Genomic DNA, 57,671 nt, shown 5'->3' on the forward strand with positions numbered 1-57,671 from the left:
AATGCCGAGGCAGGAACTATGGCAAACCCCGGGATGCCGATCCTGGCCATTGAACAGGGTGGAGTGATGCAGGTAAGTGCTGCTGTCCCCGAATCGGAGATCAACCGGGTGGTAAAAGGTAATCCGGCAGAAATTGAAATTAAGTCCACTGGTAAAAAAATCAGCGGGAAAGTCGTTGAGATCAATCCTTCCTCACAATTCACCGGCGGGCAATATATGGTTAAGGTAAGTATCCCGAATGCGGACCAGGCAGGTGTATATTCAGGTATGTATGTGAATGTGCTGTTGCCATTGAAAGGGGCAGCTGCCGATACAGCGGAAACCGGCGCCATACTGGTGCCATCATCCAGCCTGGTGGTAAAAGACCAGCTTTATGGATTATATACCATCAGTAACAATAATACAGCGCTGCTTCGAATGGTTCGCATAGGCAAGACCGTTGGTGACAGGGTTGAGATTGTTTCGGGGCTGGGCCGTAATGAAAAATACGTTATCAGCGCGGAAGGGAAATTGTATAATGGCGTACCGGTGAAAGTGAAATAATAACGAACAGGAACTCATCAGAACAATCAAAATGACAATATGAAAGAAGGACTTTCAGGGAAAATAGCCAACGCATTCATCACGTCCAAGCTGACCATCCTGCTGATGATTGCTTTCATGCTGATCGGGGCATACAGCACCATGCTGATGCCCAGGGAAGAGGAACCGCAGATTCAGGTTCCGCTGGCGGATATTTTTATAGCGTTTCCCGGTGCATCGCCAAAGGAAGTGGAGACAAAGATCTCTGCCCCGCTGGAGAAAATAATATCCAACGTAAAAGGAGTGGAGTATGTATATTCTACTTCGATGAATGGCCAGGCCATGCTCATCGTGCAGTTTTATGTGGGAGAGGATATTGAAAGGTCCCTGGTAAAACTCTACACTGAGATCATGAAGAATATGGACCATATGCCCCAGGGCGTTAGTCTGCCACTGATCAAAACCCGGGCCATTGATGACGTGCCGGTATTGGGTTTAACCCTCTGGAGTGATCAGTACAGCGACTTTGACCTGAAGCAGCTGGGTGAAGTGGTGACTGGTGAAATCAAGAAGATACCAGATGTGGCAACCGTAAATATTATTGGCGGAAGAAGCCGTGAAGTGAAAGTTATCCTGGATAAGGACAAGATGGCCGGCAACCGGGTTGATTTCCTCAGCGTGAGCAAACAGATGCAGGGAAGCAACCTTCAGCTGCAGGCGGGGAATATGCTGAAAGAAGACACGGCCTTTGCCATACAGACCGGAAATTTTCTTTCCACAGCAGAAGAAGTGGGTAACCTGGTGGTGGGCATAAACCAGCAGCAGCCTGTGTATCTTCGCCAGATTGCAACCGTTGAAGATGGGCCGCAAACCTCCAGCCAGTATGTGTATTTTGGTTATGGTAAGGCAGATACCCTGCAGAACAAATTCAACAGTGAGTATGCTGCCATAACCTTGTCTGTGGCCAAGAAAAAAGGCGCTGACGCGATGAAACTCAGCGAGCAGATCCTTGAAAAAACACGTCACCTGCAGAAGGATGTGATACCAGCAGGAGTGGAGGTTTCCACCACGCGGAACTTCGGTGAAACCGCTTCTGAAAAGGTAAGTGAATTGTTGTTGCACCTGTTTGTATCCATAGTAGTGGTAACACTCTTCGTAATGCTTGCGATGGGCTGGAGAGGCGGACTGGTGGTGTTCCTGTCGGTTCCCGTAACCTTTGCCCTCACATTATTCGCTTATTACGCGCTCGATTATACGCTGAACAGGATTACCCTGTTTGCCCTGGTGTTCATTACCGGTATTGTGGTGGACGACTCCATAATCATTGCCGAGAACATGCACCGTCACTTTAAGATGAAGCGATTGCCATTCCACCAGGCAGCAATCTATGCCATTAATGAGGTAGGTAACCCGACCATCCTTGCCACTTTTACCGTTATCGCAGCGGTATTGCCCATGGCTTTCGTGTCCGGAATGATGGGGCCATACATGAGTCCAATGCCCATCGGGGCATCAATTGCCATGCTGTTGTCATTGATTGTAGCACTGACGCTGACACCCTACCTGGGTTATATTTTCCTGAAGGAAAAAGAGAAGCATGGTGATGAACACAAACATAAATCACTGGAAACGACCGGAATTTATCGCATCTATCGCAAGGCTATTGAGCCCATGCTGGAAACAAAATGGAAACGCTGGACATTTATCGGCGGAATTGTGGTGATATTGCTGGCATCACTTATGATGTTCTATACAAAAGGTGTTGCAGTAAAGATGTTACCCTTTGACAATAAGAATGAATTCCAGGTGATCGTTGATATGCCCGAAGGAACCACCCTTGAGAAAACTGCAGCCGTCACCAAAGACATTGCGGCCTATGTTTCGCAACAGCCGCTGGTGAAAAATTACCAGAATTATATCGGTACAGCGGGCCCGATCAGTTTCAACGGGCTGGTGCGTCATTATGATCTCCGGCGTGGGGACAATATTGCCGACATCCAGGTGAACCTGGTGGATAAAAAAGACCGCAAGAAACAGAGTCATGACATCGTAAAGGAAATGCGCCCGGGAATACAGGTCATTGCTAAAAAATATAATGCCAATGTAAAGCTGGTGGAAGTGCCGCCCGGTCCTCCGGTGCTGTCCACTATGGTGGCAGAGATCTATGGGCCCGATTACGAAGAACAAATGAAAGTGGCCGGCCAGGTAAGGCAGTTGTTTGATTCAACAGCAGACCTGGTAGATATTGACTGGATGGTGGAAGCCGACCAGCCGCAGTACCAGTTTGAAGTGGACAAGGAGAAGGCCATGCGCAACGGCATTGCTCCGGCGCAGGTTTCAGCCACCATAGCAGCCGCCATGTCGGGGCAGCCGGCGGGTAACCTGCACCTTCCTTCGACCTATAACCCCGTTAATATTGTACTTCAGTTAAAGGACAGGGATAAAGGCAGCCTGGAAGAAATCAAAAACCTGAAAGTAATCGGCGCGCAGGGCAATGCTGTAATGGTGGGCGACCTGGTAAACATCACCAGGGGTGTGAAGGAGAAAAGCATTTACCGCAAGAACCAGAAACGGGTGGTATATGTGCTGGCAGATATGGCAGGAAAACTGGAGAGTCCCTTCTACGCAATGAACAATATTTCTGAAAGGGTGCAGCAAATCAAACTTCCTGCCGGTTATACCATTAAGGAAGAATACAGCAGGCAGCCGGAGCTGGAAGACAATTTCAGTTTAAAATGGGATGGTGAATGGCAGATCACCTATGAGGTATTCCGTGACCTGGGAGCTGCGTTCCTGATAGTGATCATACTCATTTACATGCTGATTGTCGGCTGGTTCCAGAACTTTACCGTACCTGTTGTGATGCTGGCGGCCATACCGCTTTCATTGGTGGGCATTGTGCTGGGGCACTGGATCATGGGAGCCTATTTCAGTGCCACGTCCATGATCGGATTCATTGCACTTGCGGGTGTAATGGTAAGGAACTCGGTCTTGCTGATCGACTTTATCAATATCAGGCTGAATGATGGCATACCTCTGAAGCAATCCATCATTGAGGCAGGTGCCGTACGAACCACACCGATCCTGCTGACAGCCGGTGCTGTGGTGCTTGGTGCCGTGGTGATCCTCTTTGATCCGATCTTCCAGGGGTTGGCGATCTCCTTAATGGGGGGAACCATTACCTCAACCTTCCTTACACTGCTGGTAGTGCCCTTACTCTACTGGCGTTTGATGCGTAACAAGTATAAATAATTTGCCATGAAACTTTTAATTGTCACCTGCCTGAAAGAAAACCAGAAGGATGTATCCAAACTCTTCCATGAAGCAGGCATCAAGGTTTTCAGCGTAACTGAAACCGTAGGTTTCAAGGACGACCAGGAACCTGACCTGGTGGAAAGCTGGTTCAGCAGCGGGGAAGAGAAGTATGACTCACTCTTTCTGTTCAGCTTTACCGGTGAGGAACAGGCGAAAAAGGTCATGGAGTCAGTGAATGAGTACAACCGGCAGACCCAAACGCAATTCCCGTTGAGGGCTTTTGTTATGCCGGTGGAAGCATCAAGCAATTGATGGTTTGGGCAGTGCATAATTCATCGCTAAATTGCAGCAAATAGATGCAATGAACCTGGAAGCAAGGCTGCTGGAAATTTTACCGGAGGAAAGGATCAGAACGAGGCTGATTGACCTGTTATCATACGCAGCAGACGCCGGCTTTTATTACCTTGTTCCCCGGGCTGTAGTGCAGCCTGTTAGTGAAAGCGAGGTGATTCGGTTGTTCCTGCTGTCCGCTGAACTGCAGGTTCCGCTGGTATTCCGCACGGGGGGTACCAGTCTGTCGGGCCAATCCATCACAGACGGAATTTTAGTTGACCTGAGCCAGCATTGGAACAGGATAAAAGTATCTGATGACGGGAGGCTTGTTACTGTGGCACCCGGCATTACCGGCGCAATGGTTAACGCACATCTCCGCAGGCACCAGGTTAAAATAGGACCTGACCCCTCCAGTATTGGCGCGGCCATGATGGGCGGGATACTGTCAAATAATGCCAGTGGAATGTGTTGTGGTGTTACCCGCAACTCTTATCACACCACGCGGTCGATCCGTTTCATTCTGCCCGACGGGAAAACCTTCTCTACAGCTAACCCTGATGATTATACGCGTTTTGAAACAGAATGCAGCGAAATCTTCAACACGCTCAGGGATATTCATGCGCAGGTGGCAGCAGATACTGCCCTGGCTGAAAGGATCCGGTACAAATACACTACCAAAAATACGGTCGGGTATTCCCTCAATTCATTTATCGATTACCAGCATCCGCTTGATATCCTGGCGCACCTGCTGATCGGTGCGGAAGGTACATTGGCTTTTATTGCCGAAGCCACCCTTGAAACCATTCCGGATCATCCCTTCAAGTCAACAGCGTTGTTGTTCTTCAATGATATCTATGGCGCCTGCCAGGTGATCAGGCCATTGATCGGAGCCGGCGCTGAAATGGTGGAGCTGATGGACCGGGCATCCCTGTATGCAGTACAGGACCTGAAGGGAATAGATCCGGTAGTGAAGCAACTTCCTGAGACCGCGGCAGCCCTGCTGGTCGAGTTCCAGGAGGCTACAGAAGCTGAACTGACCGACAGGGTGAATAGTTTTATGGCGGGTGCTGCTGCCTGGAATTTTTACAATGCACCGGAATTCAAAACCGATGCTACGGAGCGTGAACTGCTTTGGAAAATGCGGAAGGGACTATTTCCCGCAGTGGGCGCGGTAAGGGCCAGTGGCACTACAGTGGTGCTGGAAGATATCGCCTTTCCCCTGCCCGTTTTGGGGAATGCCATTTTTGACCTGCAATCCCTCTTTAAAAAATACGAATACAATAATGCCATAATTTTCGGACATGCCAAAGATGGTAACCTGCACTTTGTGGTGACCCAGTCATTCAATGAAGCGCATGAGGTTGACCGTTATGACCGCTTCCTGAGGGATGTGGTGGACCTGGTGGTGAATAAATACGATGGCACGCTGAAAGCGGAACATGGCACCGGTAGGAATATGGCGCCCTTTGTGGAGACGGAATGGAAGGGGGATGCTTATTTGATCATGAAAAAGATCAAATCCGTGGTGGATCCAAAGAACCTGCTGAACCCGGGTGTGATCATCAACGACGATAAACAGGTGCATGTTAAAAACCTGAAACAGTTACCCCAGGTTGAATCTGAGGTGGACAGGTGCATCGAATGCGGATTCTGCGAACCCGTTTGTCCGAGCAGGAACCTTACCCTCACGCCCCGTCGTCGCATCATGGTGAGGCGTGAACTCAAAAAACTTCAGGCTGCCGGAAGAATGGCAGAGCACGATGAACTGTTACAGCAATACCAGTACGACGGACTGGAAACCTGTGCTGTGGACGGACTCTGCGGTGGTGCCTGCCCGGTAGATATCAATACAGGTGACCTTGTTAAAAGGTTAAGGCGGGAGAATCATTCTGAGAATGCCAATAAGATAGCGCTGAAGGTTGCCAAACATTTTGCCCTGGTGGAAAGAATGGCCAGGATGGGATTGAAGAGCGGAACCATCCTCAATAAGCTGGCAGGGCGAAAATCCATGGAGAAGCTTACCGGGGGTATGCGAAAAATAATCCCGGCAATGCCGCTCTGGAATGAGCAGATGCCGGCCTCTCCATCTTTGTCTGCTTTGCGGAAAACACCGCTCAAGCCTGCGGGGCCTGCTGCCGGGCAGATCGTTTATTTCCCGGCCTGTATTTCCAGGATGATGGGATCGGGTATCAACGGCAAGCCGGATATTATGACGACTTTTTTGCAGGTGGCGGAGAAGGCAGGTATAGGTGTAAACATCCTGAACAATATTATCGGCGCCTGTTGCGGACAGATATATTCTTCCAAGGGATACCAGCCGGCCTACCGGTTTACTGCAAACGCTATTGTGGAAAATCTCTGGGCATCCAGTGAGCAGGGACGGTATGTGATTGTGATAGATGTGAGTTCCTGTGCATACACGCTCCATCACCTGCGCCCTGTGCTAACCCCAGCCAACCAGCAGAAGTATGACCAGCTTACAGTTCTGGACTCTGTGGATTTCCTGCACGATTATGTTTTACCGGTAGTGAATGCCGCCCGTAAAAAGGGGAAGGTGGTGCTTCACCCGGTCTGTTCCATTCAGAAAATGGGCATCCAGCACAAACTGACTGCCATCGCGTCGCATTTTGCCAATGAAGTTATTGTGCCTAAGAATGCCGGATGCTGTGGTATGGCAGGAGACAGGGGCTTCCTCTTTCCTGAACTGACGGCATCTGCCACGGCTCCTGAAGCTGCTGAAGTGGTTGCTGCAGAATATGATGGGTATTATTCATCAACCAAAACCTGTGAAATGGCATTGTCGCAGGCAGTTAAGAAGGATTATGAGTCAATCCTTTACCTGGTTAATGAGTGCCTTTAATATGCATCTATTTCATTCCCGGTTGGGAGAACAGGGCGTAAACGGCAAAGGACCCCAGCCAGTGTTCGCCGGCATAATCACCTGAAACGATATTTGGTAAAGCACTGGTAAGATGTTTTCTCGCCAGTGCCGCCACAGCTTTTGCTTTATCGGCGGGAAGTTGCTGTGCAATATGATAGAGGCACCAGGTTCTGCTGAAATTAAGTCCGTTCAGGTGTACCAGCTTTCCGTCTGTAACATCCTTCACTTCTGCGATGGTGAAAATGCTTTCCGGATGGGTGAACAGGCCGGGCATGAATTGCTTTAACCAGGCCTGGTATTCGGCCTTCGGTAAAACCCTGCTCATGAGGGAAGCTTCTTCCAGGCAGGGGCTTAGGAAATCGTATCCTCCTGGTTCCCAGCCGGCAGGGCAATTTTTATCTTTTTTGTAAAAGCGGATGGCGGCTGTACGAATGGCGTTCTGCAGGGCTGTATCACCTGCTGTAAGCGCATAGTCATAACTGAGAGAGAGACCAAATGCGAGGTTGGAATGTTCGCCCACCCGGATCGGGTACACCAGTTTGGGCAGGAAACCTGTCCAGGCTGCCGCCAGGTAATGCGACAGGGGAGCGAGGTTGGCTGCCAGTTTCCTGCCCAGCGGGTCGTTCCAGGTCATAAGTTCGTTCTGTAATTGTAACAGCCATCCCCAACCGTAGATACGTTCAAATGATTTGTTGTCGCCGGTGAAAAGTGTTAACTCCTGCTGTATGTTTTCAGCGCTTAGGTGCTGGTTCAGGCTGGCCCTGATCAGTCCCGCCTCCGGCAGTCCCGGAAATTGTTTCAGTAATTTTACCAGCATCCAGTGGCCATGTACGCTGGAATGCCAGTCGAAACATCCATAAAAGGCGGGATGATAATTTTTCGGTTTTGTAACCAGGTTGCTGTCTTCGATGGTAATACCTGATTTGTAAGGGAATTCCTTGTCAATACATTTCATGGGAAGCCTCGACAAATAGGAGGCTCCTTCTGTGGTAAGGATAAACTGGTGATTGCTCTCTTTGTAATATTCCTGTGCGTTCAGCGCGTTTGTTGTAAACAACAGGCACAGGAAGGTGAAAAAATGCCCCCGCTTTAAAGATGTCATGTTAACCCGGTTTAGGTGATGGTACCGGATAAGGTTCAGCGGGAGGCCAGCAATTCCTCAGCAGTTTGTGTAGTAACGCCGGCCTTCCCCTCGAAATGGTAATGTACTGCAATATACTTCTTTACATGACCCCTGCTCTCGGCCGGTAGAAAATCCTGTAATTTCCAGAAATCGCGGCTGCCGGATTTTTTGATGGCGGCGTAAACAGGGCCGGGACCGCAGTTATAGGCTGCCAGGGCCAGCAGCCAGTCATTGAACTCATGGTGAAGATCGCGCAGGTAGAGGGCGGCAGCTTTGGTACTCAGTGCTGTGCTGGTGCGTTCATCTGATTCCTCTGTCACCTCCAACCCCAGTATCCTGGCTGTTTCCGGCATAAGCTGCCAGGTGCCGCGGGCCCCCACTTTTGAAAGGGCGGTTGGTTTCATTTCTGATTCCACTATTGCCAGGTATTTCAGCTGTTGCGGCAGTTTATATTTTTTGAAAACCCGGTTCATCATCCTGAAGGTTGACTGGTGTTTTTTTCGGATCATCATCAGGCTTTCCTCATTCACCCTGATGTACCGGTCCATATAGGCAATTGCTTTTCTGTTTACAATGCCATATTTTTCCTGTGCAAGGAATTCGGAACTGGCTATGACTTCAGTGGGGGTGGAAAACCTGATCCTTGGATTGGCCTGGTATCCCGCGGAGGCAGATATGAACAGGAAAATGTTGCATATCAACAAGAGCTTGAGCAAATTTGAATTCAACATTGTCGTTATTTTTTGGATAATACAATGCCGACCCAGGTGCTTGGATATTAAAAAGACAGGCTTGACATAGGGAGATTGGTACGAAAGAGTTAAGTGGTTACCGGGGGGTACGGGTTGATAGGTTTCTCAAAACTCCGGAACACTTACTGTTGTATAGTTTGGCGAACAATACAAAGGTATAAACCTGGGGAGTGTTTTGCAAGGTTGTTTTACTGTGGGATATACGGTGGATAAGTATTGGTTCATTTTATTATTTAAAGCTGCTTTTAGCGAAGTCATTGATTTAGTGTATCTACACAGCAGGAGTATGTTGTTTTTACGATCATTTATATTAGTATTATTACAGTCTGAACCGATAAATCCAGGGTCTTGAAACTGAAAATATTTTTTTCCTTTGCGGCTATTTACCTGATTTGGGGTTCCACTTACCTGGCCGCCCATTTTGGTTTGGGCAGCATTCCTCCCTACCTGATGAGTGCTTTGAGGTTTTCTGTTGCCGGCCTGGTTTTGCTGGCCTGGTGTTTTGGCAGAAAATATCCCTGGCCGGATAAAAAGACCATTTCCGTGAATTTTCTGGGAGGGGTGCTGATGCTGGTGGGTGGCAGCGGATCCGTATTATGGGCGCAACAGTATGTGCCATCAGGTTTGGCTGCCATACTGGTGTCGGCCCTTCCGGTATGGTTCGTGTTGCTGGATAAAAAAGAATGGGCGGTTTATTTCAAAAGCAGGTTGGTTATTACGGGAGTATTATTGGGCTTCGCTGGTATCATTATATTGTTTGGTTCCAATCTGGATGATAGCGGCCAGGGATCAGCAGGTTTTAAAAAACTGCTTGCCATCGGTGTGATCATTGCTGGAACCATATCCTGGACGATAGGTTCCCTCTATGTGAAATACCAGTCGGCACCGCATAATGTTACCGCAGGTGCCGGCATACAGTTGCTGGCCGGAGGTATTGCCAGTCTGTTATTAAGCCCGTTGCTTGATAACCTGTCAGGGTTTTCTTTCTCACAGGTATCCCTATCCGCATGGATGGCATTGACCTACCTGACGGTTTTTGGTTCAGTGATCACTTATATGGCCTATATGTATCTGTTATCAGAAAGACCTGCTGCGCAGGTTGGTACCCATGCCTATGTGAACCCGGTAATTGCGGTTATACTGGGTGTTTTATTTGCGAATGAAAAACTTGTTCCGGCACAGATATCAGCCCTGGTAATAATCCTGGTCAGTGTATTACTGGTGAATCTTGCCAGTTACAGAAAATAGGACCAGCAGGGTGCAGGTGCCGCTTCCTGCCGTACATTTGATCAAGAAATTATGGAACAGTATTCACCACAAATCAGGACCGTCAATGTGTTGCGTTATGTCACGCCATTGCGCGAAGGCGGCTCCCTGCCAGCGATTGCAGAAGCGGATGACGGCTTCCTGTATGTATTGAAATTCCGCGGTGCAGGCCAGGGGGTGAAAGCGCTGATTGCCGAATTGATAGGAGGTGAAATAGCGCGTGTACTTGGTTTCAAGATTCCTGAAATCGTTTTTGCCAATATGGATGAGGCTTTTGGGCGGACTGAACCTGATGAGGAGATCCAGGATCTGCTGAAAGCGAGCGTGGGATTGAACCTGGGCCTGCATTACCTTTCGGGTTCAATTACGTTTGATCCGGCCGTGAGTTCCGTTGATGCCGCGTTGGCTTCACGAATTGTGTGGATGGATTGCTTGCTGATGAATGTGGACCGCACCTGCCGGAACACCAATATGCTGATGTGGTTCAGGGAACTCTGGCTGATTGATCACGGAGCTGCCTTATATTTTCATCATTCCATTCAAAACTGGAAAGAACAGGCAGTCAAACCCTTTGTACGGGTAAAAGATCATGTGCTGCTTCCTTTTGCCGCTGAACTGGAAAGGGCGGATGTTACATGCAGATCGATCCTCACCCCTGAAGTCATCCGTACGATCGTTTCATTGGTGCCGGAAGAATGGCTGACGGGCGAGGAAGGATTGTCCGCAGCAGATATGCGGCGGATTTACGAACAGTTTTTAATAACCAGGATCAACTCTTCCGAAATTTTTCTAAAAGAAGCACAGCATGCAAGGTCAGTATCTATATGAATATGCCATCATCCGCGTTGTGCCAAGGGTGGAGCGGGAAGAGTTTCTCAATGTAGGAGTGATCCTGTATTCCAAACAACTCAAATACCTCGATTGTCTTTACCGGCTGGACCGCGGGCGTTTGCTGACCGTATTTGGCAATATGGATATCGGGGAAGTTGAACAATACCTCAGCGCCTTTGAACGGATTTGCAAGGGGCTGGATGGATCGGGCCCCATCGGTAAACTGGACCTGCCTTCCCGGTTTCGCTGGCTGACAGCCACCCGCAGCACCATCATACAAACCTCCAAAGTTCACCCCGCATTTTGCACCGAACCGCGCCAGGCACTGGAAAGGATTTTTGAACAGATGGTGGGGTAGGGTTAGTTCATCGCACCTGGCCATTGCCCCTAAGAATCCATTTTTCCGTTACCAGTTTTTCCAGTGCAAAAGGCCCGCGGGCATGAAGCTTTTGGGTGGATATGCCGATCTCGGCACCCAGGCCGAATTCTTCGCCATCTGTAAACCGCGTGGAGGCATTTGAGTAAACTGCAGCTGCATCAACAGTCCGGATAAAACGTTCACACGCTTTTTTATCCTCAGATACGATGGCTTCAGAATGTTTGGTGGAATAAGTGTCAATATGGGCTAATGCTTCCTCCATGCCCGAAACCAGTTTCACTGCGCATTTCAGGCTCAGGAATTCACGGCCGAAATCTTCCGGACCGGCTTTCTGAAGTAATGGATACCCTTTCAGGAGTTTATATGAACCTGCGTCTGCAAAGATCTCCACCTGGTGCTTTTCAAATTCGGGTACTAACATGGCGAGGAATGTCTGAGCGATTTTTTTATCAACCAACAGGGCATCCATGGAATTACAAACCGATGGTCGCGAAACTTTTGCATTCACCACTATATCCACAGCCTTCTGCAGGTTGGCCTTGCTTTCCACGTACACATGACAAACACCGGCGCCCGTTTCTATCACCGGCACCAGGCTGTTTTTACGCACATAACGGATAAGGCTATCCGAACCACGGGGGATCAGCACGTCTATGTACCTGGTGGCGCCGAACAGTACATTTACCACTTCACGGGCTGAAGGGAGCAGGGTAACAGCCTCTGGACTGACACCATGTTTTTTCAGCACCGTTTTAATGAGTGCTACTGCAGCCTGGTTGGTATGTGCTGCTTCGCTGCTGCCTTTCAGCACACAGGCATTCCGGCTGCGAAGGCATAGTGCGGCAATATCGAATGTTACATTTGGCCTGGATTCATAAATGGCGCCGACCACCCCAAGCGGCACTGAAATCTTTTCCAGCTTTAAACCATTGGGAAGTGTCCTGCTTTCCAGCTGTTTGCCGGTTGGGTCGGGGAGCGACGCCACTTTTTTGATACTGGCTGCTATACTTTTAATGCGTTGTTCATTCAGCATCAACCGGTCATTCCTGGGATTGTCGGGCGACTGTTTCGCCATGTCTTTTGCATTGGCCCGCAGGATTATTTTTGTGCCGGCTAACAATTCTCCGGAAAGGTCCCGAAGTATTTGCTGCACCTGTTTATTGGTAAGGTCCTGCAGGCTGCCGGCAGCCTTGTGGGTTTTTATGAGAAGCGGTAAAACTGATTTCATGTTTGCTTGCTTAAAATAATACGATATCATCCGCATGGGCGGCGATCACGTTCTTTTCGGTACGCTGCTGGTTGATGGAAGTTGCATCCAGCCTTGTTTTGGCAACTCCCAAAATAGTGCCTTCCCCATCCATCAGCTGGATCACTTCGCCTGCAATGAATTTTCCATCTGCTTCTTCAATGCCAATGGTGAGCAGGCTTTTGCGATTCTGCAGTGCTTTGGCTGCGCCTTTGTCCACATAGATTGTGCCCAGGGTGATGGATCCGCTGGCCAGCCATTTCTGCCGGGCCCTCAGGTTCGACTTTCTGGCAACAAAATAGGAGCCCTGACTGCCTTCGAGTGCTGCTTTCAGCGGCTCGGACCCCTTGAGTCCGCAGATCATCACATTGATGCCCAGTGAGGTTGCCAGGCGGGTGAAAGTGAGCTTCGAGAGCATCCCACCCAGGCCCGGACCGCTTTTTTCTGTGGTTACATATTTCAATACTGACGCATCCACTTTTTCAATGCGGGGTATGATCTGCTTTTTATCGTCGAGCAAGCCGCCCGCAGAAGTGCACAATACCAGGGAACTGGCATCAAAACCAATGGCGATCAGGGTTGCCAGTTCATCATTATCTGAAAACTTGATCTCCACATTACTGACCAGGTCATTTTCATTCACCACCGGAAGGATATTGTTTTCCCAGAAGGTGGTGAAAGTCTGCCTTAGCTGCAGGAACTGTGCGCGATTGGAAAAATGCACTCTTTCACAAAGGGCCTGCGCCACGGTGATACCGTGTTGCTGGAAATATTTGTGGTACATCTGGATCAAAATGGGATTACCCACAGCAGCTGCAGCCTTACGTTCCAGGAGACTGCCCTTGTAATCCTTCAGGAATTTTTTTCCGCTGCCGACAGCACCGCTGGACACCAGCACGATGTCATATTGCTGGTTCAGGCGCGCGATCTCTGCGGCAACTTTCTTTATAATCGTGGTGTCAACATTGCCTTCCGAATTGGTGATCACTGCTGTCCCAAGCTTAATTACAATTACTTCCCTGGACATCTGGTAGTTTTCTGCAAGATAACGCATATCATTCAAGGGATGAACGCCGGATCATAAGTCCATAAAATCCCATGCACTCCGGTAGGAATTTTGTGCCTGCGTATAGTCAATGAATCCCGCGTAAAAATCATGCTGCGACAGGGTGGCGCTGTCGCCGATGACCACCAGTTTTTTGCGTGCACGGGTCATTGCCACATTCATGCGCCGCACTTCCGATAAGAATCCGATGCTGTTGTCGGGATTGCTCCGTGTCATGCTGATGTACACGATATCGCGCTCCTGCCCCTGGAAACTGTCAATGGTATTGATCGAGATTTTTCCACCCAGTTCCTGCAAACCTGGATGATGTACCAGTTGTTCCTTTAGTTGCAGGATCTGTTGTTTATAGGGCGAGATAATGGCAATGGTTGGAAAGTTTACTTTATCATAATATGGCTTCAGACCTTCAACGTATTGGTTTAAATGTTTCAGCAGGAAAGCTGCCTCCTCAGGATTGCTGGTGGAAGTGCCTTCCTGTTTTTCATCAAATCCGCAACCTGCGGTATCCACAAAATCTAGCGGTTCATCGCCCGGAAATAAAATATGTTCTGCCACTGTGTGATGGGCTTTCAGTTTTTGCTGGTAGAATACTGCAGAAGAATAACCCATAATGCGTTCGTGCATGCGATATTGTTCCTCCAGCAATACAACCGTTTCCGGGTGCAGGTGTACGGCTTTTTCCAGCAGGGTTGTGGCCAGTCCTTTGCGTGCCGCCACATCAGATTTAACCGTTGGGGACAATTGAAAGTGATCTCCGGCCAGCACCAGTTTCCTGCCTTTGAGAATAGGGATCCAGCAGGCGGGCTCCATTGCCTGCCCGGCTTCATCAATCACCACTGTTTCATACCTGAGGTGCCTTACCGTATAATGATTGGAACCTACCAGGGTGGCGGCGATCACCTGAGCTTTTCCAAACAGGTCTGACAGGATGTATTCTTCGGTTTTTTCCACTTCCTTCAGGATGTTGCGGGCCTCCCGAAATAAAGCCTTGCGCTGTTCCCATTCAGCCCTGCCAAAATTCCGTTTGTATTTCTGCGCCATATTGCGGAATTCATTGGCCTGCTTTTTCAGTCGTTTGATCTCCTTCATACTGCTGTGTTCCGACATCTTACTGTCTAGTGTAAGCGAAGATAATTTTTCAGATACCCTGGCGGGATTGCCTACACGGAGTACATTTAAGCCCAGTTCAGAAAGTTTTTCACTCAGCAGGTCAACGGCGGTATTGCTGGGAGCCGCCACCAGTACCTGTTTCCCATCGCGCCGGATCAATGCCCTGATGGCCTGTACAAGCGTGGTGGTTTTGCCGGTGCCGGGAGGACCATGTACGATGGCCAGGTCTTCCGCAGACAGTATTTTATTGACAGCTTCCTGCTGAAGGGCATTGAGTTCCGATATGATTGCCGGCTGAAATCGTTCATCAAACTGAGGTTTTTCACCACCGGTTAAAATGCGTATCAGTCGCCCTTCCGTTTTCTTTTCGGCGAGTGCAGACGCCTGTTTCAGCGCCTGCTGCATTTCATCATAACTGTTGTCGTCAAATAGCAGGTCAATACCAAGTTTGCCATCCCTGGCCCATTCGGGCAACTCATCAGTTCTTAAACTGAGCCTGAGCCGGTTCTCTCCCTGCCAGCTAACGGTACCAGCTATGCGATCATTTTTGGGATCATGGTTGGAAAACAAAGCGGCTGCGGCGCCGAAGCGGAACTGGTGTGGTATGTCCTGGTTCGTGGGACGCTCCAACTCCACCGTAAGGTAATCTCCCCGGCTCATTTCAGTATCCCTGATGACAACAGGATACCAGGTTAGCCCATTTGCTTTTCGCTCCTGAACAGAAGTGGCGGCGGTTTGTTCCTGGTAAGCTGCCTGGTCGGCCTCGCGCTCCGTTTTCAACAGGTCCAGTAATTGCCTGAAATAATCCATCCTGCAAATTTAACCCGAATTAAAGGTCATTCCGCAACACTTCCAATGGAGGACGGTTCAGGATATCACGACTGTTGAAAAGTCCGATCAGTACAGTGATGCAGCAGATACCCAGGAATATGACCAGCACCGGTAAGGGTGCAGGCGCAAAACTGGTTTTAAAACTGAATACCGCCAGGGCCCAGCCTCCGGCAAGAGCCAGCAGTATGCCGGTCAGCGCTGCCAGGGAACCCAGGAAAAAATATTCCAGCGCGGTAATCACCAGTATCTGTTTGCCGGTGCCGCCCAGTGTCCTTAACAATACAGATTCCCTGATCCGCTGGTATTTACTGATGATGATCGATGCAATCAATACAACAAGTCCGGTTACGATACTGAACCCGCCGATAAATCGTACCACAAAACCGATCTTATCCAGTATATCATCCACCACGGTCAGGATCAGGCCAAGATCTATGACCGATACGGTTGGGAATGAACTGACCAGTGATCGCTGGAATTTTGCCGATACTTCGTTTGATGGTACCCGTGTGACCAGCACATGGAATTTCGGGGCTGATTCCAGTACGCCGGAAGGGAAAACCACCCTGAAATTCGTCTGTACCCTGTTCCAGTCCACCTCCCTGAAACTGCCGACAAAGGCAGGTATCAGGGCACCCTGAACATTGAATACAATTTTATCGCCGGGTTTCACATGCAGGCGTCTGGCATAACCTTCTTCGAGTGAAACAAGGATGCTGTCGCGCTTTCCGCCTGCCGGTTGTAAAATGCCTTCAGTAAGCTTTTCCGAATCGGTAAGGGTGTCGCGGTAGGTGGCCCTGATCTCCCCTTCAAAAGCGTGTGGTGAAATATCCAGGGTGCTGTCGTTTCGGGCCATGGTGGCATTAATGCCTTTGATTTCCTCGATGCGCATGGTGATGATTGGAACCTGCTGGATCACCGGCAGTTGAAAGGTTCTGGTGAGGTCTGCTACCTGGTTTTTCTGTGCGTCCTGGATGTCGAAAATGACCATATTGGGCTGGTTTTCGCTGGCAGACAATTCTACTTTCCGGGTAAGGATGTCCTGCACAAAATATAGCAGGCAGATAAAGGATGTTCCCAGTCCGATGGCTACGACAAGGATGACAGTCTGGTTGTTGGGGCGGAAGAGGTTGGCAAATCCCTGGCGCCAGAGATAACTCCAGGAAGATGGGAAAAAGCGCCTGGCCAGCCACATCATCAGCATTGCCACTCCGGCCAGTAAGAGGAAGGAACCGATGACACTAACGGTGAAGATCAGGGCCTGGAAAAAATTCCCGAGCTGCAACCAGCTGAAGCCGAGGATGAAGAGGATAATCAGTGCGCCAACCAGCCACTGCAGCGGATCACGGAACATCCTGCTATTGTTGTCGGTGATGCGCAGCGTATTGAGTGGTGATATATTCCGAATGCCGATCAGAGGAAGCAACGCGAATAAAACCGAGACCATCAATCCAACTGCAATACCCTGGGCAATAGCCCGCCATGACACCTGCATGTTGATATCGATCGGAAGGAAATCCTGCAGCAGGGAGGGAAGCAGAAACTGTATTCCTGTGCCCGCCAGGGCACCGACCAGGGAACCGATCAGCCCGATACCTGCAATTTGAAGGAGGTATATCAGGAAAGCCTGGCGGTTGGTTGCCCCCAGGCATTTGAGCATGGAGATGGATGCCAGTTTTTCACGGATATAAATATGGATGGAACTGGCTACGCCTATACATCCCAGTAAGAGTGCGATAAAACTTACCAGTTGCAGGAATTCATTCAGGTCGCCGAAAGCGCGGCCGGTGGTCTGTTTCCTGGTTTCAACGGTCTCGATGTCAATGCCTTCCGTTTCCAGCCGGGGTTCAATATTGGCCATCAGTTTATCCATATTAACCGGCCTGCTGAATTGAACATACTGCGTGTAGGTGATGCGGCTGCCTTTCTGGAGTAAGCCAGTGGCATCCAGGTATTGCATCGGGATCCAGACAGCGGGTGCCATAGCGGTGGAAAATCCCGTCTTTCCGGGAGCTTTGATGATTTCACCGGCGATAATGAAACTCAATTCACCCACCCTGATAGAATCGCCAACTGAAGCCCGGAATTGTAACATCAGTGTTTTATCCACCAGTGCCTGCCTTCCCTGCTGGAAGGTTTTGGCTGCCCTGGCGGGGATGGTTTCAATGCTTCCATAAAAAGGAAAGCCTCCGTCCAGCGCCCTGACCTGCGCTAACCGGGTTCCGCCTGTTTTGGTAAAGTAAATCATGGAGGCGAAACTTCTTTCCCTGGCACGGTCCTCTCCCAATGAATCCATCAAAGCCTGCGCCCCGGCGCTGAATGGCTGGTTGTTATCAAAAACAAGGTCTGCACCGACTAGCGTTTTGGCCTGTGCATCCACATCCTTTTCAATGGTATATCCCAGGGAGTAAATGGCTACCAGTGCGGCGATGCCCAGGATGATAGATGACACAAAAAGAAACAGGCGGCTGCGGTTTTTGCGACTATCCCGCCAGGCCATTTTCAGCAGCCACCCGAAATTCAGTTTATTCTCCTTGTTCATACAATGGCTTCTGTGTGGTGATGGGTTCTTTCGTCTGAAATGATATGCCCGCCTTTCAGTTTGATAATGCGGTCAGTCTTTGCAGCCAGTTCAAGGTCATGTGTTACAATCACCAGAGTGGTTCCGGCTTCGCGGTTCAGTTCAAACAAGAGGTTCACAATTTTTTCACTGGTTTCAGCATCAAGGTTGCCGGTGGGTTCATCGGCAAACAGGATCTTCGGCTGGTTGGAAAATGCCCTGGCGATGGATACACGCTGCTGTTCTCCTCCGGATAATTGGGAAGGATAATGATGTACCCTTTCTGCAAGGCCTACTTTTTCCAGCAGGTTCAGGGAGTGTTCGCGGATATTTTTTTCGCCCCTCAGTTCGAGCGGCACCATTACGTTTTCAAGAGCGGTGAGGGTTGGCAGGAGCTGGAAATTCTGGAAGATAAAACCGACATACTGGTTGCGTACCCGTGCCAGCTGGTCTTCGGTCAATTCGTTGAGCCGCACCTGGTTCAGTTCCACCGATCCGGTGCTGGCACGGTCGAGTCCCGCGCAAAGTCCCAGCAGCGTTGTTTTTCCGCTGCCCGAAGGTCCCACGATGCTCATGGTTTCGCCGGCTTTCACCTCAAAACTGATGTTTTCCAGCACATGCAGGGTGCGACCTGCATTCTGGTAATTTTTGCCCAACCGGGCTATCCTGAGAATTGTTTCCACTGGCGTATGTTTAGTTAAAGCTATTTTTGCTGACGGTAATTGTTTAAGGTATTGATTTTATTCCTAAATCATTTTCAGGGTGTATGACAAGAAACATTTTAATATATCTTTTTGTTTTGGCTGTGATGATGTGGTCCTGCGGTAATAATAACGAGGCAAGATCCAAAGAGCCGGCAACTACAGTTGCTGCCGATACCAACCGGACCGTTACCACAAAAAACATACTCTTTTTCGGCAATAGTCTCACAGCAGGTTATGGCCTCGATCAGTCCGAAGCGTTCCCTGCGCTGATCCAGAAAAAAATAGATTCCCTTCAGTTGCCATTCAAAGTGATCAATGCCGGACTGAGTGGCGAAACTACTTCCGGCGGACTCAGCAGGATCGACTGGCTGCTGCGGCAGGAGGTGGATGTCTTTGTGCTGGAACTGGGCGCCAACGATGGCCTGAGGGGTATACCGGTAACGGAAACCCGAAAAAACCTGCAGGCAATCATTGATAAGGTGAGGGAAAAAAATCCATCAGTTGTGATAGTACTGACCGGCATGCAGGTGCCACCGAATATGGGCCAGGTATATGCGAAGGAATTCAGGTCTGTGTACAGGGAACTGGCCGAACAGAATAAAACCATCCTGATGCCCTTCCTGCTCGAAGGGGTAGGCGGGGATCCTTCCCTGAACCTGCCGGATGGTATTCATCCTACTGCTGAAGGACACCAGATTGTTGCCAATAATTTGTGGGAGTATTTAAAATCTGCAGTAAAGTAACACAATGGAAAAGGAAGTTTTTATGGCTTCAGTGAAAAGCGGACAGATGCCGGATGGGTTGACTATTTACTTGGAAACTTTATGGTATGCCGGAGCCGGCGACTGGAACAAGGCCCATGAGCTGATCCAGGACCTGCCGGGGAAAGATGCTGCTTTATTGCATGCCCACCTGCACCGGGTGGAGGGAGACCAGTGGAATGCCGATTACTGGTACCAAAAGGCTGGTGAGAAAAGGCCGGGTATATCCCTGCAACAGGAATGGGAAGCGCTGGTAAAAAGATACCTCTGATGCAAGCAAGTCAACATCCCATTTATAATATCCCGTTTGGCCTGCTCTGCCTGAGTTCCCTGTTTTTTTCCGCCAGTTTCAATATGCTCATACCTGAGTTGCCGGCATACCTGAGCAGCCTGGGTGGTGCGGAGTACAAGGGACTGATCATTGCGCTGTTTACCCTTACTGCCGGAATTTCACGCCCATTCAGTGGCAAACTAACGGACACCATTGGACGCGTTCCGGTAATGGCGGTAGGCTCTATAGTTTGTTTTGTCTGCGGATTTTTATACCCGGTGCTGGGGTCTGTTTCGGGGTTTCTGTTTTTAAGGCTGGTGCATGGTTTCTCCACCGGCTTCAAACCTACGGCCACAGCGGCTTATGTGGCAGATATGGTGCCGGTCAGCCGCTGGGGCGAAGCACTTGGACTACATGGACTGTTTTTCAGTACAGGCATGGCCATCGGTCCGGCCATGGGCAGCGCCATCGTAACACATTTCTCCATGGACACCATGTTTTATTTTTCATCCTTCCTCGCCCTGCTGTCAATCATCATCCTTTATAATATGAAGGAAACGATTAAGGAAAAACAACCCTTCCGCTGGTCACTGCTGAAGATTTCACGAACTGAGATCATTGAAGGCCAGGTGATCCCGGCCGGGATAGTTACCATGTTATCCTATATACCTTATGGTGTGATATTAACGCTGATCCCGGATTTCGGCGGATCGATCGGTGTAAAGAATAAGGGCATGTTCTTCATGGTCTTCACCATCTCCTCCCTGCTGGTGCGATTTGTTGCAGGCAGGATTTCGGATAAGCGTGGACGTGAGAGCGTGATCAGGGCGGGATTGCTGATCGTGGTAGTCTCACTATTCCTGCTAGGTTATGCCGGTTCACCCCGCGGCCTGATCCTGGGGTCGATAGTATATGGTATTGGAACAGGAATTTTATCGCCCGCCATCAATGCATGGACCATCGACCTGAGTCATCCTGATAGGAGGGGAAAAGCAATGGCTACGATGTATATTGCACTGGAAGCGGGCATTGGCCTTGGCGCTTTGCTGGCGGGATGGTTTTACCAGGATGTGATCAGCATGGTGCCCTGGCTGCTGTATGCGGCGGGAGCCGTTACCATCCTGGCATTTATCTATATGTTATTCTGGAGGAAAAAACCGGCATGAATTATTTACAAGTCATAGGGATATCCAAGCAGGAGAATGGCAGGCAGATACTTTCCGGAATTCATTTTGAGATGGCGGAAGGATATAAGATTGCCATTGCAGGTGAAACAGGTTCGGGGAAGAGCACCCTGCTGAAGACCATTGGCGGTCTGTCGCAGCCCGACCAGGGCGAAGTGCTGCTGGAAGGAGAAAGGGTGGAGGGGCCGCTGGAGCGCCTGATCCCCGGTCATCCGAAGATTGCGTATCTCTCCCAGTATTTCGAATTGCGAAACAATTACCGGGTAGAGGAAATACTGGAGATCGCCAGTAAGACGGAGCCCGAAAATGCAGCCCGGATTTTTGAGATCTGCCAGGTAAACCATTTACTGAAGCGCAAAACAGACAGGATCTCGGGTGGTGAGCGACAAAGGATCGCTATGGCCCGTGCCCTGGTTAGCTCTCCGCGTTTGCTGCTGCTGGATGAACCCTTTTCCAATCTCGATGTCATCCATAAGAACCTGATGAAACTGGTAATCCGGGATATAGGCGAGCACCTGGGAGTTACCTGCATGCTGGTATCACACGATCCGGTGGATACACTGAGCTGGGCGGATGAAATCCTGGTGATGCGCGATGGCGTCATTGTGCAGCGAGGCACACCGGAGAATATCTATCGCCGGCCCGTAAATGAATATGTAGCGGGATTGTTTGGGAAGTACAACCTGGTTGAGCCGGGAATATTTGGACTGCCTGCTGAAATTTCCGGGGCGGAAAGGGAAGGAAAAAAACTTTTCCTGCGGCCGGAGGATATATTGATTGTAAACGGGCAGGGAGCTGTGACCATCGCTTTGGTGAAGCGCGTCAGTTTCCTGGGAACTCTATTTGAACTGGAACTTGAGCTTGCAGGGCATACTCTGACCGCCGCAACTCCTGATCGGAATATTTCACCGGGTGATTCAATCGCCCTTTCTTTAATCAGTGATCAGCCGTATTATATGTAGAATAATTCATGAAAAATGGGCGGGCGCCGGAATTGTTTTCAGGTATTAAAAGCATTACGTATGAATATTACAAAAGTATTATTATCCATTTCACTTTTGCTTTCGCCTCCTGCATTTTCGCAAGAGACCAATGCTTATCCTGCTTCGGTTGTGCCTGACCGTATATTGTTATCTGTTGGTCAGGATCCTGCCACCAGTGCCGGATTGTCCTGGCGGATGGATTCAACGGTGGTGTCGGGATATGCCGAACTGGTTCCCGCAAAAGCCGCCCCGGAAGCCGATAGTGCGTTGAAGTTTCCGGCGGCCCTTGAAAAACTTTCCCTGCCTGAGGGTTCCACTCATTATTTTTCCGTGGACCTCAGCGGACTTTCTCCCAATACCCTGTATATGTACCGGGTGGGTGATGAAAAGAACCGCAGCGAATGGATCCAGTTCCGTACTGCTTCAAAAGAGTTCAGGCCATTCAGTTTTCTTTATGTGGGTGATGCCCAGAATGAGCACAAGACCTGGTGGTCGAGAACGATCCGGGCAGCTTACAGCCATGAACCCGGCGCGGCATTTTTAGTGCATGCAGGCGACCTGATCAACCGATCCAATGTGGACCGGGAATGGGGAGAATGGTTTTATGCCGGAGGCTGGATGCATGGCATGATTCCTACGGTTGCTACTGCCGGAAATCATGAGTTTTACCGGGATGAGCAGAAACGCCTCACACTGACCAAACACTGGAGACCGATATTCAACCTGCCGGAAAATGGCCCTGCCGGCCTCGAAGAGCTGGCTTATTATTTTGACTACCAGAATGTGCGGGTTATTTCACTGAGTTCGCAATCACTTTTACTCAATCCTGCAGACAGCATCAGCCAGGTGAAATGGCTGGAAGAAGTATTGAAAGATAATCCCTGCCGCTGGACCATCCTGACCATGCACCACCCGATTTTTTCTGCAGGAACCGGTCGTGATAACAAAAGTCTAAGGGATGCCTTGCAGCCAATTTTTGAAAAATATCCGGTTGACCTGGTGTTGACTGGTCATGATCATACCTATGGCAGAGGCGTTGCCGAAACCTCCCCCCAGCAGAAAAGACAGCCATTGAAGGGGCCGGTATATGTTGTTTCGGTAAGTGGTCCCAAAATGTATATACCTTCCCTGGAGCCCTGGTTGCAGCGGGTGGCGGCCAATACCCAACTCTACCAGCGCGTGAAAGTGGAAGCCAACAAGATCCGCCTGGAAGCATACACGGTAACGGGTGAATTATACGATGCGTTTGATATTGTAAAAAATAAGCGGGGAGAGAAAAAACTGGTGGACTGGGCGCCGGGGTTGACAAAGGAATACCTTGATTTGCCCGCTTCCTACAGAGCAAGATTGAAAGAGGAAGAAAAAGCGGCCTATGAGAAAAAGAAACAGGAATACCTGAAGCGAAAACATTGATACCCCGTACCAGGTCCCAGGGTATTAAAATCGAAGTAAAAGGCGGTAAAAAGCAGTCAGCCTGTTGCCGCCTTATTTCTTAAATTGGCGGTCATTGTATGAAAGTCTGATTATGAAACGATTTTGTTTTGCCCTTGACCTGAAGGATGATGCAGCGCTCATCGCCGAATACGAACAATACCACCAGCAGATTTGGCCGGAAATCGGGAAAAGTATTCTCGATTCCGGCATTTTGCATATGGAGATTTACCGGGTGGAGAACAGGTTGTTCCTGATCATGGAAACCACCGATGATTTCTCCTTTGAAAAGAAAGCGGCTATGGATGCCCGTAATGAAAAAGTGCAGGAGTGGGAGAACCTGATGTGGCGATTCCAGCAGCCCCTTCCCTTTGCGAAACCAGGGGAAAAATGGGTGCCCATGAACAGGATTTTTAACCTGAAATAAACCGCCATGCAGATTATCGATACCCACCAGCACTTCTGGAAGTATGATCCGGAACAGCATGGCTGGATCAATGATGACATGTCTGCATTGCGGAAAGATTTCCTCCCGGCTGACCTGCACCCGATCCTTCAGCGGAACGCGGTTGCCGGCTGCATCGCTGTCCAGGCCGACCAGACGGAAGCAGAAACAAACTGGTTGCTGGAACTCGCAACAGCCAACCCATTTATACTTGGGGTGGTAGGCTGGGCAGACCTGCGGGCCGGCAATATCCGTGAGCGGCTCGACCATTTCAAATCCTTCCCTGCAATTAAGGGATTCCGTCATATCCTTCAGGGGGAGGATCCCGGTTTTATGCTGCAACCCGGCTTTATGAATGGTATTTCAGCTTTGAAGGAATTTGGGTTTACCTATGACATATTGGTCTATCCCGGGCACCTTCCTTCCCTGCTGCAACTGGTGAAGGCCAACCCCGATCAGCCTTTTGTGATCGACCATCTCGCCAAGCCATTCATCAGACACAAACAATCGGAGCCCTGGAAAAAGGACCTGGCAGCATTGGGTGCCTTTAATAATGTATTTTGTAAGATCAGCGGTATGGCAACGGAGGCGAACTGGGAAAACTGGACAGAAGCGGATATGAAGCCATACCTGGATGCGGCAGTGGAGATATTCGGTACCGGAAGACTGATGTTCGGAAGCGACTGGCCCGTTTGCCTGCCGGCTTCGTCTTATGAGCGCTGGCTCCTGACCGTTAGGAACTATTTTTCTGCTTTTTCAAGTGAGGACCAGGATAAGGTCCTTAACCGGAACGCTATAATTTTTTATCACCTATAAACGCATGCTGTTCAAACAGGAATGGCTCAATCAAATATGAATCTCCAGTTACAGGACAAAGTAGTTATAGTTACCGGCGGGGCCAAGGGGATTGGCTTTGGCATTGCGGAAGCCCTGGTCAGCGAGGGTGCCATTCCGGTGATCGTCGGCAGAAGTGAAACCGATAATGAAAAAGCAGTTGCAGCCATTGTAAATGCAGGCGGAAAAGCCTGGCAGGTGGTGGCAGAACTGTCGGACCCGAAACTATGTGAACAGGCAGTAAATGCAATTGTGGCACGTTTTGGAAGGATAGACGGTCTGGTTAACAATGCAGGGGCGAACGACGGGGTGGGGTTGGAGCATGGGGATTACCAGCGCTTCATGGAAAGCCTCCATAAAAACCTGGTTCATTATTACCTCATGGCCCATCACGCTTTGCCTGAATTAAAGAAATCGAAGGGCAGTATTGTTAACATAACATCCAAAACTGCGGATACTGGTCAGGGTAATACTTCCGCCTATGCAGCGGCCAATGGTGGCAGAAATGCACTGACCCGCGAGTGGGCGGTGGAACTGGCGAAATATGGAATGAGAGTCAACGCTGTGGTGGTGGCCGAATGTTATACGCCATTGTATGAAACCTGGATCAATACCCTTCCCAACCCGGAAGAAAAACTAAAGGAGATTACTTCGCGGATTCCCCTTGGACAAAGATTTACTACTGCCGGGGAAATTGCCAATATGGTGGTGTTTCTATTGTCGCCTGTATCGAGCCACACAACCGGTCAGCTGGTTTATGTGGATGGCGGGTATGTTCATTTGGACAGGGCAATGTAATGATGTAGTTTTCAGCGGCAATGTGATTGCCTCATTTTATAAATAATCCGGATAAATAATCAAAAGTATGAGTATGTTTTCACTGGCTGGTAAGTCAATCGTTGTTACCGGCGGCACAGGCATCCTGGGAGGTGCTTTTTTAAAAGGTATTTCCGAGGCGGGGGCAATGGTTGGCATTCTGGGCCGCAATGAAAAAGTTGCTATGGAAAGAGCTGCAGAAATTGTAAATGCCGGGGGAAAGGCAGTTGCACTCATAGCAAATGTGCTGGAGGAATCTGAACTCGTTGCAGCCAGGGAGAAAATGCTGAATGAATTTGGCAAGATAGACGGACTGGTGAATGCAGCAGGGGGAAATATGCCTGCCGGCGTGGTACAGCCCGATGCCGATATTTTCAAAATGGACCTGAATGGCATTAAAACCGTGATGGACCTTAACCTCTGGGGAACCATCCTGCCAACCCAGGTTTTTGGGGACGCACTGGCAGCCAATGAATCTGCCAGTATCGTCAATATTTCCAGCATGAACTCCAAACGTGCTGTGACCAAGGTGCTTGGTTACAATATGGGCAAGGCTGCTGTAGATTGTTATAACCAATGGTTTGCAGTAGAACTGGCCAATCGATATGGAGATAAGATCAGGATGAACGCATTAACACCCGGGTTTTTCCTTACTGAGCAGAACAGGAACCTGCTGACCAATTCTGATGGAACATTCACCCCACGTGGACAGGCAGTAATCAACAATACACCGTTCAAACGTTTCGGTCATCCCGATGAACTGATCGGGGCATTGGTCTGGCTCTTGAGTGATGCATCCAGATTTGTCACCGGATCACAGGTTGTGGTGGACGGTGGGTTCTCAATATTTAGTGGCGTTTAATGATTTGCGTTATGATGAATTCCCCTTCTTATTCGGATGTGAAATACAAGCTGGAGCAAACCATGCGCTGGTTTGGACCCACAGATCCTGTGAGTTTGCAGGATATCCGCCAGGCAGGTTGTAGTGGTATTGTAACAGCCCTGCACCATGTGCCTAACGGTGAAGTATGGACGGTAGATGAAATAGAAAAAAGAAAGCAGGAAATCAGTTCTGCCGGCCTTAGATGGTCCGTAGTGGAAAGTGTACCGGTGCATGAGAATATCAAAACGCGTTCGGGTGATTACCTGCGGTACATTGAAAACTACTCACAATCGCTGCGCAACCTGGGAAATTGCGGTATTCCTGTTGTGACCTATAATTTTATGCCGGTGCTCGACTGGACCCGCACCGACCTGGCTTATTCCGTTGCAGATGGAAGCCGGGCCCTGCGCTTTGAAAAAGCAGCTTTCATTGCTTTTGACCTTTTTATGTTGCAGCGTGAAGGTGCGGAAGCTGATTATACTTCAGCCGAAATGGAGAGGGCGGAATCGCGTTTCAGGGAAATGAGTGATGATGAAAAAAAACTGCTTCAAAGAAATATAATTGCAGGTTTGCCAGGGAGCGAAGAGTCATTTACCCTCGAACAGTTCAGGGAGGCCCTTGCTCCTTATAAAAATACAGATGCCGCTGATTTGCGCAGGAATCTTGTTTATTTTTTACAACAGGTTATTCCGGTTGCGGAGGAGAGCGGAGTGAAACTGGTCATTCACCCGGATGATCCGCCCTATCATATTCTTGGCCTGCCCAGGGTGGTCAGCACGGCAGATGATATCCAGGCATTGGTTGAGGCAGTGCCCTCCCTGCATAACGGCCTTTGTTTCTGTACAGGCTCTTTCGGCGTTCGGGCGGATAATGACCTTCCTGCCATGATCCGCCAATTTGGCGACAGGATCAATTTCTTCCATTTACGAAGCACCCGGCGGAACGATTGGGGCGATTTTTATGAAGACAACCACCTTGATGGTGATGTGGACATGTATGCCGTGATGAAGGAGATTGTAGCCTTGCAGCACCGCCGTCAGACCAGTATACCAATGCGCCCAGATCATGGGCACCAGATGCTGGATGACCTGCACAAAAAAACAAATCCGGGTTATTCAGGTATCGGCCGGCTCAGGGGGCTTGCAGAGCTGAGGGGATTGGAACTTGGCATACAGCGATCTTTTTGATTTATTAAGCAACTATCATGAAAGAAAAGAAACAGGGACTGATAAACGAAAAATTCCTGCTCCAGAATAAAACGGCCAGGAGATTATATGCAGACTATGCAGTTGACCTGCCTATTGTGGATTATCATTGTCACCTGTCGCCAAAGGAGATAGCCGGGAATAAACAGTTTACAGACCTTACCGAAATCTGGCTGAAAGGCGATCATTATAAATGGCGGGCGATGCGTGCCCTGGGCGTGCCCGAACAGTTGATCACGGGTGATGCGTCCAATGAAGAAAAGTTTATGGCATGGGCAACCTGTGTTCCCGGGACTGTCAGAAATCCATTGTTTCACTGGACCCAGATGGAGTTGAATAACCCTTTTGGAATTGAGGAATACCTGAATGATAAAACTGCCGCGAAGATTTACCGAACAGCCAATGAAATGCTCAGCCAGCCTGATTTTTGTACCCAGGGGCTGCTGAACAGGAACAGGGTGGAACTGGTTGGCACTACGGATGACCCTTGTGATGACCTGGCTTGCCACCTGCAACTGTCAGAACAGCAAAACCCATTTGTGGTGAGGCCCTCTTTCCGTCCGGATCCGGTATTGAATATATCCGCCAAACCTGATTTCCTGAAATACCTCCAACGCCTGGAAGAAGCGAGTGGTGCGGCGATTATGGATCTCGATTCCCTGCTTACGGCCCTTCAGAACAGGGTTGATTATTTTCATACCCATGGATGCAGGATTTCGGACCACGGCCTGGTAATGATGCCGATGGTACCGTCAGATATCACGCAACTGGAAAGGGATTTTCTTCGCTACCTGGAAGAGCCTGATTTCCTGATGCCTTCACCTGATGCTTATGCCGGTTATATATTGCTCCAGTTGTGCCGCATGTATCACGCAAAAGGTTGGGTACAGCAATTTCACCTTGGCGCCATCCGCAACCTCAACAGCAGGTTGAGAAATATCTTAGGTGCAGACAGCGGATTTGACTCCATTGGCGATGATGGGCAGGCGATCCGGCTTGCCATGTTCCTGGACGCTCTGGATAAAGAAGATCAACTCGCCCGCACCATTTTATACAACCTCAATCCGGCATTGAATGAAGTCTTTGCCGCCATGACCGGTAATTTTAATGACGGTACAGTGGCAGGAAAAATTCAGTATGGTTCCGCCTGGTGGTTCCTTGACCAGAAAGATGGTATCCAGAAACAATTGAATGCCCTTTCCAACCTTGGGGTACTGAGCACCTTCATTGGTATGACTACGGACAGCCGCAGTTTTCTTTCTTACTCACGACACGATTATTTCAGGCGGATCCTTTGCAACCTGATCGGAAAGGAAATGGAAAAAGGATTGCTGCCTGATGATGAAGCCTGGATGGGGGAGATCATTGAACAGGTCTGCTATTATAATGCCAGGAGGTTCTTTGACCTCCACACCTGATCGGCTGAAAATTATTTTGCATGTCGATAGGGGTATTTTATTCGTTCGTTGTCGGATGAATGAAATAACACTATTGAAGTATGAAATACAGCTTACCAACTTATCTGGTCCTTTTTATTTTGTTCGCAGTCAATTCTGCCATTGCCCAGGAAAATCAAACCATATTTAAAGGTGGCGACCTGAAACGTTCAGGAGGTTATGGGGCCCTGTCCAATAAATTTACGACCATCAATGGCAGTTATGCCAATATGCCGGAAGTCTATGGCGGCTGGTTTATCAATCGCAGACTGATGATTGGGGTCGCCGGGGCAGCTACCACCAACCGGATACCGGTGCCTGTAGAAAACCAGTACATCACAGGAGAAAGACTCTCTTACCAATATGGACAATTCGGCTTAATGACCGAGTATGTAACCGCTTCCACCAAAAGGGTGCATGTCAATTTCAACCTGATGACAGGGGCTGGGTTTATCCTGCAGTATGACCGGAACGGATGGGATAACTGGGAATTTGAGGATGATGCGAATGATCCGGATTTCTTTTTTGTAATGGAGCCAGGCGTGCAACTGGAACTCAATTTATTCAAGTGGATGCGGTTTAGTCCGGGTGTTTCCTACCGCCGTGCATTTGGCAGCAACAGCAAGGGTCTGACGGATGATGAACTGAGTGGCTTGTCCGGTAATCTTACCCTGAAGTTTGGGAGGTTTTAATTTTTTTCATGATAAGCAACGTTTGCCCATTGCCTGGGGTCAGCAACAAAAACATGAAATTTTTCTATTCTTTTCTGGTTCCCGGAATAGTGATGGCATCATTTCTTTTGCAAGGCTGCAGGATTAATGACCCTGTGGAGCCGTCTCCGGAAAGTGTTAACCCAGATGCACCGCTGTTGCGTAAACTAACATGGAGTAATGGTATGACAGGGGTATTTGAATACAATCCAGACAGTACGATTAAAACAGTAGGCTACTCATTGCAAACAGCGGGCGACCAGAATCAGTATTCCTGGGTCGGGGGACGGATGGTGGAAATGGCATCGTTCGCCTCCATTTACAAAAATGTATATTATTACCGGGTGGATGGAAAACTGGACAGTATTGTAAATAAGTACAAAGAATTACAGCAGCCATCCGGGTACCGGCTTGACTTTCAGTATGCAGTTAATGGCAGGCCGGAAACCTTGCGGTATTACCAGAACACTGAAGCAGGGCCGATATTGAAGACTACCACCACGTATGAATATTATGCGAATGGCGACCTGTTCAGGGCAACTACTGTTTCAGGTAATTCAACCATTACCCATACCATTGAGAGTTATTCGGCTGCCTGTTATGTTTTCCCCTGGGCCTATATTTCAGGATCACTGGATGAGTTTTACACCATCTATAATTATCCTCTGTTAAGCAGGATGGATAAACTACCGGCAAAGATCACCCGAAGAATTAAAACGGCCAGTTCACAGCCTGTGGTAGATCGAATAAATACCTTCACATTTGAGATCAGTGACAAGCGGCTGGATAAGTTGACATCAGTTTCCACCTTCCCATCCTTTCCGCAATATGATAATACAATTGAAACTGTATACTGGTATTAGGACCTAGTCGTTCCGGTAAACGACACCATCCTTCATTACCCATTTTACCTTCCGGCAATCTGAAATATTGTGCGATGGGTCACCTGTTACAAGGATCAGGTCGGCTTTTAAACCCGGCCTGATGCTGCCTGTCAACCCTTCCAGGTGAAAGGCCCTTGCATTCACACTGGTGGCGGCTTTCAGCACATCGATGGGTTTCATGCCATATTCCACCATCAGTTCCATTTCGAGCGCATTATCCCCGTGCGCGTACACACCCACATCTCCACCCATTCCTATTGTAACACCAGAAGCCATTGCAATCCGGAAGTTTTTTTTCTTTTCGGTTATACGTGCGGGTTCTGGTGTTTTTCCTTTCTGCCAGCCCCTGTACCGGCTGATCGACTCCCCCGCAGCGAGGGTTGGATAAAAGACCACCTTATGCTTTTTCATTAAGAGTGCCGTCTCCTCATCCAGTGCATCACCGTGTTCAATGGTTTCCGCCCCACCCAAAATGGCCCGTTGCATCCCTGTTACGGAAGAGGCATGCGCCACCAATGGCCGGCCACCACTCCCGGCTGTTCTTGCCATCAGTTGAATTTCTTCCAGTGAAAAGGTTTCCCTTGTTTCTCCCTTCGGACCATATCGGTAATCAGCATAGATCTTGATAATGTCTGCACCCTGTCCCATCTGGTCGCGTGTTACCCTTATCACCTCATTTCCATCCGCCTCTTCGGCCCCCAACATTATTTTCGAATCGCTGTCAAATCCTTTGGGACCATAGGAACCTGTAGCAACGATGGCCCTGCCGGCTACGAGTAAACGCGGACCGGGAATAACTCCATCATCAACGGCTTTTTTTAGTGCTACATCAGCGTAACCGGCTCCTTCAGAACCAAGGTCCCGCACAGTGGTAAAGCCTGCCTGCAGGGTCTTCCATGCATGCGTAGTGGCCCTTATTGTCCGGTACGCATCGGTTTCTTTGGTCACCTGGTCATCCCATGATTTGATATTATAGGGGTATAATAAAAGGTGCGCATGTCCTTCAATCAACCCCGGCAGGAGCGTACTGTTGGGTTTATCCACCCTGATGGCACCGGCTGGAACCTGGATGCCAGCCGCGGGGCCGGCTGCAAGAATTTGATCCTCTTTTACCAGCACCGCCCAGCCAGTGTGCATTTGTTCACCGTCAAAGACCCTTTCTGCGGTGATGTAATATAGCTGGCCTGACTGTGCCGTTAAGGTCAGGGATGCCACAAGTGTCAGCAGGGTCGGCAGTAATTTCCTCATATATTTCATTGTCCGGTAAATTTAACCCTGATCCAGATATCCCGGTTTCTTCCCTTGTCATCTGTGCAGGATATTTTTACCGGTCCCTCTTCAGGCGTAAAGAATATCTTATCACGTGCCGGCGACGATTTATAATAACGGTCGTTGATGTACCAGAACACTTTATCCACGTCAGCCCCTGCCGTACAGCCGAGTTGAAGTGGCTCCGGATTTTTTCGATCGATCAGGTATTCTGCATTGGCGGCTGGCGAAATGATCATGGGCGCCCCTTCCCTGAAAATTTTTTCACAGGCAGTATTGTGCGGTGGAATTTTTTTATAAAGAATTTTGTGATCGTCCATCCATCTTTGCATGTCAGCATCCACAGAAGCGTATAAAATCTTTTTGTAACCGTCTGCAGGCATACAGCTTTTACAGTAAGAAATGTTTTCACCTGAATTTACCATTACTTCCTGCATATGCTGGCAGGGCTGGTTAGACGAAACAAGCGGAATATAATAATCCGTTACCAGGTTCTCACAATAATCACCTGGTGGCAAACCCGTGACCGAACAGATTTTCCTGATGGCACAATCCGCCGGCTGGTCAAACCAGTCTTTATCAGAGTCATAGTCGATTGTGTTGAAGATCCTGAAAAGAAGAGGGGTTGCCAGTTCGGCACCACTGATATCCGGAGATCCTTCACCAGAGAAATTACCAACCCAGACCCCTACGGTGAAACGCCTGTTAAAGCCGATACTCCAGGCATCGCGCCTGCCATAGGATGTTCCTGTTTTCCAGGCAATTTTTGGCAACTTTTCCGTGCTGCTCCAGCTTAGTGGGAAATCGGGCCTGTTCACTTTCGACAGCACTTCAGTGATCATGAAATTGGCCGCGGGCGATAATATTTTCGTGGAACGATATCCTGTATCGGCAGCGGTATATTTTGGCGGGATGAATTGCCCTTCATGGGCAAAGGCCGCGAATAAAGCCGTCAGTTCCCCGAGGGTGGTTCCGCAGCCGCCCAAAATGAGTGAAAGCCCCAGTTTTCGGCGGTCTTCACTGATCTGCCGGAACCCTGCCTGGCTCAGTTGCTGCACAAACCTGTCCTTGCCCAAAGTCTTTAAACTCTTTACTGCCGGGATATTCAGGGAATGGTCAAGGGCATATTCCATTGTAACATAGCCATTCAGTTTCCTGTCATAGTTTTCCGGCGCATATCCATTGTAGTTAATGGCTGCATCAGCAAGAATGCTTTTGGGCGTCATAATACCGGCATCGATACACATTCCATACAGCAGGGGTTTTAAGGTGCTGCCCGGCTGGCGGATAGCCGCCGCACCGTTTACCTGCCCGCCGTCTGTACTGTCATAAAAATCAGCAGACCCCACATAACCCACCACCTGGTTGGTGGAATTGTCTATTACTACCACTGCGGCATTGTGAACGTTTTTAAACTTCAGGGTACGCACATAATCGCTTACCAGTTTTTCTGTTTTCTGTTGCGTATTCAGGTCAATATAAGTGTCAATGACGGGTGCTCCCGATTTTTTCAACTTATAGGCGAGGTGTGGAATCAGTTTGGGTGCTTCCTGGCGGCGGGCTGTAAGCGGCTCATCCAGTGCATCCTCAATGTCCTTTTCCGGAAACAGGTTTTCCCTGCGAAAGCGGATCAGCCACTTATTCCTTTCTCTGACTATCTGGTCATTGCTGCGACCCATCACGAGGGATGAAGGCCGGTTGGGGATCACCGATAGTGCCACCACTTCAGCCAGGGAGAGGTGATCGGGGTTCTTGCCGAAATACAGCACAGCAGCGGATTTTACACCCTGGATATTGCCGCCGTAGGGGATAAGGTTCAGGTAGAGTTGCAGGATCTCCTTTTTACTGTACTTCCATTCCAGCTGGAACGCGCGGAATGCTTCCACCAGTTTTCCCGTATAGGTACGTTGCCTCGGTTCCAGGGCCCTTGCCACCTGCATGGTAATGGTGGATGCTCCGGATGTCCTCCTGCCGGAGAAAATATTAAACACCAGTGCCCTGCCGATCGCAAACGGATTGACCCCGGGATGATAATAAAACCATTTATCTTCTTTTTCCACAATGGCTTTCCGGAGCAGATCCGATATTTCGTGAAGCTCTGTTTTCATCCGCCACTGCTGGTCGCGGGTAAGGTAAGCATGGATCACATTTCCCTTGCGGTCAGTAATAATAGTGGAGTAATCCACTTTGTCAGGTAACGGGAACAGGTAACTGAAAAGTGGAAAGAGAACCAGGGGCAGCATGACGACTGCCCCCCATTTATAAATTCTTTTATTTCCGATGGGATGGCTTTTTAAGCTTTAACAAACTTACATGTTTCAACGATTTTGCGCATGTTAAGGCTTTGAATACATTTATGGTATAATCACCTTATATGCCTACCAGGTCTTTGCACCGCCTATCCTTATTCCTGATCCTCTTTTCCTTTGCATGTAACCGGTCTGCGGTTGAACTTGAATATACCAATGCAGATAAAGAAGTTCAGCCCCTTCAGAACCTTGTCTTCCGATTCAATCATCCGCTGGTGACAGATTCCCTGGTCAATCGCTGGGATTCTACCGAATACATTCGTTTCGAGCCCGCCATTCCGGGACGTTTTCGATGGGAATCGCCCAGCCAGCTTGTTTTTTCTCCCGCCAGGCCATTGGCGCCGGCCACCACCTATTCCGCTACCCTGACCAGGCTCATACTGGCCGGTTCAACATACAATGGCATTGATAAAGCCGATGCCATCAGGTTCCACACTCCGCTGCTTGCGCTGGAATCCGGTAATATCACCTGGGTGCTGCAGGGGGAAGGATCCCGGCAGGCAATCCCACAGGTTGACCTCCTGTTTAACTATAAAGTGAGTCCGGCTTCCGTAAAAGACCTGCTGGAAATAGAAGTGGATGGGAAAGCGGTCGGCTACAGCCTGCTCACTGCTTCCCCGGATAATAAGATTACCATCCGACTGACCGACGTGAAAGCTTCGGACAGGGACCAGGATATCAGCATACGGCTTGGTAAAGGCATATTGCCGGAGGGCGGTTCCAATCCCTCCACAGAAGACCTGGTCAGCAAATCTGTTATTCCTTCCCCCTTTGTGCTGGTCATCAACAGCATCGAAACAGAACATGATGGAACAACCGGGAAAGTCTGGATAAAAACCAGCCAGCAGGTGGATGAGAATTCACTCAAAGACCTGGTAAAAATTGACCCTGCCATCAAGTTCAGGACTGAACTGACCGATGATGGATTCCTTATTTCCAGCGATCAGTTCAGTACTGAAAAAAGCTACCAGCTTACACTTAAAAAAGGTATCAGGGGGCTGATCGGGGGACAGCTTCGGGAAGAATATGAAAACAATATCGCTTTCGGCCAGTTGGAACCATCCATCAGTTTCGTAAATGGCAAAGCCAGTTATCTCTCGGCGGAAGGTGCCAGGAATATTGAAGTGAAAATCATTAATGTTCCCAAAATAAAGGTGGTTGTTTCCAAAATATATGAAAGCAACCTGCTGGCAGCCCGCAACTTTGGCTATTACCCAAAAGAATCCGGCAACGATGAAAATTATTACGATGAAGGCGGCGACTATATTATGGGAGATGTGTTGTATGAAAAGGAGATCGAAACCCGCAGCCTGCCAAAACAGGGGGGCAGCCATCTCTTCCGGTTTAACCTGGAAGACAGGGTGCCTGAGTTGAAGGGTAGTTATCATATCAGGATCAGGTCTGCCGATGATTACTGGGTGAATGATAACCGCTTTGTTTCCCTGTCCGATATTGGTCTCATAGTGAAGGAAGGACGCGATAAAATATTTGTATTTGCGAATTCCATCAAATCCGCGCAAGCATTGAAGGAGGTGAATGTTGTGGCTTATGGTGCCAATAACCAGGTGCTGGGACTGGGTACCACCAATGCAGATGGCGTGGCAGAAATAAGTTATGCCCGCAAGGAACTGGCTGGTTTCAAACCTGCCATGGTGATCGCAAAAACAGTAACTGATTTCAATTACATGCTGTTTAATAATACCGCTGTGAATACCTCGCGTTTTGAGGTGGGAGGAAAAACGCTGAACACAACGGGCTTGGATGCATTTGTATATGGTGAACGGGATATTTACCGCCCGGGGGAAAAACTGAATTTTGCGCTGGTAGTTCGCGATTACCAATGGAAGATTCCCGGTGAGATCCCGCTTAAATTCAAGTTCCTGTTTCCGACGGGAAAGGAAATGAAAAGCTTCCGGAAAAACCTTAACAGACAGGGTAGCACTGATGGCAGTATCGATATTCCCGTTGCGGCCATAACGGGCACCTATACCCTGGAAGTGTATTCAGGTAATGATGTGTTGCTGGCCTCCTCACCTTTTATGATCGAGGAATTTGTCCCTGATCGCATCAGGGTAACAGCGAAACTTGACAAGACCACTTTATTGCCTGGTGAAAAAGCCGGACTGCAGGTCAATGCGGTTAACTTTTTCGGCCCTCCTGCAGCCAACAGGAATTACGAAACGGAGATCCAGGTAAAACAGAAACTATTCTCCCCAAAAAAGTATAAACAGTACAATTTTAATCTCACCAACCAGAACAGTTTCTTTGACAAGAAACTGGTGGAAGGGAAAACGGATGAAAATGGCAACGCCGGCCTGGTTTATGAAGTGCCGGATATCTATCGCAATATTGGATTGCTGCAGGCGAATTTTTATACCACAGTATTTGACGAAACAGGGCGGTCTGTCAGCCGGAAATCCAGTGCCGATATTTACACCCAGCCGGTGTTCTTTGGGATCGGTGATAATGGGTATGATTATTTTCCGCTGAACCAGGCGGTGAAGTTTCCTTTGCTGGCCCTGGACAAACAGGAAAAGGTTTTGTCCGGCGTTTCAGCCAAAGTGGAAGTGATCAAACATGAATACCGCACGGTGCTGAGCAGGAGCGGTGATTATTTTCGCTATGATTCCCAGCCGGAAGATAAAGTGGTGGCCAGTGTAACCACCAGTGTTTCGGGTGAAAACACTTCTTATTCTTTTGTTCCGCGTTCTCCGGGTAATTATGAAATTCGTATATCCATTCCCGGTGCAGGCGCCTATGTCAGCCGTTCGTTTTACAGTTACGGTTATTGGGGTGGTGATAATAATTCCTTTGAAGTCAATACGGAAGGACAGATCGATATAGAAACCGACAAGGCGGCCTATGCTGCCGGGGAGACTGTGAAACTACTGTTCAAAACGCCTTTCAGCGGACGCATGCTGGTGACCATGGAACAGGATAAGGTTCTGTCATACAGGTATGTTGATGTGGACAAACGTTCTGCCGCGTTGGAATTACCCCTAACCAGTGAGCACCTTCCGAATGTGTACATCACTGCCACCCTGATCAAGCCCCACGAGGTTTCCGATATACCGCTGACGGTGGCGCATGGTTTCAGCAATATCACGGTGGAGGACAAGCGAAAACAAATGCCGGTCGAGATCATTGCATCTGAATCTGTTCGTTCCCGCACCAGGCAGAAAGTTAAGGTGAAAGCGCCGGCAGGAAGTATGGTCACCCTGGCGGCGGTGGATAACGGTGTATTGCAGGTCACCGGTTTCAGTACCCCGGATCCTTATCAATATTTCTATGCGCAGCGGGCACTGGCGGTAAATGCTTTTGACCTCTATCCGCTGCTTTTCCACGAAATCAGGGGAGTGCGCAGCAGTACCGGGGGGGATGGCGACCTGCGGATGGACCAGCGCGTAAACCCCATGCCTAATAAGAGGGTAAAAATCCTTTCCTACTGGAGCGGTCTGGCGGTGGCCAATGGTTCAGGTGAGGCAAGTTTTGAATTTGATATTCCCCAGTTTTCAGGTGAAGTAAGACTGATGGCTGTAGCGCATAAGGATGACCGTTTCAACAGCGCAGAAAAGAATATGAAAGTGGCTGATCCTGTAGTGCTGAGTACGGCACTGCCCAGGTTCCTTAGTCCAGGCGATAGCATTGTAGTGCCGGTAACACTCACCAATACCACTGCTAAACCATTCAATGCAAGAACCACAATCAAGGTCACAGGTCCGCTGGTGGCCGTCAGTCAGCAACAGCAGGATGTAAACATTGGTGCCAACGGCGAAACACGTGTAACCTTTACCGTTATAGCAAAGCCGGCTGTGGGAACGGGCAAGGTGGTTATAGAGACCCAGGGGGGCGGTGAAAAATTCAGTGAAACAACGGATATCACGGTGAGGCCTGCATCCACCCTGCAGAAAATGACCGGAAGCGGAGTGCTGTCTGCAAATAGTTCCGGGACGGTGAATATAGCAACCGCAGATTTCCTGCCGGCATCATTGCAATACCGGCTGGTGGTGAGCAGGTCGCCGGCATTGGAACTGGCCACGCAATTGAGCAGCCTGGTGCAGTACCCATACGGCTGTACGGAACAAACTGTTTCTGCGGCTTTCCCGCAATTGTATTTTGCCGACCTGGCCGACCTGATGCAGAAAGAAAAAGCATCTGCAGCAGGGGCTGCCTCCAATGTGTCGGAAGCCATCCGCAAAATAAAAATGAGGCAGTTGTACAACGGTGCAATTACCCTTTGGGATGATGCCGGTACGGAACATTGGTGGACAAGTGTGTATGCCGCCCATTTCCTGGTGGAAGCGAAAAAAGCGGGTTATGATGTGGACAGGAGCCTGCTTGAAACCCTGCTGGGTTACCTGGGATACAGGCTGGGAGTGCGGTCTGCCATCAACTATTATTACAACCGCAACCAGCAGAAAAAGATTGCACCCAAAGAAGTGGCGTACAGTCTTTATGTGCTTGCCCTGGCCGGGCGCAGCAATATCGCATCCATGAATTATTACAAGGCAAGACCTGATCTGTTAAGCCTTGACAGTAAATACCTGCTGGCTGCGGCCTATGCCATTGCAGGTGATAAAGCCCGGTTCAGGGAATTGCTGCCGACGAGTTTCAGTGGTGAGGAATCAGTGGCACAAAGCGGCGGAAGTTTCTATTCCGATATCCGCGATGAGGCTGTGGCACTGAATGCTTTGCTGGAAGTAGATCCGGCCAATGCGCAGGTGCCTGTTATGGCCAAACATGTGGTTGCCAAATTCAGGCAGCGCAGTTGGTACAGTACGCAGGAAAGCGCCTTCGGTTTCCTTGCAATCGGAAAGCTGGCAGCACGTGCCGCACGGACCTCAGTTTCCGCTGATATCCTGGTTAATGGAAAACAGGTGGCGAAACTGGGCAACAACTCAATTAAACTGTCATCTAAAAGTCTTGGGGGGAATTCTGTAACCATCAATACGAAAGGGAATGGCCCATTGTATTACTGGTGGGAGAGTGAAGGCATCAGCCAGTCGGGTGCCTATAAGGAGGAAGATAATTTTTTAAAGATACGGCGCCGGTATTTTGACAGAAATGGAAATGTGATCAGTTCCAATCGTTTCAGGCAGAATGATATTGTTATTGTACAGCTTACGCTGGAAAAATCCTATAGCGGAACACTGGAGAATATCGTACTGACCGACCTTCTCCCTGCCGGATTTGAAATTGAAAACCCGCGTACCAAAGATATCCCTGGTATGGATTGGATCAGGGATGCGGAGAGTCCGGTTTCACTGGACGTGAGGGACGACAGGATACATTTATTTGTAGATGCAGGTAAGAACAGGCAGGTGTATTATTATGCGGTGCGTGCGGTGTCGCCGGGTGTTTTCCAGGTGGGACCTGCCAGCGCAGATGCTATGTACAACAGCGAGTTTCATTCCTATCACGGGGCAGGGAAGGTGGTGGTGGAGAGATAAGTGGGCAGCAGATCAGAGGACCTGGAGGGCGATTTTCCAGCCTTCAGCTGTATGGACCCAAACGCGAAGATAGTTGGATGTCTTCGCGTTTGTTTTCGTGTACCCATATACGTAAATCATATCCTTTTGGGGTGAAATGGCACCCGATACCAGGGTGAATACACAATCTGCCGGAATCAGCGGGAGGGCTTTTTCAATGGCTTCCCTGCCATGGTATGGCTGGTGCTGGTCTATATTGAACCAGCTGTCATTTGCCAGGCAGGGTTGAAATGCTTTGCTGCCCTGAGTCTTGTAAGCATCCAGGAATTGTATTTCAGGAGTCTGCCAGTCCTGAAGTTGGTGATCCGGAAGGAGTACCTGCCTGAAGGTTCCTATCCCTTCCATATTAAAAAGGGAGGGATGGTAATGGATACCGATATCGAGGATCACTTTCCATTGTCCATCTGCCTGTTTCTTCCAGATGGATGAAAACTGGCCTGCAGAAAAGGCCGTATCCGCCGGCGTTTTTTTCAGTTCAAAAGGTCCTGTGGTGAATCCGTAACTACCACTGTTATCCGTACCTGAAAAAACAGGTTTCCAGTAGAGCCGTATGGTATTTTCCTTGCTGTTCAACATCTGTTTCCGGCCGTTAAATATTTCACCCTTGTCAAAAACCACCGCGCTGGAATCCAGGTATTCCAGGAATGCCGCACGGATAGTATGCTGCAGTGCATGGGCGGCAAAGGCATTCTCGGCATCACTGACAGATGTCTGGGCCTGCATCCGGAAAGAACTGCAGGCTAGCAGGATCAGGGAATAAATGATTTTCATGCACACTAAAATTAGTAAAGGCCGGGCAGGAGCAACTGCCATTCATGTAATCATTGCCCGCAGGAGATTATTTTTACAAAAAATCATTTGCCTTGCTTAACCATCCATCCCACATTATTGCAGAAGAGCAGACCGAAATTATCCGGCAATTTGCACCTGCTGCGGAAAAAGCAGGCAGGCTGGCGCCGGAGCAACTCAGGATTGTGTACACCAATAACTGGTTTAATCTTTTTGTACCAGTCCGTTTTGGGGGAATGGGACTGTCCCTGCCCGATGCACTGAAACTGGAAGAGGCGATTGCCTGGGCGGATGGGAGCCTTGGCTGGACGGTTACCCTTTGCAGTGGGGCTAATTGGTTCATTGGATTTCTGCCGGATGAAACCAGGGGTCAATTCTTTTCCGGGAAGCAGGTATGCCTTGCCGGATCGGGACAAGCAACAGGTGTGGCAACAAGAATTCCAGGTGGATTTGAGGTGACCGGTAACTGGAAATTTGCTACCGGTTCTACCCATGCAACTGCGTTTACAGCTAACTGTTATATTGAACGGGATGGCCTTGGAGAGATGGATGAAGAAGGTCAGCCGGTCATTCGCAGTTTTATCTTCCTGCCGGAGGAAGTGCAGGTTGTAAGGAGCTGGAATACAATAGGGATGGTCGCTACGGCCAGCCATGGATTTATGGTAAATAGCCTTGAAGTGCCATCAAACCGGAGCTTCTGCATCAGCAGTGCTACTGCGGTGCTGAAGGATCCCATCTATCAATATCCTTTCCTTCAATTGGCAGAAACTACCCTAATCGTAAACTTATCTGGTATGGTGCTGCGTTTCCTTGAACTCGGTGCAGCTATGCTCGGGCCATCCTCAACGGCCTTTGAACAGAATGCACTTCAACTGGCTGAGTTCCAGCAAAAACGGGAATCTTTCTTTCTTGCTGTGGAGGAATCATGGATCCGCAGCCAGGACAGCCAGGATGCAATGGTACTGGCCCCGCAGGATCACCTAATGGCTGTCAGCAGTGCTGCCAGAATGCTTTTTGATCAAGCCATGGGAGCGGTAGATTCCTGTTATCTTCTGTATGGTTTGGGCGCTGCCGATCCTGCTACTGAAATCAACCGGGTTTGGCGTAATATTCATACCGCCTCCCAGCACAAGTTGTTCCGATGGGCAGATACATGATCTCCTGCACAAGCTCACAGTTCATGTTGGTTTTTCCCCCTTTCATACCAATGCAGCTTGACCTTGGGTCACCGGTGGCATAAATTGCCTCTGAATTGTTCAATGTTTAAACCTTATTCAAATGAAGAAGATTATTGCAGGCATCACTGCCATCGCGGCCATTGCCGCTTTCACCATCGCCGGTTGTAAGAACTCCACGGCGAAAGTAACTGACATAAAGGTGGATACCAGCCAGGCCACGCTGATTAAAAGGGGTGAATATCTGGTGACCACCATGGTTTGCGAGGATTGTCATTCACCCAAGCGAATGGGGCCCAATGGTCCGGAGATCATCCCGGAACTGCGTTTTTCCGGCCATCCCGCTGAAGCTCCGCTTCCCGCTTTCGACAGCAATGAAGTGAAAAACGGATGGGTATTATTCAGTCCCGACCTGACTGCCGCAATTGGTCCCTGGGGCGCATCCTATGCGGGAAACCTTACCAGTGACGGATCGGGTATTGGTAACTGGACCTTTCAGCAATTTAAAACAGCCCTTACAAAAGGCAAGTTGAAGGGACTGGAAACCAACCGGAATATCCTTCCTCCGATGCCCTGGCAAAATTTTGCCAAACTGCCCGAAGAAGACATGAAAGCCATTTTTACTTTCCTGAAATCAACCAGGCCTGTGAGCAATATTGTTCCCGCTCCCAAAACATTTGCAGAATTAGCTAATAAATAAACAAGAAAAATTAAACCTTATCAATCCATGAATCAGAAAAAGATTATCCTGGTTACCGGAGCCACCGGGGCGCAGGGAGGAAGTGTGGCAAAGGCCTTACTGGCGAAAGAAGATTATGCTGTCCGTGTGCTTACAAGAAATGCAGCTTCTGCGGCTGCCCATAACCTGCGGCTCCTGGGCGCAGATGTGGTGGAAGGCGACCTGGATGACAAACAAAGCCTTGCCCGTGCCATGAAAGATGTCTACGGCGTATTTGGTGTGACCAATTTCTGGGAACATTACCAGCAGGAATATAATCAGGGTAAAAACCTGATTGATGCCGTAAAGCAGGCAGGCGTAACACATTTCGTGTACAGTTCCTTACCCAGTTATAAAAAGTTAAGCAATGGCGAGCTGGAAGTGCCCCATTGTGACCTGAAGGGAGAACTGGAAGAATACACAAAGAGCCTGGGTATACCGTTTACTTTTATTCACATCGCATTTTATTATGAAAATTTCTTTTCATTCTTTCCATTCAAACTGGCGGAGGATGGTCGTTTCCATTTTGGCTTCCCGCAGGGGTACACCAAACTGGCAATGGTAAGCGTGGAAGACCTGGGAGGAGTAGTGGCTTCTGTGTTCAATTTCCCGATCGCCTATACAGGCAGAACCGTGGGGGTTGTAGGAGCAGATGAAACCTGCGATCAGTACGCTGCCACCCTCACCCGTATACTGGGATATCCTGTACAATATGATTATATCCCCAGGGATATCTATGCCTCATTTGGATTTCCAGGGGCTGAAGAACTGGCAAATATGTTTGAAGTACAGCGGCTCTATATCCCCAGCCGGCAACTTGACCTGATAGAAAGCTATGGACTGAACCCTGCCATGCAAAGTTTTGAGCAGTGGGTTACAAAAAATAAGGAAAGATTTGTACAGTCTTTTCTCGTGCAGCCGGAACCGGCTGTTGTATAAAAAAAGGACCGGTATGGTCCTTTTTTTAATGTTCCTTTCTTGTTTTTTTCAGCTGAAAGACCCGGGACAGATTAAATCCGAACCTGAGTTCCCCTTTTGTCCAGCTGCCGGTGGTTTCACTGATGAAAGCCCGTTCATTCATGCCGGTTGAATTGGAGAAATGAAGCTGGAATACATGCCCCCCGGTTTCAATATCGAGGCCCACAGAAAGCGGATTTTTGTAGATGTTTTTATCGAGGCTGTTCACCATATAGAAATAATCCCAGGTAAAAGCCATTCGTTTGGAAAATTTGATCCTGCCTCCCAATCCAACAGCATAGATGTCATTGGACTGGCTCTCCAATGGAACGATATTATAGTGTACCATGGTGGGTGTTACCTGCAGGGTAATGGCCTCGCTGAATTTCCTGCCGATGATGGACTGGAAATAATAGGCAAGCCTGGAACTATAATAGTTTTTCCTGGCAGGATCACTCCAGTCGAGCGTATTCATGGTCATTCCTGTAACCAGTGCCACCGTAAACGGAAAACCACCTGTACCGGTAGATTGCCTGATCGGGGCGAATTTGATATAACCGTCCAGCTCTTTTTTATAAGTGCTTCTTCCCACCCCCACCATCAGGTTTTGCAGGATGCCAAAATCGAATCCCATGCGCATACTGGCCTGGTCCAGACCGAAGAAATTATCCAGTCCCTGGTTAAGCTGGCCGAAACGGTGAAGGATCCTGAAATCCATGGTTCCGGGCGAGAGGAATTCCATGGAATGTCCATTGATCACCCGGGTAGATTTGAAAGCGTTTTTAACGATCTCTTTTTTGGGTTTTTCATCACCAAGGAGTTTTAGCAGGTCTTCCTCCTGGGCAAACAGGTAATCTGAAGCCAGAAGCAATACAGTTAATTGCAAAGCCGCATATAATGTTTTCATGTTGTTCATTATTGTTTTAGAGGTGCCAACCGGCAATCCACTTTTATACTCGCTGTTTTGGCTACTTTATCTGCCACCAGTTGCGGTATCTCTATTTTATAATCGGCGAGCGATACCTGGAAATCCGCGATGGCATTGATATTTCCATTGCTGACCACCAGTTTTCCGGGGGTTTCCACATCCCGGGTGATTCCATGAATGGTGAGTTTTCCTTTCACCGTTACATCATAACTGCCATCTTTAGAGAATTTTTCGGCACTGCTTCCTCCAACCTGTCCCTTGAATTCAGCTTTAGGGAACTTGTCGCTTTCCACATAGTTTTCATTAAAATGTTCCTGCATAAGGGCTCTTTCGAACTCGAAACCCTTCATTAACACCGCAAACTGCAAGTTGCCTGTCCGGGTATCCAGCACACAGGTTACACTCTTGTGCAGTCCGTCTATGTTTTCAGGCGAGTTTTTGGCCGTTGCATCAAAATTTATCTTTCCCGTTTTGGTGAAATATTTATCCTGTGCACCTGCTTGGTTTACGGTGGCTGCCAGGGCCAGGAGGGTCATTATTTTTTTCATTTGTTTAATTTTTTTCTATTGTAATACATCTGTTCAGGATAATGTCTGCACCAAGGCCCATGTCATCGGCCTGGTAACCGGTACAGATACCTTTTACACTGATTCCACTGCCCGTATTAATGGATATATCGGGTGCTTTGAAACTGCTGTCCATACTGCATCGTATGGCCGAGAGGGATTCCTTTTCATCACTTAGCACGATGGTGGCGAATCCGTCAATATCTGTATCTATTGACCGCAGCAATCCTGTTACCAGTAATGTTTTTCCTGTATATTTCGAGTTGGCTCCGGCCTGGTCCAGGTCAAACTGCTTTATCAGTTCTGCGGCACTGACGATATAGTCTTCCCTGCTGTTCTGAACACTTGCAGGTTTGCGGTTAAACTCCCACAAGCCATACAGTAATCCGACTGTAGCTATTACCATTATAAAAACCAGTATCCGTATTGATCTTGTTCGCATATATGTTATTATTAGTTGTTGGGAGCTCCTGAATCGACCCATTTTTTTATGGTTGCTATCTGGCAGGTATTCATTTTCGGCATTCCCTGGGGCATAGGGCTGTAGCCATTCGAATGGGAAATGCTTCCGTAAAGTTTGCCATTCAGGGCAATTGCTTTATCCGCTGTATAGTTACCCATTGAAATTCCTCCTGATGGTGAATTGCCGCCATGACAGCTATTGCAATACTGCTGGAACAGGGGTGCGATGTTTTTGGTATAACTGATCGCAGTAAGGGTGTCGCAGGCTGTACTGCCGGGATATAATAACTCTTCCTTGTCATAATAACAGGAGATCCAGGTAATTGAAACGAGGGTAACCAGCGCCAGAATATTTTTCTTTGTCATGATTCAATTTTTAGTCGTTCGGTGTTCCGGCATCAATCCATTTTTTTATCTGCCTGATTTCACAATCCGGCAATTTTGATCCGCCCTGGGGCATTTTGGTAAATCCCGTTGCCCATGTGACCGATCCATATAGCGTTCCGTTCAGTGCCGATGCTTTAATGCCTGCATAGGTTGACAGGTCGATGCCGCCTCCCAGTGAATTGGGATTGTGGCAACCCTGGCATTTGTTCTGTATCAGGGGTTGGATGGCTGTGCTGAATTTGAAGCTGGTGGTATCGCAACGGTCACAGCTGTTGTTTTTGGCACCCTGGTTGATCCAGGTTTTGATTTTGGCGATCTGCTCTGCCGTCATGGGAGGGGCAGGGGGAGGGGGCATTCTTTCCCCGTCGGTCCGCACGATAACTTTATAGAGTGAACTGTTGGTTGCGTTCCCCGCTTTTACCTCCTTCATAATGCCGGCATAGCTGGTAAGGATTACCCCTTCTTCATGAGAGGCTGCATCATGACAGCCACTCATGGCACAACTTGATACCAGCATGGGCAGGATATCGTTTACAAAATACACGGAATCACTGCTGCAGGGTTGTCCGCTTACTGGTATTGATCCGCCGCCATTGCCACCAGTGTCTGATGGAACCGGGACTTCATGCACACAGGATATGTAGATAAGGGTGATGGACAGCATTATGCCGGCCATAAGGATTGGTTTCCTTTTCATTTGGATGAATTAATGTTTTCCGGGGTTAAGACCCCTGATAAAATAGTACTTACAGATATTGTGTACCTGTTTGACGAGGGGGTTTGAAAGGCGAGCCCCTGAAGGTGGAACTGTGAATTAGTATGGTTAAGGGCATAGATTTTAACTGGCTCGGCAGTCCGGATGTTTTTTCCGGTATTTTTTCCGTTTGCGGCAGAACGGCATAGGAATATCCGTGATGGTGTATCTGCATGAAGGGCAGGCTCTGTTCTTCTGAATCATCCGTTTTGATATCGTCCCCTGCACCGTAATGTAAAGCTATGAATTCCCCAAAGCCAATCCGGCTGACCTGCAGATGATGGTAATAATGAATCAGCAACTGCCGTATCTGGAATACCTGGTTCAACTCCGTATTGCCAAAGAGGTGTAAGAATATCAGCGATATGACCAGGAGTTTTTTCATTGGGATGACAGTTCCATGACAAAAAAGGTGCCAGATGAGGTTTTAGTATGGTAGTTGCCACCATCCTGATTTTTGTCACCGGGATACCTGATAAATCTCAGCCGCCTTTGTAACATCAGACACAGATTACCTGACTGGGGTAGTGGAAATTTGTTTTGTCAACATGTAAAAAGTGTAATATCATACTTGCGAGACGATGTGCCTGATGCGAGGGTAAATTCTATTGTACTGAATTGCTTAACATAAAAAAAATCAAACCATGAAAGTTGAACAAATTTATACCGGATGCCTGGCAGAAGCCGCTTACTATATTGAAAGTGAGGGGGAAGCGGTGATCATTGATCCCCTGAGAGAAGTGGATCCCTATATCCAGAAGGCAGAACGAAACGGGGCAAAGATCAAATATATCCTGGAAACCCATTTTCATGCTGATTTTGTGAGCGGTCATATAGAACTTGGTAAAAAAACAGGTGCAACGATTGTATTTGGTCCAACTGCGAAACCCGGCTATGAAGCCTATATTGCCAAAGACGGGGAAGACCTGAAAGTGGGTAAAGTAATACTCAGGGTACTGCATACACCCGGACATACCATGGAGTCAACGACCTACCTGTTGATCGATGAGCATGGAAAGGAACATGCAATTTTCACCGGAGATACCCTCTTTATTGGTGATGTCGGTCGTCCGGACCTGGTGCAGAAAGTGAAAGCTGAAATTACACCTGAATACCTTGCCGGTCAGTTGTATGATTCACTCCGTAATAAGATCATGCCCCTCTCAGATGATGTGATCGTTTATCCTGGTCATGGTGCGGGCAGCGCCTGTGGCAAGAATATGAGTAAGGAAACAGTTGATACCCTAGGGCACCAGAAACAATTCAACTATGCCCTGCGTGCCGATATGGGTAAGGATGAATTTATCAGGGCTGTTACGGAAGGATTGGTTGAACCTCCGCAATATTTCCCCTACAATGTATTGATGAATGTACAAGGCGGTATTCCAAGTATTGAGGATGTGATCAAGAGTGGTACAAGGCCATTGGATGCATCAGCCTTTCAGCTGGTATGGGAACATGAAGGCGCATTGGTGATTGACACCCGCAGTAAAGAAGTATTCCCCGGTGAATTTATTACCGGATCCATCTTCGTTGGCCTGGATGATAATTTTGCTCCCTGGGTTGGTGCGCTGATCACGGACCTGAAACTACCGGTACTGCTCGTTACCGATGAAGGTCGTGAAGAGGAAGCAGTGATCCGCCTCTCAAGGGTTGGATATGATAACACCATCGGTTACCTGAAAGGAGGTTTGAAAGCCTGGAAAGAAGCCGGTTTCAATACAGACAGGATTGAAGAAATTTCTGCCGAAGATTTCGCTAAACTCTATAAGGGAAATATGGGCCTCCACTTACTGGATGCAAGGAAAGAAAGCGAATACAGAAGCCAGCACATTCAGGGCGCTGAGAACTTCCCGCTGGATTTTATCAACAAGAATATGAGCATGCTTGATAAAGACAAAAAGTACTTCATTCATTGCGCAGGCGGATATCGCTCTATGATCACCTGTTCCATCCTGAAAGCAAGAGGCTTCAATAATATTGTCAATATTCAGGGCGGCTTTAAAGCACTGAGCGCAACTGATCTGCCGAAGACAGAATTCGCAGTACAGGAAACTATGTTATAAAAATTGTTAGTTTGGTTGTTTGTAAAGCCGGTTCCGGGCAGGAGCCGGCTTTTTTAATGATCTGCCGGTATAATCCTGCTGCGCAGAAAAATGCCGGCATGCCGAACAGCTTCAGCCCATCTTTTCCTGGCCTTAGTGCCTGCTCCCAGCGGATTGAAATGTTTTTGTAACTCATGGCCAACCCCTTCAAAAATCAAAATGCGATTCGGGATGAGGAGAGCGTCGGCATTCCGGTGAATGATCCCGCTTCCATATAGCGGACCTGCAGGCTCTGCAGTAGGTATCACCCTGTCTTTACTGCCATGAATATTCATGATGGGTACCCTGGTATTCTTTAGCCAGCTTGTATCATAAATTGCACCCCAGAAATTTACAATGGCAAAAATATTACCCGGGTTGTGTGATTTGTCAAGTGAACTGCTGTCAGCTTTGCCGATAAACTTCCCTAATTCGTGGCGGCATAACAACCTTCCATCATTTCTTTATACCAGCCCAATGGCTTTTTGTTATAGCGCCTGTAATTGATGGAGGCGCAGGCGAACCCTTCTTTTGCAAAAGCCTTCGCAATAAAGGCAGCGCTGCCAGATCCCTTATGACCCAGTTTGAATCCGCCTCCATGCATCATGATCACCAGAGGCCTGAATTGGCTGCTGTCATTGAGGGCTTCATACCAGTCGAACAAATGGAATTTTTTCCTGATGCCGGCAGTTGTCTCCGTATTGTATGGGATGTTCTTTTTTACCACAAGGATTTTATATAAAGGATTATGGTAGGGGACTGCCGGGCCGTTCTGGCAGAAAACAGCCATGGTCAACAATTCCAGCCAAAACAGCAATATCAGTTTCTTCGGCATGTTTTATTACTCGGCGCCTGTTTCAGGCGATTGGGTCACCACTCCGAATTCAAATTGCATTTCATTCAGTTTACGGTAGAGTCCGTCATGGTTCATTAGTTCCTGGTGGGTGCCGGATTCAATCACAATTCCTTTGTCAATCACCACGATCTTATCTGCGTTGCGGATGGTCGATAAGCGGTGTGCTATCACAAAGGAAGTGCGGCCTTTCATCAGGTATTCCAATGCCTCCTGTACGTACTGTTCACTCTCGCTGTCCAGTGATGAAGTGGCTTCATCGAGGATCAGTATTGCCGGGTCTTTCAGGATAGCCCTCGCGATGGCGATCCGCTGGCGCTGTCCCCCGCTGAGTTTGATGCCCCTTTCCCCCACAATGGTATTATACAGCTCCGGAAATTTAGAAATAAATTCATGAGCATTCGCTTTTTTCGCTGCTTCCATGATTTCCTCATCCGTGGCGTCCTGTTTTCCATAGGCAATATTTTCCCGGATGGTTCCGCCGAAGAGCAGAACTTCCTGTGGCACAAAAGCCATCTGGCTGCGGAGTTGGGATAGTGGAAATTCACTTGCCGGACGGTCGTCAAAATACAATTCACCTTTGTCCGGTTTGTAAAACCCGAGCAGCATAGATGCCAGTGTGGTTTTGCCTGCGCCGCTGGGCCCAACGATCGCCACCTGCTGCCCGTTGTCTGCCGAAAGTGAGAGGTCTTTTAAAACCGGAATATCCTTTCTGGAAGGATAGCTGAATGCCACATGTTCAAATCGGACATTACCTTTGAGTTGCCAGGCGGCTTCAACCTTTACGGGGGTTAAGGATATCGGTTCACCTTCCGATCTTAAAATTTCACGGATGCTTTCAGTAGCCCCCAGTGTTTTCTGCAATTGCGAAAACATATCCGCGAAGCCGGCAAATGTTCCGCCGACAAACATCGAGAAGATCACAAACATGGTCAGGGATCCCAGCGTCAGTTCACCGTGACTGATCATGTTGGCGCCATACCACATCACAAAGGCGATGGCACCAAATACGCTGAAGATCATGAAGGAAACAAAAGCCCCACGGTAACGCGCATTCGAAATGGCTGTGTCCACCACATCATAAATGCTTTTCACGTAACGGCTGATCTCATGGAATTCACTGGTGAAGGCTTTTACCACTGTGATGCCCTGGAAGGTTTCCTGCACAATGGTTCCGCTTTCGGCCAGCTGGTCCTGCGCCCGGCGCGACATCTTCCTGATTTTTTTTCCAAAAACCACTGCCAGAACCGCAATTACCGGAACCACTGCCAGCATAACGAGGGCAAGTTTGGTGCTGATCCAGAATATGAAAAACAGACCGATTACGAGTGTGAATATGCCGCGCAGAAATTCCGCCAGCGTAAAAGAGATGGCATCCTGGATCTGCGACAGATCGGAGGAAATTCGGTTACTCAGTTCACCCACCCTTTTCTCAGAATGGAAACTCATAGGCATGCTCAGCAACCTGCTGTACACATCTTTGCGCATCCCCGCCAGTGATCGCTCACCTACTTCAGTAAGCAGGTAAACCCGCATGAAGGAGAAAAACATCTGGAAAGTTAACTGTACGAAGATCAGCAGGAGGGTGGTGTTCAATCCCCAGTTCACATTTTTTAATTGCTCACTGAAAGGTATACCCGATTGCCCCCCCGGCATCACAGGGATATTGGCTCCCGGTGCTGCTGCATCGATCATCTTACCCAGGAACAGCGGAAACAAACTGGTGGTGAAGGCCGATAATCCGATGAATACAAGACTCCAGATAAATTTGCCCCGGTAAGGCTTTAAATAGGAAAATAACACCAGTGCCTGCCGCAGGTTTTCCTTATTGATTTTGACCTTTGGCCTGTCTTCCTTTACCTCCGTTCCGCGAGAATGCCGCCCTCTTGCCATATATTTATAGGATTATAATACTTGATTTGGTGTGCAAGATAAGTATACCTGCCGCTTAAATTTTTAAATATGGTAGTACGTATTACAGGTTTTATCGCGCTTTTGTTGACAGGATTTTCTTCGCTGACAGCTCAGCAGCCCAAAATTGATTTTGAGCAATACGAACCGGCTTCCACCCTGGTGGTACCGGCGAACCCGCGCACAAAGGCGGTTTATCCATTTATTGATGTGCACAACCACCAGTACCGTATGGGCTCCGGGAACCTTGAATCGCTGGTAACGGAGATGGACAGGCTAAACCTGAAAGTAATGGTAAACCTGAGCGGTGGCAATGGCGATGGCTTGAAGCAGATGGTGGCCAATGCCCGAACCCAATACCCCGGCCGGTTCATCATTTTTGCCAACCTGAATTTTACCGGTATCGGCACAGCGGGGTGGATAGAAAATACCGTGAAGCAACTGGAGGCCGATGTCCGCAATGGCGCCAATGGATTGAAGATTTTCAAGAATCTCGGTTTTTCCGTGAATGATGCAGCCGGTAAGAGGGTGACCATCGATGATCCCCGACTTGACCCGGTCTGGGCAAAATGCGGGGAACTGAAAATTCCGGTGCTCATCCATACAGCCGATCCGGAGCCGTTCTGGGATGAACTGGATAATGATAATGAAAGGTTGCTGGAACTCTATACCCATCCCCGTAGGAAACGTTCTGCTGCCGATCCCGCACCATGGGAAACACTGATTGGTGAACAGCATCGTATGTTCAAAAAACATCCGGGCACTACTTTCATTGCCGCACATTTCGGCTGGTATGCAAATGACCTGGGAAAACTCGACAGTCTTTTGCTGGCCATGCCCAATGTGATGATTGAATTCGGGGCAGTGATCGCCGAACTGGGCCGCCAGCCACGGGCTGCCGCCGCGTTTTTTAATAAGCACCAGGACAGGATCCTGTTTGGAAAAGACAGTTGGGTGCCTTCTGAATACGCTACCTATTTCCGGGTACTGGAAACCTCCGATGAATATTTTCCCTACCACAAAAAATACCATGCATTCTGGCGCATGTATGGTATGGGCTTGCCCGATGCCATCCTGAAAAAAGTTTACTTTAAAAATGCATTGCGGATCATTCCAGGTATTGACAGGAGCTTATTTCCGGAATGAGCGCCAGGTTGCTTTCCACTCCATAATTGATCCATGCCGGCTGGAATTGCCCGGCCAGCCACCTGATATAATTGGTGTATGCCATGATGATATCCGGGTGATCAAATGGAAGTTCCGTCCACCTTGCTTTGACCTCGTCCGGTGTTTCCGGTGCATCGCGATAATAGGCAGCTTTTTGTTTCCGGGAAAGATCAAGTGCTGAAATGCTGAGCAGTACCGGTTTCCCTGTTGTATGGCTTTTCCTGAAACCAACATCCTTCACCAGTGTTGCTGGCATGCTACTGTGGCTGAATGCCTCTTCAAAAGGGATGCCGTCGTCAAAATGATGTGATACGAAATCGCAATCTGCCAGCCAGGGTGTAACCCCCAGCAATGGTTTTTCTGCCGGTGGCCACTATGGCCGCGGAAGTGAATTTCAGCAGGCAGTTGTACGTGGCTTTAAATTAATCCTTGTTTAAAATTGTAGATTTGGTAAGAAGCAAATGCACATGAATGAACCTGCATCCATAAAAACTGCCCCGGAAGCCAGCAGGCAGGTTGGTATCATTCGGGTAAGGCCGCATGGCACTCAGGAACTTACCGATCAGCTGGCTATGGAAGAGCCTTTGCAGATCAGCCTTGAATACAGTACCGCCGGCGGACAGATTACGAAAAATATTGCAGTCACATTACGCACCCCGGGAGCAGATGAAGAACTGGCATTGGGCTTTCTTTTTTCGGAAGGGATTATAGATGGGCCATCTGCGATAGAAAGGGTTACAGGCGGAACTGACAGGAATTCCATAAAGATCAGGTTGAAGCAGGATATTATTCCTGAATTGGTTGGGGCCACCCGGAATTTTTACCTTGGCTCCGGTTGCGGGGTTTGCGGAAAAGCCGGAATTGATTCATTGCGATCCCTGGCCGGGCCTGTTACTTCCGAAATGAATTGGGTGTTGCCTTCAGGTATCTTGTACGGATTGCCCGACAGGCTTGAAGAAAAGCAGGCTTTGTTTGGAACCACAGGCGGATTGCATGCAGCAGCAATTTTTGATGCCAACGGAAACCTGGAGGAGATTCGTGAAGACATCGGCCGGCACAATGCGCTTGATAAACTGATCGGCGCCACATTGCTGAAGGGAGGCCTGCCCCTGGAAAGGAAACTGCTCCTGCTGAGTGGCAGACTGGGCTTCGAATTGTTGCAGAAGGCAGCGCTGGCCGGTATTCAAATGGTTGCCGGAGTAGGAGCACCATCCAGCCTGGCGCTGGAAATAGCACAGGAATATGATATTACGTTGATTGGCTTCCTGCGGCGGGACAGGTTCAATATTTACCATGGAGCAAAAAGGATACAATACTGATCTAATTTGACCGGATATGAAAATCAGAATTAAAGGAAATTCAATCAGGATAAGGGTTACAAAATCCGAAGTGGAAAGGCTGGGGAGGGAGGGCTGCGTGGAAGAACATACTTCGTTTATGGATAACCGTTTCATATATGCGCTGCAGTGTTCCGGCGGCATTCATGAATTAAGTGCTGCATATTGCGGAAACAAAATCACGGTTTTTGTTCCGACTTCTTTTGCTGAAGAATGGTCACGCAATGATCTGGTGGGTTGTTCCGCGCAGATGCAACTGAACGAAAAGGAAAGTTTATTCCTGTTGCTGGAGAAAGATTTTGCCTGCCTGGACAATACCCTCGAAGACCAGAGTGATAATTATTCTAATCCCGGTAAAACCTGTTGATCATGGCAGAAGAAAGACCATTGGTGCCCGGTGCGGAAAATCCTGAGAGGTTTACCGGACTTGAGTTGGGACCGGTCAGGACTGTTGCGGCGGGATTGCCCGGCGTGGTGGCCGGATTTAAACAGGTATTGTCTGAAGTAGGGCTGGTCAGGGGGTTAAAGGCCCTGAATGAATTGAACCAGCATGGTGGGTTTGATTGCCCTGGTTGTGCCTGGCCTGACCCCGATGACGAACGGAGTGGCATAGCCGAATATTGTGAAAACGGTGCCAAGGCCATTGCAGAGGAAGCCACTGCAAAAAAACTGGATGCTGATTTTTTTGCCTGCCATTCAGTTTATGAACTGGCCTGCCTGACTGATTTTGAAATAGGCCGGAAAGGGCGTGTGGCTGCGCCCATGTATCTTCCGGCGGGAGCAGATCATTACCGGCAGATTAGCTGGGAAGATGCTTTCTCCATCATCGCAAGCAGGCTCAATGAATTGGCCTCACCGGATGAAGCGGTATTTTATACCTCCGGCAGAACCAGTAATGAAGCCGCTTTTTTATACCAGTTGTTTGTACGTGAATATGGTACCAATAACCTGCCCGATTGCAGCAACCTCTGCCACGAAAGCAGCGGTGTAGCCCTGGGAGAATCCCTGGGAATTGGGAAAGGTTCTGTTACCCTTGATGATTTTGAAGAGGCGGAAGTGATCATCATCCTTGGGCAGAATCCGGGAACCAACCATCCGCGAATGCTTACATCACTTCAGAAAGCAAAAAGGCGGGGAGCGGTTATTATTTCTGTCAATCCCTTGCCGGAAGCGGGCTTGATGGGGTTTGACAACCCTCAGCAATTGAAGGGTATTCTACACCTTGACAGTTCACTTACAGATATTTTTCTCCAGGTTAAACTGAATGGCGATATGCCCCTGCTGCAGGCTATTGGAAAATTGCTGCTGGAGGAAGAAAGCTTGGCGCCTGGTACAGTACTGGATATTCCTTTTATTGAGCAGCATACTTCAGGATTTGAAGCATGGAAAAAACATCTCGAAGGGCTTTCCCTCGATGAACTGGCTGCTTACGCTGGTATTGATCCCGCCCAGATAAAAGAAGTCGCATCTGTATTAAAGCATAAATCCAGGATCATTGCCTGCTGGGCAATGGGGCTGACACAACATAAAAATGCAGTGGATACCATTAAGGAGATCGTGAACCTTTTACTGGTAAAGGGCAGTATAGGGAAAAAAGGAGCGGGGACCTGTCCGGTTCGCGGGCACAGCAATGTGCAGGGTGATCGGACGATGGGAATTTATGAACGACCACCGGAGTCACTGCTGGCGGCAATCGAAAAACAATTCGGGTTTTCGCCACCCCGCCACCATGGGTATAATGTGGTGGAAAGCATAAAAGCAATGCATGCTGGTAAAGCCAAAGTGTTTTTCGCGCTGGGCGGAAATTTTTTGTCTGCAACACCCGATACCCGATACACTGCGGCTGCATTGCAGCAGTGCCGGCTAACCGTACATGTGTCCACCAAATTAAACCGCAGCCACCTGGTGCATGGGCAGGAGGCATTGATCCTTCCCTGCCTGGGCCGAAGCGATAGGGATATTTTGAATGGGAATGAACAGTTTGTAAGTTGCGAAAATTCCATGGGCGTGGTGCAGGCATCCGGCGGTGTGCTGAAGCCGGTTTCGGCAGATCTGCTCAGCGAACCGGTGATTGTGTGCAGGCTGGCAAAAACTGTACTGGGAAATAACACGAAAGTGAACTGGGATAGATACATGGAACACTACGATTTCATTAGGGAGGATATTGAAAAGACGATACCCGGTTTTGCGGACTACAACAAACGGGTAAGGTTACGCGGTGGATTTTATCTGCCCAACGCCAACCGGCAATTGAAATTTGATACTGCCAACCAGAAGGCCGGTTTTAATATTGCCAGGTTTGAGCCGGTATTGGTGAAAGACGGAGAGTTGATGATGATGACGATTCGCAGTCACGACCAGTTCAACACAACCATTTACGGATTGGACGATCGTTACCGGGGTATCAGAAATGAACGCAGGGTGATCCTCATGAACCAGCGGGATATGTACGACCGTGGTCTGGAAAACGGCACAGTGGTTGACCTGTACAATGATCACGACGGTATCGAAAGAGTGGCAAGGCATTTTATAGTAGTGCCTTATCCCATTCCAGCCGGTTGCACGGCAACTTATTTTCCAGAGACCAATGTGTTGGTGCCCATTGGCAGTGTAGCGGAAAAAAGTCATACACCCACATCGAAGCTGGTACTGATCCGTGTGATGATCGCTAATGACACGCGTCTGACGCGCGTCTGACGTACGTCAGACGCGCGTCAGACGCGTGTAAAAATTACAGCTGCTTGGAGCCCTGCTTTTTGCGTACTGTGGTGGTGCCACCACCGTCGAGGGTCAGGTTCACCGGTTTGTTGGTGATCCAGTTGCCACGGGTGAAATCTGGTATGTCAACGGTACGGCTGCGGTTGCCGACGGATTTCTCCGACAGGGGTACAATAGAGCTCCAGAGAGCTGCATCGTACACATCCTGGTCAAGCGGTAACCCGTTTCGCAGGCAATCAATCAGGCGCCAGTCCATAATGAAATCCATACCGCCGTGTCCGCCCACACCTTTGGCGATTTCACCGATATGCTTCACAATTGGTGGCGTATATTTCGCTTCCAGCGCTTTGAACTCTTCTTCTTTGATCCAACTGTGACCAAATGCGATCCTTTCGGGAGAAGGCCATTTCTGCGCAATGCCCTTGGTACCGCTTATCAGGTGGATCCGGGAGTAAGGACGCTTCGAGCTCACGTCGTGCTGGATCATGATCGTTTTTCCCTTGGTGGAACGGATCATGGTAGTGTTCATATTGCCACGGTATTTCTGGTCGGCATAAGGCTTGAAGAAATCATCCGATGCTGCCAGTTCGCGCGCCCTTTGCTGCATGGTAAAGTCGTTGGTGGACATAGACACCAGGTGTTCCAACTGGTCGCCACGGTTGATATTCAGGCACTGGGCCACTGGGCCAAGACCATGGGTAGGGTAGAGGCTGCCGTTGTGTTTGATATTCTCCTTCAGGCGCCACATATCGGCATACCCTTTCTTGCTGAAATTCAGGTCTACCAGGTCGTGGATATATGCTCCTTCTGCATGGAGCAGTTCGCCGAACAATCCGTTGCGCGCCATGTTAAGTGTCAGTAGTTCAAAGAAATCATAACAGCAGTTTTCCAGCATCATGCAATGCTTCCTGGTGCGCTCAGACGTTTCCACCAGCTGCCAGCACTCATCAATGGAAAGGGCGGCCGGCACTTCGGTAGCCGCGTGTTTGCCATTGTTCATCGCAAAAACAGCAATGGGGGTATGAAGATCCCAGGGAGTAGTGATGTAAATCAGGTCGAGGTCCTTGCTTTCGCACATGGCCTTCCATCCTTCCTC

At 48.9% G+C, this 57,671-nt stretch carries 50 protein-coding genes (2 of these 50 cut by a window edge); 29 read left to right on the top strand and 21 right to left on the bottom strand.

Features of this window, described 5'->3' with window-relative positions; genetic code table 11:
- The 4 genes in view from BC349_RS14105 to BC349_RS14120 are tightly spaced (at most 49 nt apart) and all read left to right on the top strand, a layout consistent with a single transcriptional unit that may run on beyond the window.
- Positions 1–543, top strand: partial view of an efflux RND transporter periplasmic adaptor subunit gene (locus BC349_RS14105; protein WP_187257422.1) — the end only. The gene continues 555 nt to the left of window position 1, outside the view; the window shows 543 of its 1,098 coding nt (coding positions 556–1,098); its start codon lies off the left edge, out of view; its stop codon occupies positions 541–543.
- Positions 544–582: 39 nt separating this feature from the next.
- Positions 583–3,774, top strand: coding sequence for an efflux RND transporter permease subunit (locus tag BC349_RS14110; protein WP_187257423.1), 3,192 nt, complete (start codon positions 583–585; stop codon positions 3,772–3,774).
- A gap of 6 nt (positions 3,775–3,780) precedes the next feature.
- Positions 3,781–4,089, top strand: coding sequence for a hypothetical protein (locus BC349_RS14115; RefSeq protein WP_187257424.1), 309 nt, complete (start codon positions 3,781–3,783; stop codon positions 4,087–4,089).
- Positions 4,090–4,138: 49 nt separating this feature from the next.
- Positions 4,139–6,970 (top strand): FAD-binding and (Fe-S)-binding domain-containing protein, encoded by a 2,832-nt coding sequence (locus tag BC349_RS14120; protein WP_187257425.1) that lies wholly within the window; start codon positions 4,139–4,141, stop codon positions 6,968–6,970.
- A gap of 7 nt (positions 6,971–6,977) precedes the next feature.
- Here the strand turns inward: BC349_RS14120 and BC349_RS14125 are convergent, their stop codons facing one another.
- Together BC349_RS14125 and BC349_RS14130 are read right to left on the bottom strand one after the other, a co-directional pair.
- Positions 6,978–8,093, bottom strand: a complete 1,116-nt coding sequence (locus BC349_RS14125; RefSeq protein WP_187257426.1) for a DUF2891 domain-containing protein — start codon at positions 8,091–8,093, stop codon at positions 6,978–6,980.
- Between the two features lie 35 nt (positions 8,094–8,128).
- Positions 8,129–8,845: a lytic transglycosylase domain-containing protein gene (locus BC349_RS14130; RefSeq protein WP_187257427.1), complete on the bottom strand. Its 717-nt coding sequence runs from the start codon at positions 8,843–8,845 to the stop codon at positions 8,129–8,131.
- Between the two features lie 369 nt (positions 8,846–9,214).
- Between BC349_RS14130 and BC349_RS14135 the strand changes: the two genes are divergently transcribed.
- From BC349_RS14135 to BC349_RS14145, 3 genes are read left to right on the top strand one after another with little or no spacing between them, the layout of a single operon-like run.
- Positions 9,215–10,114 (top strand): EamA family transporter, encoded by a 900-nt coding sequence (locus tag BC349_RS14135; RefSeq protein ID WP_187257428.1) that lies wholly within the window; start codon positions 9,215–9,217, stop codon positions 10,112–10,114.
- 51 nt (positions 10,115–10,165) lie between these two features.
- On the top strand, positions 10,166–10,960 hold the full coding sequence (locus BC349_RS14140) for a HipA family kinase (protein WP_187257429.1): 795 nt from the start codon (positions 10,166–10,168) through the stop codon (positions 10,958–10,960).
- On the top strand, positions 10,938–11,321 hold the full coding sequence (locus BC349_RS14145) for a DUF3037 domain-containing protein (RefSeq protein ID WP_187257430.1): 384 nt from the start codon (positions 10,938–10,940) through the stop codon (positions 11,319–11,321). Before BC349_RS14140 ends, BC349_RS14145 begins: the two co-directional genes overlap by 23 nt.
- A 7-nt stretch (positions 11,322–11,328) precedes the next feature.
- Here the strand turns inward: BC349_RS14145 and BC349_RS14150 are convergent, their stop codons facing one another.
- The 5 genes from BC349_RS14150 to BC349_RS14170 are packed head-to-tail and all read right to left on the bottom strand — an operon-like array spanning position 11,329 to position 18,838.
- Positions 11,329–12,570, bottom strand: coding sequence for a glutamate-5-semialdehyde dehydrogenase (locus tag BC349_RS14150; RefSeq protein WP_187257431.1), 1,242 nt, complete (start codon positions 12,568–12,570; stop codon positions 11,329–11,331).
- A gap of 10 nt (positions 12,571–12,580) precedes the next feature.
- The gene (gene proB, locus BC349_RS14155; RefSeq protein ID WP_246456964.1) at positions 12,581–13,642 is read right to left on the bottom strand and encodes a glutamate 5-kinase; all 1,062 of its coding nucleotides are present in this window, start codon (positions 13,640–13,642) and stop codon (positions 12,581–12,583) included.
- A gap of 24 nt (positions 13,643–13,666) precedes the next feature.
- A complete protein-coding gene (locus BC349_RS14160) occupies positions 13,667–15,574 on the bottom strand; it encodes an AAA domain-containing protein (RefSeq protein ID WP_187257432.1) in 1,908 nt (635 codons plus the stop codon).
- Positions 15,575–15,593: 19 nt separating this feature from the next.
- A complete protein-coding gene (locus BC349_RS14165; RefSeq protein ID WP_187257433.1) occupies positions 15,594–18,137 on the bottom strand; it encodes an ABC transporter permease in 2,544 nt (847 codons plus the stop codon).
- A complete protein-coding gene (locus tag BC349_RS14170) occupies positions 18,134–18,838 on the bottom strand; it encodes an ATP-binding cassette domain-containing protein (RefSeq protein ID WP_187257434.1) in 705 nt (234 codons plus the stop codon). Before BC349_RS14170 ends, BC349_RS14165 begins: the two co-directional genes overlap by 4 nt.
- Before the next feature lie 83 nt (positions 18,839–18,921).
- Between BC349_RS14170 and BC349_RS14175 the strand changes: the two genes are divergently transcribed.
- From BC349_RS14175 to BC349_RS14235, 13 genes are all read left to right on the top strand, one after another.
- Positions 18,922–19,602: an arylesterase gene (locus BC349_RS14175; protein ID WP_187257435.1), complete on the top strand. Its 681-nt coding sequence runs from the start codon at positions 18,922–18,924 to the stop codon at positions 19,600–19,602.
- A 4-nt stretch (positions 19,603–19,606) separates the two neighbouring features.
- Positions 19,607–19,891, top strand: coding sequence for a hypothetical protein (locus BC349_RS14180; protein ID WP_187257436.1), 285 nt, complete (start codon positions 19,607–19,609; stop codon positions 19,889–19,891).
- Complete coding sequence (locus tag BC349_RS14185; protein WP_187257437.1) at positions 19,891–21,057, top strand: MFS transporter; 1,167 nt, start codon at positions 19,891–19,893, stop codon at positions 21,055–21,057. Before BC349_RS14180 ends, BC349_RS14185 begins: the two co-directional genes overlap by 1 nt.
- On the top strand, positions 21,054–22,037 hold the full coding sequence (locus BC349_RS14190) for an ABC transporter ATP-binding protein (RefSeq protein WP_187257438.1): 984 nt from the start codon (positions 21,054–21,056) through the stop codon (positions 22,035–22,037). Before BC349_RS14185 ends, BC349_RS14190 begins: the two co-directional genes overlap by 4 nt.
- A 60-nt stretch (positions 22,038–22,097) precedes the next feature.
- On the top strand, positions 22,098–23,471 hold the full coding sequence (locus BC349_RS14195) for a purple acid phosphatase family protein (RefSeq protein ID WP_187257439.1): 1,374 nt from the start codon (positions 22,098–22,100) through the stop codon (positions 23,469–23,471).
- Between the two features lie 112 nt (positions 23,472–23,583).
- Positions 23,584–23,916, top strand: a complete 333-nt coding sequence (locus tag BC349_RS14200) for an L-rhamnose mutarotase (protein ID WP_187257440.1) — start codon at positions 23,584–23,586, stop codon at positions 23,914–23,916.
- A 6-nt stretch (positions 23,917–23,922) separates the two neighbouring features.
- Positions 23,923–24,750 carry an amidohydrolase family protein gene (locus BC349_RS14205; protein ID WP_187257441.1) on the top strand — a complete coding sequence of 276 codons (828 nt, stop codon included), beginning with the start codon at positions 23,923–23,925 and terminating at the stop codon, positions 24,748–24,750.
- Between the two features lie 21 nt (positions 24,751–24,771).
- Positions 24,772–25,566, top strand: a complete 795-nt coding sequence (locus BC349_RS14210; protein ID WP_246456965.1) for an L-fucose dehydrogenase — start codon at positions 24,772–24,774, stop codon at positions 25,564–25,566.
- Between the two features lie 67 nt (positions 25,567–25,633).
- A complete protein-coding gene (locus BC349_RS14215; protein WP_187257442.1) occupies positions 25,634–26,446 on the top strand; it encodes an SDR family oxidoreductase in 813 nt (270 codons plus the stop codon).
- Between the two features lie 11 nt (positions 26,447–26,457).
- A complete protein-coding gene (gene uxuA / locus BC349_RS14220; RefSeq protein WP_246456966.1) occupies positions 26,458–27,654 on the top strand; it encodes a mannonate dehydratase in 1,197 nt (398 codons plus the stop codon).
- Between the two features lie 17 nt (positions 27,655–27,671).
- Positions 27,672–29,090: a glucuronate isomerase gene (uxaC, locus tag BC349_RS14225; RefSeq protein ID WP_187257443.1), complete on the top strand. Its 1,419-nt coding sequence runs from the start codon at positions 27,672–27,674 to the stop codon at positions 29,088–29,090.
- A gap of 80 nt (positions 29,091–29,170) precedes the next feature.
- Entirely contained in the window at positions 29,171–29,800 is a 630-nt protein-coding gene (locus BC349_RS14230; protein ID WP_187257444.1) for a hypothetical protein, read from the top strand.
- Positions 29,801–29,853: 53 nt separating this feature from the next.
- Positions 29,854–30,681: a hypothetical protein gene (locus BC349_RS14235; protein WP_187257445.1), complete on the top strand. Its 828-nt coding sequence runs from the start codon at positions 29,854–29,856 to the stop codon at positions 30,679–30,681.
- Positions 30,682–30,684: 3 nt separating this feature from the next.
- Here the strand turns inward: BC349_RS14235 and BC349_RS14240 are convergent, their stop codons facing one another.
- Together BC349_RS14240 and pbpC are read right to left on the bottom strand one after the other, a co-directional pair.
- On the bottom strand, positions 30,685–31,950 hold the full coding sequence (locus BC349_RS14240) for a metal-dependent hydrolase family protein (protein WP_187257446.1): 1,266 nt from the start codon (positions 31,948–31,950) through the stop codon (positions 30,685–30,687).
- Positions 31,951–31,955: 5 nt separating this feature from the next.
- A complete protein-coding gene (gene pbpC, locus BC349_RS14245) occupies positions 31,956–34,214 on the bottom strand; it encodes a penicillin-binding protein 1C (protein WP_187257447.1) in 2,259 nt (752 codons plus the stop codon).
- Positions 34,215–34,345: 131 nt separating this feature from the next.
- Here pbpC and BC349_RS14250 point away from each other — a divergent pair, with 131 nt between their 5' ends.
- Positions 34,346–39,730, top strand: a complete 5,385-nt coding sequence (locus BC349_RS14250; RefSeq protein WP_187257448.1) for an alpha-2-macroglobulin family protein — start codon at positions 34,346–34,348, stop codon at positions 39,728–39,730.
- A 12-nt stretch (positions 39,731–39,742) separates the two neighbouring features.
- Here the strand turns inward: BC349_RS14250 and BC349_RS14255 are convergent, their stop codons facing one another.
- Complete coding sequence (locus tag BC349_RS14255) at positions 39,743–40,540, bottom strand: Cif family virulence factor (protein WP_187257449.1); 798 nt, start codon at positions 40,538–40,540, stop codon at positions 39,743–39,745.
- A gap of 92 nt (positions 40,541–40,632) precedes the next feature.
- Here BC349_RS14255 and BC349_RS14260 point away from each other — a divergent pair, with 92 nt between their 5' ends.
- The 3 genes from BC349_RS14260 to BC349_RS14270 all read left to right on the top strand — a co-directional run bounded on the left by BC349_RS14260 (position 40,633) and on the right by BC349_RS14270 (position 43,390).
- On the top strand, positions 40,633–41,715 hold the full coding sequence (locus BC349_RS14260; RefSeq protein ID WP_187257450.1) for an acyl-CoA dehydrogenase family protein: 1,083 nt from the start codon (positions 40,633–40,635) through the stop codon (positions 41,713–41,715).
- 121 nt (positions 41,716–41,836) lie between these two features.
- On the top strand, positions 41,837–42,433 hold the full coding sequence (locus BC349_RS14265) for a c-type cytochrome (RefSeq protein WP_187257451.1): 597 nt from the start codon (positions 41,837–41,839) through the stop codon (positions 42,431–42,433).
- 27 nt (positions 42,434–42,460) lie between these two features.
- A complete protein-coding gene (locus tag BC349_RS14270) occupies positions 42,461–43,390 on the top strand; it encodes an NmrA/HSCARG family protein (protein ID WP_187257452.1) in 930 nt (309 codons plus the stop codon).
- 25 nt (positions 43,391–43,415) lie between these two features.
- Here BC349_RS14270 and BC349_RS14275 read toward each other — a convergent pair whose 3' ends face one another.
- Genes BC349_RS14275 through BC349_RS14300 form a run of 6 tightly spaced genes read right to left on the bottom strand, consistent with a single transcriptional unit; the run spans position 43,416 to position 46,890 of the window.
- Positions 43,416–44,315 carry a DUF5777 family beta-barrel protein gene (locus BC349_RS14275; RefSeq protein ID WP_187257453.1) on the bottom strand — a complete coding sequence of 300 codons (900 nt, stop codon included), beginning with the start codon at positions 44,313–44,315 and terminating at the stop codon, positions 43,416–43,418.
- Between the two features lie 8 nt (positions 44,316–44,323).
- The gene (locus BC349_RS14280) at positions 44,324–44,884 is read right to left on the bottom strand and encodes a YceI family protein (RefSeq protein ID WP_187257454.1); all 561 of its coding nucleotides are present in this window, start codon (positions 44,882–44,884) and stop codon (positions 44,324–44,326) included.
- A 4-nt stretch (positions 44,885–44,888) separates the two neighbouring features.
- A complete protein-coding gene (locus BC349_RS14285) occupies positions 44,889–45,344 on the bottom strand; it encodes an OB-fold protein (protein WP_187257455.1) in 456 nt (151 codons plus the stop codon).
- Positions 45,345–45,355: 11 nt separating this feature from the next.
- Entirely contained in the window at positions 45,356–45,730 is a 375-nt protein-coding gene (locus BC349_RS14290) for a c-type cytochrome (RefSeq protein ID WP_187257456.1), read from the bottom strand.
- A gap of 10 nt (positions 45,731–45,740) precedes the next feature.
- Positions 45,741–46,448 carry a c-type cytochrome gene (locus tag BC349_RS14295; RefSeq protein ID WP_187257457.1) on the bottom strand — a complete coding sequence of 236 codons (708 nt, stop codon included), beginning with the start codon at positions 46,446–46,448 and terminating at the stop codon, positions 45,741–45,743.
- 49 nt (positions 46,449–46,497) lie between these two features.
- Complete coding sequence (locus tag BC349_RS14300) at positions 46,498–46,890, bottom strand: hypothetical protein (RefSeq protein ID WP_187257458.1); 393 nt, start codon at positions 46,888–46,890, stop codon at positions 46,498–46,500.
- A gap of 259 nt (positions 46,891–47,149) precedes the next feature.
- Here BC349_RS14300 and BC349_RS14305 point away from each other — a divergent pair, with 259 nt between their 5' ends.
- Positions 47,150–48,571, top strand: a complete 1,422-nt coding sequence (locus BC349_RS14305) for an MBL fold metallo-hydrolase (protein ID WP_187257459.1) — start codon at positions 47,150–47,152, stop codon at positions 48,569–48,571.
- Between the two features lie 53 nt (positions 48,572–48,624).
- On the opposite strand, the gene BC349_RS14310 is transcribed toward BC349_RS14305, so the two are convergent.
- From BC349_RS14310 to BC349_RS14320, 3 genes are read right to left on the bottom strand one after another with little or no spacing between them, the layout of a single operon-like run.
- Entirely contained in the window at positions 48,625–49,038 is a 414-nt protein-coding gene (locus tag BC349_RS14310; RefSeq protein WP_187257460.1) for an alpha/beta fold hydrolase, read from the bottom strand.
- Positions 49,017–49,424: an alpha/beta hydrolase family protein gene (locus tag BC349_RS14315; RefSeq protein ID WP_187257461.1), complete on the bottom strand. Its 408-nt coding sequence runs from the start codon at positions 49,422–49,424 to the stop codon at positions 49,017–49,019. Before BC349_RS14315 ends, BC349_RS14310 begins: the two co-directional genes overlap by 22 nt.
- Before the next feature lie 6 nt (positions 49,425–49,430).
- The gene (locus BC349_RS14320; RefSeq protein WP_187257462.1) at positions 49,431–51,335 is read right to left on the bottom strand and encodes an ABC transporter ATP-binding protein; all 1,905 of its coding nucleotides are present in this window, start codon (positions 51,333–51,335) and stop codon (positions 49,431–49,433) included.
- Positions 51,336–51,404: 69 nt separating this feature from the next.
- Between BC349_RS14320 and BC349_RS14325 the strand changes: the two genes are divergently transcribed.
- Positions 51,405–52,499, top strand: a complete 1,095-nt coding sequence (locus tag BC349_RS14325; RefSeq protein WP_187257463.1) for an amidohydrolase family protein — start codon at positions 51,405–51,407, stop codon at positions 52,497–52,499.
- Here the strand turns inward: BC349_RS14325 and BC349_RS14330 are convergent.
- Positions 52,462–52,776, bottom strand: a complete 315-nt coding sequence (locus BC349_RS14330) for a hypothetical protein (protein WP_187257464.1) — start codon at positions 52,774–52,776, stop codon at positions 52,462–52,464. The two genes, BC349_RS14325 and BC349_RS14330, sit on opposite strands and share 38 nt — an antisense overlap.
- A 211-nt stretch (positions 52,777–52,987) precedes the next feature.
- Between BC349_RS14330 and fdhD the strand changes: the two genes are divergently transcribed.
- The 3 genes from fdhD to BC349_RS14345 are packed head-to-tail and all read left to right on the top strand — an operon-like array spanning position 52,988 to position 56,554.
- On the top strand, positions 52,988–53,839 hold the full coding sequence (fdhD, locus tag BC349_RS14335) for a formate dehydrogenase accessory sulfurtransferase FdhD (protein ID WP_187257465.1): 852 nt from the start codon (positions 52,988–52,990) through the stop codon (positions 53,837–53,839).
- Positions 53,840–53,855: 16 nt separating this feature from the next.
- Positions 53,856–54,224, top strand: a complete 369-nt coding sequence (locus BC349_RS14340) for a DUF7009 family protein (RefSeq protein WP_187257466.1) — start codon at positions 53,856–53,858, stop codon at positions 54,222–54,224.
- Positions 54,225–54,226: 2 nt separating this feature from the next.
- Entirely contained in the window at positions 54,227–56,554 is a 2,328-nt protein-coding gene (locus BC349_RS14345; protein ID WP_187257467.1) for an FdhF/YdeP family oxidoreductase, read from the top strand.
- 34 nt (positions 56,555–56,588) lie between these two features.
- Here the strand turns inward: BC349_RS14345 and BC349_RS14350 are convergent, their stop codons facing one another.
- On the bottom strand, positions 56,589–57,671 hold the 3' portion of the coding sequence (locus BC349_RS14350; RefSeq protein ID WP_187257468.1) for a Gfo/Idh/MocA family protein. 345 nt of this gene lie beyond the right edge of the window; 1,083 of the gene's 1,428 nt are visible here — the last part of the coding sequence; the start codon falls outside the window, past its right edge — the gene reads right to left on this strand; the stop codon is at positions 56,589–56,591.

This window comes from Flavihumibacter stibioxidans (genome assembly GCF_014332695.1).
Taxonomy (GTDB): domain Bacteria; phylum Bacteroidota; class Bacteroidia; order Chitinophagales; family Chitinophagaceae; genus Flavihumibacter; species Flavihumibacter stibioxidans.

Bases quoted from the DNA above. Each gene is read 5' to 3' on its own strand.
- BC349_RS14110 (WP_187257423.1), top strand. From the start codon at position 583: ATGAAAGAAGGACTTTCAGGGAAAATAGCCAACGCATTCATCACGTCC.
- BC349_RS14115 (WP_187257424.1), top strand. From the start codon at position 3,781: ATGAAACTTTTAATTGTCACCTGCCTGAAAGAAAACCAGAAGGATGTA.
- BC349_RS14120 (WP_187257425.1), top strand. From the start codon at position 4,139: ATGAACCTGGAAGCAAGGCTGCTGGAAATTTTACCGGAGGAAAGGATC.
- BC349_RS14125 (WP_187257426.1), bottom strand. From the start codon at position 8,093: ATGACATCTTTAAAGCGGGGGCATTTTTTCACCTTCCTGTGCCTGTTG.
- BC349_RS14130 (WP_187257427.1), bottom strand. From the start codon at position 8,845: ATGTTGAATTCAAATTTGCTCAAGCTCTTGTTGATATGCAACATTTTC.
- BC349_RS14140 (WP_187257429.1), top strand. From the start codon at position 10,166: ATGGAACAGTATTCACCACAAATCAGGACCGTCAATGTGTTGCGTTAT.
- BC349_RS14145 (WP_187257430.1), top strand. From the start codon at position 10,938: ATGCAAGGTCAGTATCTATATGAATATGCCATCATCCGCGTTGTGCCA.
- BC349_RS14150 (WP_187257431.1), bottom strand. From the start codon at position 12,570: ATGAAATCAGTTTTACCGCTTCTCATAAAAACCCACAAGGCTGCCGGC.
- proB (WP_246456964.1), bottom strand. From the start codon at position 13,642: ATGCGTTATCTTGCAGAAAACTACCAGATGTCCAGGGAAGTAATTGTA.
- BC349_RS14160 (WP_187257432.1), bottom strand. From the start codon at position 15,574: ATGGATTATTTCAGGCAATTACTGGACCTGTTGAAAACGGAGCGCGAG.
- BC349_RS14165 (WP_187257433.1), bottom strand. From the start codon at position 18,137: ATGAACAAGGAGAATAAACTGAATTTCGGGTGGCTGCTGAAAATGGCC.
- BC349_RS14175 (WP_187257435.1), top strand. From the start codon at position 18,922: ATGACAAGAAACATTTTAATATATCTTTTTGTTTTGGCTGTGATGATG.
- BC349_RS14180 (WP_187257436.1), top strand. From the start codon at position 19,607: ATGGAAAAGGAAGTTTTTATGGCTTCAGTGAAAAGCGGACAGATGCCG.
- BC349_RS14185 (WP_187257437.1), top strand. From the start codon at position 19,891: ATGCAAGCAAGTCAACATCCCATTTATAATATCCCGTTTGGCCTGCTC.
- BC349_RS14190 (WP_187257438.1), top strand. From the start codon at position 21,054: ATGAATTATTTACAAGTCATAGGGATATCCAAGCAGGAGAATGGCAGG.
- BC349_RS14195 (WP_187257439.1), top strand. From the start codon at position 22,098: ATGAATATTACAAAAGTATTATTATCCATTTCACTTTTGCTTTCGCCT.
- BC349_RS14200 (WP_187257440.1), top strand. From the start codon at position 23,584: ATGAAACGATTTTGTTTTGCCCTTGACCTGAAGGATGATGCAGCGCTC.
- BC349_RS14205 (WP_187257441.1), top strand. From the start codon at position 23,923: ATGCAGATTATCGATACCCACCAGCACTTCTGGAAGTATGATCCGGAA.
- BC349_RS14210 (WP_246456965.1), top strand. From the start codon at position 24,772: ATGGCTCAATCAAATATGAATCTCCAGTTACAGGACAAAGTAGTTATA.
- BC349_RS14215 (WP_187257442.1), top strand. From the start codon at position 25,634: ATGAGTATGTTTTCACTGGCTGGTAAGTCAATCGTTGTTACCGGCGGC.
- uxuA (WP_246456966.1), top strand. From the start codon at position 26,458: ATGATGAATTCCCCTTCTTATTCGGATGTGAAATACAAGCTGGAGCAA.
- uxaC (WP_187257443.1), top strand. From the start codon at position 27,672: ATGAAAGAAAAGAAACAGGGACTGATAAACGAAAAATTCCTGCTCCAG.
- BC349_RS14230 (WP_187257444.1), top strand. From the start codon at position 29,171: ATGAAATACAGCTTACCAACTTATCTGGTCCTTTTTATTTTGTTCGCA.
- BC349_RS14235 (WP_187257445.1), top strand. From the start codon at position 29,854: ATGAAATTTTTCTATTCTTTTCTGGTTCCCGGAATAGTGATGGCATCA.
- BC349_RS14240 (WP_187257446.1), bottom strand. From the start codon at position 31,950: ATGAGGAAATTACTGCCGACCCTGCTGACACTTGTGGCATCCCTGACC.
- pbpC (WP_187257447.1), bottom strand. From the start codon at position 34,214: ATGCTGCCCCTGGTTCTCTTTCCACTTTTCAGTTACCTGTTCCCGTTA.
- BC349_RS14250 (WP_187257448.1), top strand. From the start codon at position 34,346: ATGCCTACCAGGTCTTTGCACCGCCTATCCTTATTCCTGATCCTCTTT.
- BC349_RS14255 (WP_187257449.1), bottom strand. From the start codon at position 40,540: ATGAAAATCATTTATTCCCTGATCCTGCTAGCCTGCAGTTCTTTCCGG.
- BC349_RS14265 (WP_187257451.1), top strand. From the start codon at position 41,837: ATGAAGAAGATTATTGCAGGCATCACTGCCATCGCGGCCATTGCCGCT.
- BC349_RS14270 (WP_187257452.1), top strand. From the start codon at position 42,461: ATGAATCAGAAAAAGATTATCCTGGTTACCGGAGCCACCGGGGCGCAG.
- BC349_RS14275 (WP_187257453.1), bottom strand. From the start codon at position 44,315: ATGAAAACATTATATGCGGCTTTGCAATTAACTGTATTGCTTCTGGCT.
- BC349_RS14280 (WP_187257454.1), bottom strand. From the start codon at position 44,884: ATGAAAAAAATAATGACCCTCCTGGCCCTGGCAGCCACCGTAAACCAA.
- BC349_RS14285 (WP_187257455.1), bottom strand. From the start codon at position 45,344: ATGCGAACAAGATCAATACGGATACTGGTTTTTATAATGGTAATAGCT.
- BC349_RS14290 (WP_187257456.1), bottom strand. From the start codon at position 45,730: ATGACAAAGAAAAATATTCTGGCGCTGGTTACCCTCGTTTCAATTACC.
- BC349_RS14295 (WP_187257457.1), bottom strand. From the start codon at position 46,448: ATGAAAAGGAAACCAATCCTTATGGCCGGCATAATGCTGTCCATCACC.
- BC349_RS14300 (WP_187257458.1), bottom strand. From the start codon at position 46,890: ATGAAAAAACTCCTGGTCATATCGCTGATATTCTTACACCTCTTTGGC.
- BC349_RS14305 (WP_187257459.1), top strand. From the start codon at position 47,150: ATGAAAGTTGAACAAATTTATACCGGATGCCTGGCAGAAGCCGCTTAC.
- BC349_RS14315 (WP_187257461.1), bottom strand. From the start codon at position 49,424: ATGCCGAAGAAACTGATATTGCTGTTTTGGCTGGAATTGTTGACCATG.
- BC349_RS14320 (WP_187257462.1), bottom strand. From the start codon at position 51,335: ATGGCAAGAGGGCGGCATTCTCGCGGAACGGAGGTAAAGGAAGACAGG.
- BC349_RS14325 (WP_187257463.1), top strand. From the start codon at position 51,405: ATGGTAGTACGTATTACAGGTTTTATCGCGCTTTTGTTGACAGGATTT.
- BC349_RS14330 (WP_187257464.1), bottom strand. From the start codon at position 52,776: ATGCCAGCAACACTGGTGAAGGATGTTGGTTTCAGGAAAAGCCATACA.
- fdhD (WP_187257465.1), top strand. From the start codon at position 52,988: ATGAATGAACCTGCATCCATAAAAACTGCCCCGGAAGCCAGCAGGCAG.
- BC349_RS14340 (WP_187257466.1), top strand. From the start codon at position 53,856: ATGAAAATCAGAATTAAAGGAAATTCAATCAGGATAAGGGTTACAAAA.
- BC349_RS14345 (WP_187257467.1), top strand. From the start codon at position 54,227: ATGGCAGAAGAAAGACCATTGGTGCCCGGTGCGGAAAATCCTGAGAGG.